Origin of the sequence: Corynebacterium sp. HMSC068G04, assembly GCF_001814885.1 — a bacterium.
Lineage (GTDB): Bacteria > Actinomycetota > Actinomycetes > Mycobacteriales > Mycobacteriaceae > Corynebacterium > Corynebacterium hiratae.
Genome location: NZ_KV818353.1, coordinates 42,446 through 85,153, shown reverse-complemented (window position 1 = coordinate 85,153; position 42,708 = coordinate 42,446). Strand labels below are relative to the sequence as shown.

The following is a 42,708-nucleotide window of genomic DNA, read 5'->3' as shown; positions in this document are numbered from 1 at the left end:
GTGCTCTATTCGCGCGCTGGGGCCAAGTTCAGCGTCTACCCGCGCGCGTTGGTGGCGATGTTGTTCGGGCGCCGCGGTTTCGATGTCGTGGTGGATACCCACAACGGCATCCCGTTCTTTGCGCGCCTGGCCACCCGGGCGCCCGTGGTGATCCTGACGCACCACTGCCACCGCGAGCAGTGGCCGGTGGCCGGGCCCGTCCTGGCGCGGCTGGGGTGGTTCCTGGAATCTCGCGTGGTGCCCGCGCTGTATCGCGAGAACACGTGGGTGACGGTCTCGGAGGCCTCGAAGCGTGACCTGGAGAAGCTGGGGATTCACGGCGCGCACATCATCGAGAACGGCGTGGACCCCCTGCCGTCACACGTGCCTACATTGGAGCGCGAGGCTGACATCCACCTGGTGACGCTGTCACGCCTGGTGCCGCACAAGCAGATTGAGCACGCGATGGACACCGTGGCGCGGATTCCGGGCGCGCTTCTCGACGTCATCGGTTCCGGCTGGTGGGAATCTCACCTGCGCGAGTATGCGCGCGCCCACGGGGTGGAGGACCGCGTGCGCTTCCGCGGCCAGGTCACCGAGGACTATAAACATGCACTGCTCGCCCGGGCCGACGTTCACCTCATGCCGTCTCGCAAGGAAGGCTGGGGGTTGGCAGTCATGGAGGCGGCCCAACATGGAGTTCCCACGGTGGGTTATGCATTTGGCCTGCAAGACAGCGTCATCGACGGCAAGACGGGCGTGCTGGTCCACCACGAGTCCGAGTTCGCTCCGGCGGTGCGCATGCTTGTCGACGACCCCCTCCTCCGCACCCGCCTCGGCCAGGCTGCCCGCGAATTGGCGGCTACTTTTTCGTGGGAGAAGACCGGCGCGCGCTTCGAAGAATTACTAGAAGCGGAAGTGCGCACCAAGCGGCGCTAAGCCCCCACGGGGCGGGTGCCGGTTGCGCGTTCGTGGTGGCGGCGATGCGGCCGTCCTCGACGACCGCGCCCACGCCGAGTTCTTCCAACCGGTCGAGGTTGCGGTTGTCCCAGGCCTCTGCGGCCGCTAGGTAGCGCGGCGATGGCTCATCCACTGTCACACCGTCGACGGTGAGCTCGCCGGAGTCGAGCTTGTTCGCGGCCTTGGAGTAGGGGTCGAGGGCGATGCCGCCGTCGAGCGTGATCATGGCGGGGCGGTCGGCGAAGAAGGTGAGGCGCCCGTCGAGGTCTTCGACGAGCTGGCGGTCGATGCCCGTTTCGCGTGGGCGTAACACGGCGAGCTCCTTAGGAGCATCGGGGGCCTGCAGCAGGCAGGCACACAGCGCGAGTGCGGCCGGAAGCTGGCGCAGGGACGCGATGCCCGCCACGGCCAGCGGCAGGGCGAGCAAGGTGAGTTTGGAGGAATCGCGCAGCAAACCCGCGCCGGGGATGTGCTCGATGGCGAAGGCGATGAGACCGGGGGCGAGTGCGCCGAGGATGGCCAAGCCCATGCCGAGAACCGCCAGGGCCGCGAGCGGACGCAGCTCGCGCCGGGGCAGGCGGGTGGCGCCAAGAATGGCGAGGGCGGCGACGGCCAGGCCTGCCAGGGCGAAGCCCTGCTCGCGGGAAGCCGGTACTGCTGCGGCATTCCAGATGCCGCCGAAGCCGAGCAGCGAGCCGACCGCACCCACGTAGGCCTCCGCGCGCGGGGCGAAGGCCGCGGCCTGGGCGGCGGGGTCGCCGGGAGCGGCAGGGGCGGTGAGAACACCGCCCACGAGGCTTGGAACTAGCCACGGCAACCACAACAAAACTGAGCCGCCCGCGAAGAGCCACCTTCTTCGCCCCTCGCGCTCACAGGCAACCGCGATGAGGCCCCCGAAGAGCCCGCCGGTGGGCGTCAAGGACGCGGCCCACAGCGCTAGCCACGCCACGCGCGGGCGCGCGTTGAGGCAACCCCACGCGATCACGGGCGCCAACCAGGCCGCGACCGCCAGCGACCACTGGCCCTGCAGGAGGCGCTCGATGACGAAAGGATTGGCCACCGCGCACGCCATCGCCGCGGCTGCTGCCCACGGGCTGGACTCGCGCGCCCACCGGCCCGCCACCCACGCCGAGGCACTCGCAGCAGCAAGGATAAAAACCCGGGCCAGCCACGCCCCGCCGAACAGGGCCAGCACCCCGTCTTGCGGAGCATTGCGTGCGGGCAGGTCGCCGGCGCCGAAGGCAGAGGCGCTCAGAGCTGGGTTATCAATCAGCACCATGTCGCGCCACAGGAACTCGCCGGGCAGCACAAAAGGCCAGCACACCGCGAGCACGAGCACCACGCCCCACGCGCCGAGGGCGGCGCGCGTCGCAAGGGAGGTAGTCACGGGCGCCTACGCGCTCTGGGCGGCATGACGGCGCATGAACATCGCGGCCGCCACCGCCAACAATGCCACGCCGATGGCCTTGCCCAGCCAGCCGACGAGGCTCAAGACCTTGACCGTATCGATGACCCTGCGAACCGAGTCGAGGCGTTCGGTGCGGGTGGAATCGGACCAGGAGAGGGGGACGTCGAGAAGCGCGCGTTCTTGTGTGTCATCGGCGTCGACCATGGCCTGGGCCTGGCTCGCATCCGTGGCCCAGAAGATGCGCGGGTGTTCCTCCTCGTTGACGATGGTGCCGGTCGTGGGTTCGACCCACACGGTGCGGCTCACCGCGTAGAAGGGCTCGAGGATGACGTGCGATTTCGGCTTGAGGTTGTAGCGTTCCAGGGATTCGGGCGAGTAGAAATCACCCGCCGGGCCGGAGCGACGAGCATCGAGGTCGAAGACCTCCGCGAGCGAAACCGGCGCGACATCCTGGCGGAAGACGTAGGTGGGGATGCCGTCGAGCTTCTCGTCGCGCAGAAAGTCGATGGGCTCCGCGTCCTGGGTGAGTGGGTCGAAGAAAGGGTAGGAGCGCTGTTCCGCCCCGGCGGGGAAGAAGTAGCTGATGCCGTCGCGCTCGACCTGGTCTTCCACCTGCAGGTCAAGGGCGGGAAGCTCGATATTCTGCGTCGTGTTCGGGCCCGCCACCGGGTAGGTGGACTCGCGGTTGAGCAGGGATTCCTCGGTGATGTGCACGACGGTGTCGCTGTCCAAGGTGAGCGTGGTGGTGGATTGTGCGCGGGCCACGGAATCCTTCTCCGCAGAGGCAGTCGTGGTGTGGCGGGTGAACTCGACCCCGTCCTGTTCCGCGCGGACTGTGATGTCGAGGTCCCTGGGCAGCGGGCGGGCCTGGTTGTTATACAGCGGCGGAAGGATGGACCCGAGTATGAGGAACACCGCGGCGGCAATCGTCACCTGCGCTAGGCGGGAGCGAAGGAACACGTCAGCTCCGATCGGTCGAGGGATTCACTGCAGAAATAGTATCGTAGTGGGCCATGCGCTTTCTCCCTGAGCTCGAAGGCGTGCGTGCGCTGGCAGCGTTGGCGGTCGTGATCACGCACGTGTCTTTCCAGACGGCAACCGGCTGGGCCTGGGCTGAGAGGCTGGATTATGGGGTGGCGGTCTTCTTCGTGCTCAGTGGTTTCTTGCTGTGGCGCCGGCGGCACGCGCACACGGCGGGGCAGTATCTTCTTTCCCGCGTGGCGCGCTTGGCACCGCTGTATGTGGTGTGCGTGGTGGCGGTACTCGCCTTGCTTCCCGACGCCTCCCCCTTAACCCTCCCGCAAGTCATCACCAACCTGACTGGTACGCAGCTCTATATTGCCGATGGCCTGGTTCCCGGGCTTACGCAATTGTGGTCGCTGTGCGTGGAGTTCGCCTTCTATGCGGTGTTGCCGCTGTTGGCGTGGGGATTGGATAGGTTTTCTGTGCGTTGGCGGGTTGTGCTCATTGCGGTTGCTAGCGTGCTGAGTCTGTTGTGGGGCTTCCTACCCTTTGTCGCCGGTTATGAATCCGGCGATATCAACACGCAGATTTGGCCGCCGGCGTACTTTTCGTGGTTCGCGGTGGGAATGTTGGCCGCGGAGGCGGAGGCCGCGCGGGTGAGCCTGCGCGCCGGGCGCATCGTGCGTCCGGTCTGCTGGGTGGTGGCCGCGGGCTGCGTGTGGCTGGCGAGCCGCGAGTGGTTTGGCCCGCAGGGGTTGGTGCATCCTGAGCCTGGCGAGTTTGCGCGCCGCATCGCGGTGGGTGCTGTGTGCGGGGCCTGCATCGTGGTGCCGGTAGCGCTGACGCCTCGCGAAAGCTGGCTGGCCTCCGAGTGGATGCGGGCGCTGGGCCGCTGGTCTTATGGTGTTTTTATGTGGCATGTGGCGGTGCTGGCCATCGCCTTCCCGCTCTTGGGAGTGTCTGCCTTCTCCGGCTCTGCCGGGGATCTCGCGGTGGTGCTGGTCTTCACGGTGGTGGTTAGCTGTGTGCTTTCTGCTGCGACCTACGTGCTTGTCGAGGTACCCGGCCGCGATCTCATCCGCTCCCTCGCCTTTACTCGCGGCCGCATCGCCGTCCCGCGTTCGTTACCGCGCCAGGCAGATAGCCCTGCCGGCTCCGCTTCTGCGAGCTCTGCCAGTTCCGGATCCCATTCCGCTACCGTGGGCTCCGGATCCCTCGCCAGCGCCGCTGGCTCGACTGATTCCGCCGGTTCGGTGGGGTCGTAGACGCCACTTCACACATGGCATTTTCCAGAAGGCATTAGTCAAACGGTTTCCTTGCCCCCAAACAAACCTTTTACATCGCCGCAGATGGTTTCCTTGACCCCAAAGACACCTTCTGACTAATGCCTTTTGAGGGGAACCATCTGGGGCGGGGCCGCGTATCTAGGACGTGCGGCGGGGCGGGAGGCAGGCACACGTGATAGCCGCGACGCACAGCAGTTGCACGAGCAGCGAATCGCCGGCGTAGCCCTCCGCAGGCCAGGGGGCGCGGGCGAGCATCGCGCCCGCGGCCAAGGTGAGCGCGCCCGCCAGGTAGTCGGGGCGCAACGTGGTCCAGCGAGTGATGGCCCACGCCGCGGCAGCGGCGGCAACACCGGGCAGGCCCGCGACGAGCGCCATCGTTGCCGCGATGAGCAGGGCCAGAAGGACACGCGCCGAGGTGGACGAGTGGGCAACACAAGCGGGGGAGAGCGTTCGGGAAGCAGCGGAGGTGGCGGGGGAAGCGGAGTGAGGGCGGGGGCCGCGGGCCATGACGAGCAGGCACAGCGCGGTGGTCAGCGCGGCGAGCGTGCCGCCGAGGCCTAGGCCGACGCGATAGGCGCGGTCGGCAGCAAAAGACATGTGGAAGGTGCCACTGGCACCGGCGGGGATGAGGAAGGCCTGCGTGTCGGCATCGATGGAGCGCGGTTCGAGGGCCTGCGGTTCCGAGCTGGAGGTCGGCGTCGAGGCCGGCGCTGAATCTTGTGCCGAACCTGGCGTCGAGACCGCGGCTGTGCTGGGGGAGCGGAGCTCGCCGCGCAGGCCCTCGTTGAAGGCGCGGCCGGTGATAAGGAGGCGGTCGTGGTCGGCGGGCTCGATGGGCTCGCCGGAAGCGAGCGGGGTATAGCCGGTGTCGGATGGGTCGGCAGCGGCGGCGGCCGGGTCCGCGGAGGAACCGGTTTCGTCCTCGGAAGCTGCACGCGAGGAGGCGGGGAGGGGATCGGGCAGGGAGGACGCGGTATCGGTCAGGGCCGCCCAGTCGCCGGTGGTGCGCAGGAGGTGCTGCCCGGCGGACAGATTGAGGGTGGAGTTGGGGGCGTGGGGGGAGCCGTCGATAAGCACTGTCTTCTCACCGGAGACCCGCACTGTCATGTCGCGCGGGGTAGTAAAGGAGCGGATGAGGATGTGCTCGTTGTCTTGCTGGAAGAGGAACTGCTCGGCATCGGGCGAGGTATCGGGCACGGTGATGAGGCGCCGCGGGGTGGGCTGGTCCACGATGGACGCCTCCGCAATCCCGGTGCGGCGCTGCGGCTCGATGCGGATGGTGGAGGCCTTCGCGCCGGGCACGCGAATATCGCGGGCGCGGTAGGCCTCCATGGTGACCGTCACCTTGGAATCGCCGTTGTGGATGGTCACCTCAGTCGTGCCGGTGGTCATTAGACGCAGCGTGGGCGAGGTCCACGTGGAGTCGGAGTGCAGCTCCAACCAGCCGGAATCGCCGGGCGCTGGCCACCACGCGGTGGAGTTCTCGCCGTCAACGGCCGCGGTGAGAGCGCGCGCCGGGTTCGCCCCGCCGAAGGAAGAGGCATCCGCGGAAGACGAGGACGCGGTGACGCGACCATCGTGCTCCACCACTTGGGTCAGAGGGCCGGCGGAGGGGTAATCGCGCAGGCGATTGCGCACGGTGGAGGGGTCATCAGGGGCTAGCGGCGCGGAGACCGGGCCGGTAAGCGTGCCGTAGTTGCGGTCGCGCAAGGTGGGTGTGTCGGTCACGATGTCGGCGTTGGCGGAGACGAGTTCATGGGGACCGGAGAGGAGCGCGAGCGATTCCCCACCGCCCGCCACGCGCGGCGGATCCGCAGGAGCCAGGTTCATGGAGAGGCCGCGGTCGAAGACAACGACGTCGACCTCCCCGAAGGTGTGGACCTCGCCCGGAATATGGGTTGCAGAACCAGAAATCAGGTCGTGGCGCACCGCGACGGCCCCGATACCGAGGCGCTGCAACACATAAGGCGCGGACGCGGGATCACGGGAAATCTGTGCCATCGCACCGTCCAGGCCACGGATAGCCTCGGGCGGGATGAGGGGAACGGCGTCGCGGACGGCCCAGGGGACGTCGAGAAGCGGCTGCGCCGGCTCGTCACGCGTCCAGCCCCAGTCCTGCCGCGCAAAGGAGGCCGGGGGGTAGATGAGCACGCGCGTATCCAGCGAGTTCATGAAAGAGGCGGCTTCGTGCCAATAGGCGGGAACCTCCTCGTAGGCGCCCTTCGGCAGCAGCCGGCCTGCCCAGGCGGGGGCGGTCGCGCCCACCACCACGAGGCACACCACAAGGCCCGCTGCTTCACGACGCCCCGGGGACAACGTCCGCGGCAACCTCACCCGGGCGGCAATCGCGGCCACGCCGAGCAGCAGCGGGAGGCGCACCAGCGGGTCGAACTTGTGCACGTTGCGCAGCGCGGCCAGCGGGCCGTCGAGCGCGTCGAGGTACCAGGCGGCATGCGTGCCCAGTACGGCCACGCCCACGAGCAACATCGCAGACCAGAGGCGCGGCAGGCGGGACAGGCCCACCAGGCCTAAGGTGGCAACGCTCACGGTGACGAGCACGAAGACCGGCTCGGTGGCCAGCTCATTGCCGGCGACGCGCTCGGTATCCACAAAGGGCGCCCAGCTGGTGGTGCCGCGCAGAATTTCCGCCAGGTTGAGCCAGCGTGTGGTCACGCCAGCGGACTCGATGAATTCCGTAAAGGGCGGGGCATAGCGGCCCAGGATAAGCAGCGGGGTAATCCACCACGCGGATACCGCCGCGCACCCAGCGAGCCAGGCCAGGCCGGCCTTGCCCGCGCGCCGCCACAGCAGAATCACACCCGCCGGCAGGCAGGCCGCTAGCGTGGCCGTGGCGTTGACCGCGCCCATGCAGGCCACCGCCACCACCGAGGGCGCGGCGTCCCGCCAGCCCAACCGGCCCTGTCGCAGGAAGGGAAGCAGCACCCAGGGGGCGAGCATGACCGGCCAGGTCTCCGAGGAAATCGCGCCCAGCGTAGTCAGCGTGCGCGGGGAGAGCGCATAGAGGAGGCTGCCCATCAGTGCGGCATAGCCCGGCGCGGCGGGAAGCACCGTGCGGGCCAAGCGGAAGAAGCCCAGAAAGCCCACCGCTAAGACCAGGAACCACCAGGCGCGCTGCGCTATCCAATCCGGCAGCGGGTCCGCCAGCAAGAAGAACAAGCCCTGCGGGAAGAGGTAGCCATAGGCCTGGTTCTGCAACTGGCCCAGCGTGAAAGTATCGGTATAAGCATGCAGCGCGCCGGCCAAAAACCCAGCCGGGTTGGCCACCAGATCGTGCTTGGTATCGGCGGCGGTCAGCCCCCACGGCTGCACCAGAACCACGAGGGCTAAAAAGAAAAGCCCCCCGATGCGTGCGCGCACGCTTACTCGCGGGAGCCGTACTCCGGCCCGCCCATCACGGCGTCGGAGGCCTTGACGGAGTTATCGTTCGGTACGGCATCTGCCTGCGAGAATTGGGCAATGCCCAGGATGGTTACGACTCCCAGCGCCACGCCGACGACCGCGCTGCCCAGGGCCGGGCCCAGGGTGCGCTTGTTGAGGGAATCGCTGTCGAATGCCATGGCGCCAGATTCTAGCAGCTAAAAGCTGCCTTTAGGAGTCGCTTTCTTCCGCGTCGTCCTCATCGTCGTTCTCCGGCGGCACGATGAAGACCGGCAGACCGGCGTTGCGCACGATGTACTCCGCCGTGGAATTCGTCCACAGCGAGCGGAAGCCGGTGAGGGCGCGAGTACCGGTGACGATGACGTCGATGTTGAGTTCTTGGGCGGCGTCGACAATCGCGCTCTGAATCGTCGTTACGGATTCCACCAGGTGGGCATGGCCCCGCAGCCCCAAGGTCTCCGCCTTGGCGATGCCCTGGCGGCAGATGGCGAGGGCCTCCTCGTAGGCCGGATCGTCCTCCACGCTGTCCGGCGAGACCGTGGATTGGTGCAGCCCGGTGCGGCTGACGGCGCGGGCAGCCTGGCGCGCGGACGGCTCCCAGGCGGTGAGGATTTCGACGTCGGTGGGGCGCAGGAGCCGCGCGGCGTACTCGAGGGCGCGGTCGGCGCGGTCGGAGCCGTCATAGGCAATGAGCATGGTCTCTCCGTTATTCATGTGGCCATCCTAACAACCAGGTGTTGCCCGTGCGGGTGCTTCAGGCACACTGGTGGGCATGAGAAAAGCAATGCCTGCCCTCCTGTTGAGTGCTAGCTGTGCGCTGAGCGCGTGTAGCGAGGAGCCTGCGCTTTCCGACGCCCCGCCCAGCGAAACCAGTGCCCCGCCCACTAGCGCCGCGTCGGGGGACTCGACACCGCAGGATGCTGCGCCCGAGGACGTCCGCGCCCGCGCCGCCGCCAAACTCATGCCGCCGGCGCTGAACTATGACGATGCCCGCGCGAAGCTGGAAGCCGGCGTGGGCGGGCTCTTTATCCCCAGCTGGGCCGACCCGGAGCTGCTGAGCGATGGCCCGCGGGGAGTGAACGCTTTGCGCGAGGAAATGGGCCGCGACTTCGAGGTCTCCATCGACTTCGAGGGCGGGCGCGTGCAGCGCTTTTCCGAAATCTTGGGCGACTACCCCTCCCCGCAGGCCATGGCGGAGGGCCATAGCCCAGAAGAGGTCGAGGCCCTAGCCACGGAAATCGGGCACAGCCTGCGCGCCCACGGCGTGACGGTGGACTTCGCCCCGGTGCTCGACGTGGATGGGGGAGACCTGGAGGTCGTCGGCGACCGCGCCTTCTCCACCGACCCGGAGGCCGCCGGCGAGTATGGCGCGGCCTTTGCCCGCGGGCTGCAGGCTGCCGGCGTGAAGGCCGTGTTCAAGCACTTCCCCGGCCACGGGCGCGCCTCCGGGGACACGCACCTGGGTGAGGCCGTTACCCCGCCCCTGGAAGAATTGCATGGCCACGAATTCGTGCCTTTCCACACGGCAATCCCGCAAGCTCCGGACGCGGCTCTCATGATGGGGCACCTCGTGGTTCCAGGCCTCGGCGATGAACCCGCTTCCCTCAACCCGCGGGCCTACCAGCTAGCCCGCGAGGAGCTGGGCTTCGAGGGCACGATTTACACCGATGACCTGGGAGGAATGGCTTCTATCTCGGAGAACTTCAGCGTGCCGGAGGCCGTGGCCGCAGCCCTCGAAGCCGGGGCCGATATGCCGCTGTGGTCCACGGACGATGACATCAACGCGGTCATCGACGCGGCCGCCGAAGTCGTGGTCCAGCAGGAGCGCGACTAGTAAAAACTAGCTGGCAGACGTTAATCTCGTACACGTGAAAAAGGCAATCGGACACAGGCAGCAGCGACGCAAGGGACTCCAGGTGACCCTTGGTGTCCTCGTCGGCCTCCTACTCATCGCCGGCATCGCCTATGCGTGGGATGTGATGGCCAACCAGCACAAGGTTCCGCGCGCGACGTCGGTTGGCGGCGTGGACATCTCCCGCATGGAGCGCACTGCTGCGGTGGAGAAGCTGGAGCAGGAACTCGGGGACGTTGCGGCTCAGCCCGTGGATATCCGTGCCGGGGAGAAAAGCTCGCAGCTTATCCCCCAAGATTCCGGCCTGAGCCTGAACTATCAGAAGGCCGTCGATGGCATTCCTGACGCCTCCCTGAACCCCTTCTCGCGCTTGTACAGCTTCATCAAGCCCACCCAGGAAATCCCTGTCGCCGTGGACGTCGATGAAACACAGCTCTCCGGAGAGCTCGAGCGCGTTGGCAACGATCTGAAGATCGAACCGGAGGATGGAAACCTGGAGCTTATCGACGGCTCCCTCAAAGAGACCGCACCCAAGCTCGGCCAGGCGGTGGAAAAGGGAGAGTTGCACGAGGGCGTCGTTAAGCACTGGCTCGACCCCGAGGGCGTAGACGTCGAGCCGATGGTGGTGGAGCCGCAGATTAATGATGAGGCGATTGAGGCCATGCGCACCGGGGATGCTGCCCGCGCGCTGGATAACCCGCTCACCCTGAAGGGCGAGAACAACACCGCCGGTACGCTGCGCAAGCCGGAGATTTCCCAGTTCGTGTCCATTGCCGCCGAGGATGGCGAGCTGCGCCTCAAGGTGGATAAAGACCGCGCGCGCGAGCTCTTCCAAGAGCGCATGCAGGGCTCCGAGGTGCCCGGCACCAACGCCAAGATTTCCTTCAGCGGCAATGACAAGCAGATCACGCCCTCGGTGGATGGATCCATCATCGACTGGGAGAAGACCCTCGAGGGCTTCGAGGACCGTGTGAGCAGCGAGGACGACCGCGAATGGGATGCCGATTACAAGCCGGACCCCGCAGACTTCACCACGGAAATGGCGGAGAAGGCCACCTTCGATGACACCGTGTCCGAGTTCTCCACTGGCGGCTTCTCCGGCGCCTCCGGCACCAACATCCGGCTGGTAGCCCAGCAAGTCAACGGTGCCGTGGTTAACCCGGGTGAGACTTTCTCCCTCAACGGCTACACCGGCCCGCGCGGTACCGCGCAGGGTTACGTGGAGTCCGGCATCATCATCGACGGCCATGCCGGTAAGGCCGTGGGCGGCGGCATTTCTCAGTTCGCCACCACCCTCTACAACGCCGCGTACTTCGCGGGCATGGAGGACGTGGCGCACACCCCGCACTCCTATTACATCTCGCGCTACCCGGCAGGCCGCGAGGCCACCGTCTATGAAGGTGCTATTGACCTGCAGTTCAAGAACACCTCGAACCACCCAGTGCGCATCGAGACTGACTTCGGCAACGACATCACCGTGCGCTTCAAGGGCGTGAAGACTGTCGACGTCGAATCCATCAACAACGGCCGCTGGGCCAAGACCGAGCCGCAGCGCAAGTCGGTGAGTGAGGACTGCTCGCCGTCGTCTGGCACGCCGGGCTTCACGACGTCCGATACCCGCGTGATCAAGGACCTCTCCGGCAAGGAGATCTCCCGGGAGACCACCACCACGGTCTACGACCCGCAGCCCATCGTTACCTGCGGTTAAGCCATGACCCGGCCGATGCACACCGCGGTGAAGGACCCGGCGGACGTCGATCAGCTGGCCCAGCACCCGGTGAAGTTTGCTCGCGTCGCCGGCCTTTTTGCCGCGCACCGCGGCACGCTGCTTGTGGTGGTGGCGCTCATCATCGCCACCTCCGGGCTGACGGTGGTGCAGCCTTTCTTGGTGCGCCGCACCGTGGACGAGGCCATTCCCAACCACGACACCGCACTGCTGTTGTGGCTGGTGGGCGGCATGCTGGCCATCACCGTGGTCTCTCAGGCCATCGGCGTTATCCAGTCCTTTTTATCCGCGCGGGTGGGGCACACCATCATGCACGAGCTGCGCACGCAGGTCTTTGCCAACCTGCAGCGCCAATCGCTGCAGTTCTTTACCAATAACCGGGGCGGCGAGATCCAATCCCGCCTGACCAATGACATCGCGGCGATGCGCGGCATGGTGACCACCACCGCGACCTCCGTGGCTAGCAACCTCACCATGACGGTGGCCACGTTGGTAGCGATGGTGGCGCTTTCGCCCACCCTCTCGCTGTTGTCCTTGCTGGTGCTGCCACCCGCCGTGTGGCTCACCCGCCGCGCCGCCGTGCTGCGCCGCAGCCTCATGGAGAAAAACAGCCGCGCGCAGGCGACGCTGCAGCAGACCATTTCGGAGAACCTGTCCGTGTCCGGCATGCGCCTGGCGGCCACGCTGGGTGCGCAGGAGCGCGTCTATGACGGCTTTGAGAAAACCTCCCGCTCCCTCATCCGTTTGGAGCTGGAATCGCAGTTGGCCGGGCGCTGGCGCATGGCGCTGACGCAAATCATCTTCGGCGTGATGCCGGCCCTGATTTACCTGGCGGCCGGCTTGCGCCCGGGCATTACGATTGGCACGCTCATCGCCTTTTCCACCCTGCAGACCCAGATCTTCCGTCCCATTACCGGCCTGCTCAACGTGGGCGCGCAGTGGGTGGCGTCGATGGCGCTGTTTAGCCGCATCTTCGAGTACCTGGACCTGGAGCCCGAACTCACCGAGGCCACCCAGCCCGCCCAGCTTGCCGACGCCTCCCTCACCCTCCAGCACGTCTCCTACCGCTACCCCGGCACCGACACCGACGCGCTTTCCGACGTCTCCCTTTCCATCCCCGCCCACACCACCACCGCGCTAGTGGGGCATACCGGGTCCGGCAAGTCCACGGTGGCCGCACTTTTTGCGCGCCTTGCCGATCCGACCGAAGGCACCGTGCACCTGGGCGGGGTCGACCTGCGCGATATTCCACCTGAGCAGCGCGCGGAGGTCATTGGCGTGGTTTCCCAGGAGACCTACCTCATCCACGGCACAGTGCGGGAGAACCTCCTCTTCGCGCAGCCCGATGCCAGCGAGGAGCAAATGCGGGCGGCCCTGCACGCCGCCCGCGTGGACGAGGTCATCGCCGCGCTTCCCGACGGGTTGGATACTCTCGTGGGCTCGCGCGGCTACCGCTTCTCCGGTGGTGAGCAGCAGCGCCTCTCGCTGGCGCGTACGCTGCTGCGTCGCCCACGGGTGCTCATCCTGGATGAGGCTACCTCGGCCCTCGACAACGAAACGGAGCGCGCCATCCAGGACGCAGTGCTTGGCGCGGACGCTACCCGCCTGGTCATCGCGCACCGCCTGTCCACCATCCGCGATGCCGACCAGATCGTCGTCCTCGACGCCGGCCGCGTGGCCGAGCGCGGCACCCACGCTGAGCTGCTGGCCCGCGACGGCGCTTATGCGGCGCTCCTTCGTGCCGCGAAAACTACTGGTGATCGTTCTTAGAGAGCCCCGCCAAGAAACCTAGGGATGTTAGCTTTCTATCTGGAGTTTGTTAAAGACCGAGAAAATATATGGCTTCGGGATTGTCCTGAGGTACCTTCTTGCCGCGCCCCAGTGGTTGCCCATGAAGATTCACGTCTACCTGGCGATATTGACAGTGTTAATGGTTGTGCTGGTGGTTGCATGGCGCTCTTGGTAAGCGTTTCGCAGTGAGATAGTTGCCACCAATGTGCCTGGGCAAGGCTGCTAGAGCCCCCGTAAGGGGGCGGTGAGGTCGATATCACTCAAAGTGGAATGGCAGCTACCAATACCGCAGTTTAACTGCGAATATAATTATTATCTGCGCGGGGGGGGGGGCGATTACTTGAGAGGGCTAGCTGGTTTTATGGGAAGCGGGCATTTGTTCGATATCGCATTTCTTCTTCTAGGTATAGGGTCTAGCTATGTAATCCACAGGCTACCGTTACTTAGGCTAGGGGCCCGGGTAGGTGCCTTACCTTCTTGGGAACGTCGCTCTATGTGGGTGAAAGACTCTTAGCGATGGGCCGGGCCATGGTGTGTAAACCGTGTGGAGTGGATTGCGTACAGCTGATGAGGCGCGGTGTCTCATTACACAACTCATGTAAAGGACCTGTTTCCGTGAATAAGATCTCTCGTACCGCTCGTTCGGTCACTTTCGCAGCAGTCGTAGGCCTCTCCCTGGGAATCTCCGCTCCGGGCGCCCTGGCTAAGGACGATGCCGCCGCCGATGCTACGGCGACTACCACTTCTGAGGCTTCCGTGGGCACCTCCGTTAACCCGGCCAACATCGACTTTAAAATGAAGGGCTCCATCACCCTCTACAAGAAGAAGGGTGCCGAGTCTGGTAATGCAGCTACCGGCCAGGAGATGGAAGGCGTACAGGGTGAGCCGCTCGCTGGTGTGACCTACAAGATCACCAAGCTGAACTACGACCTGCAGAATGGCGACTGGTCTAAGTTCCCGAAGACCGCTGCCGACGTCAAGGATGAAAACAAGACCACCACGACGGCCGAAGGGACCACCGGTGCCGACGGCAAGGTGGCTTTCAAGGACTTGGACCTGGGCATCTACTTGGTAGAGGAAACTAACGCTCCGGCCGGCATCGTTGCTGGTGCTCCGTTCATCGTTTCCGTTCCGATGGTCAATGAGGCTACTGACGAGTGGAACTACAACGTCGTTGCTTACCCGAAGAACACGGAGACCAAGACCGAGAAGACCGTCGAGGATGCGGATAAGCACATCCAGGATGGTTACACCTACACCATTAAGGCTGACGCTCCGACCTGGGGTGAGGGCAAGAGCCTGACTGCTTTCCGTTTTGAGGATCAGCTGGATCAGCGCCTGGACTTCCAGGCGGTTACCGAGGTCAAGGCGGGTGACACCGTTCTGCAGGCGGGTGACTACGCGGTCAACACTCCGGCCGACGAGGGCAACAAGCTCGTCGTTAAGCTGACCGATTCGGGCCTGGCCAAGGTCCAGTCGGGCGCCAAGATGTCTCTGACCTTCGGCGTCAAGCGCAAGGAGGTCGGCGACACCACCGAACTGAAGAACCAGGCTGATGTCATCTTCAACAACCCGAACACCGGCAACGAGGTCAAGAACAAGACCAACGAGGTTGTCACTTACCACGGCAAATTGAAGGTTGTGAAGAAGGACGGCAAGGAAGAAGGCAAGGTCCTGCAGGGCGCTGAGTTTGAGTTGTACCAGTGCACCGACAAGACCTCCTTGGGTTCCAAGGTGACTGTCAAGGGCGCTGACAAGTGGACCACTGGAGACGATGGCTCCATTACCATCGACGGTCTGCACGTTACGGACTTTGCTGACAATGCACAGGTTACTGACGTGAAGAAGTTCTGTCTGAAGGAGACCAAGGCCCCAGCCGGTTATGCACTGCCTGAGGATAACGTCACTGAGATTGAGTTCACTCGCGACAACATCTCGGTAGAGGGCAATCTCGAGGGTGACGATAAGGTCACGTTGGTGTCTGAGATTGAGAACATCAAGCAGGACACCCCGAACCTGCCGATGACCGGTGGTGCCGGTGTCGGCATCCTGGCCGCTATTGGTGCAGCAATTGTTGCCGCTGGTGCATGGTTCGCTCGTCGTACCGCGCGTAATTAATGGCCGGGCGTAGTTCCGGTAGCGCAGACTACCCAGTAATGGTCTGCGTTGCGGGTCGGGTAGCCAAGGTAGGCCGCCCGACCCAATGAAGGGACTGGACTAGGCGTAGATTCCGGTCCCTATCTTTATCTTTCGTTGTAATCCCGGTCGCGCTGCGCTAGCGCGTGGGGCATTGTTTTGGGTGGTGCGGGTCGTTGACTTCGGTGGTAGGCCAGGAAATGGGCCGGCGGCACAGGCGCCGTGGAGGCTTAGCTCTTCCGGCGGTAATCGTTGTCGTCGGGTTGTTGGTGATGCTGTACCCAGTGGTCTCGACCGCCTGGAACAACTGGAATGCCTCACGGGTGGCGCAAGAGTATGCGCGACTGGACAAAGAGACACCGGCGCAGGTGCAGGACTCCGTATGGGATGCTGCGCATGCGTACAACGAGGAGCAGACTTCGGGTCCGATCTTGGATCCGTGGCTGAACCGTATCGGTGTGGATAATCCCGATTATGAGGCTTACCTGGAACAGTTGGGTGAGACCGAAGCGATGGCTCGCCTTGTCTTCCCAGCCGTAGACGTTGATCTGCCGGTGTTTCATGGCACCGCAGATAAGACACTGCAACGTGGTCTGGGGCATTTGTATGGCTCTGATTTGCCGGTCGGCGGACCAGGAACTCATTCCGTCATCACGGGGCATACGGGCCTGGCGAATTCAACGATGTTTGATCACCTTGATTCGGCTTCCAAGGGAGATGTTTTCTACATTCAGGTTGCTGGCCACAAATTGAAATACGTCGTAGACGACATTCAAGTTGTGCTGCCGAGCGAGGTAGATGGTCTGCGACCAGTCGCTGATCAGGATTACGTCACACTGATTACGTGCACCCCGTACGGGATTAATACGCACCGCTTGTTGGTGCGTGGCCATCAGGTTCCTTTGGAGCCGGGAGAGGAGTCGGTGTTCGACGCCTCCCACGGACCGGGCTGGCAGTGGTGGATGTACACGCTGTTGGCTGCGGTGATTGTCATTGGGTGTTGGCTGGTGTGGTGGCTGCGTCGCCAGAAGGCGGTTGCTGGAGCACAAGAAGTTATTTATGAGGAAGGTAGCGTGCGGGAGTAAGGCGATGAAGAGGTTGACAAATGCATGGTCGGCCCGAGTGGCTGCCGTTGGAGTAGCGTGTGCGATTGCGTTCGCAGGGCCGGGCGTGGTTGCTGCAGAAGCGGTGCAGGTTGCCGGGCAGCAGTCCACTGGTGCGGAACGCACTTCGGCTACGGATACGGTGACAGTGCGGCTTACACAAGGTAATCCGAATGACGATGGTCATGCGCCTGCGGGAAAGATTCAGGGAGTTACGATTCGTCTGGCCCGGCTTGCCGGCTTGGACCCGACCAACGCTGACGACGCAGCCCGCGTACGGAACGCGAATCTCGACGAGGTTCGTGATTGGCGCACTGATATGCACGCGGAGAAAGTCACCGATGCCAATGGAGAGGTGACGTTTGGTGGTCTTGCCAATGGTTTCTATGTGGTGACGTCGACGGCCCCGGATGACTCCTACCGGGAGATTAGTCCGTTTGTGGTGGTGGTTCCGTTCCACACAGTGGTGGACAATCCGAACCCAGTGCCAGGAGTGATTGTGGCCAAGACCCACAAGCCGGGTGAAACGCCGACGCCGCCGACGACCCCCACGGCCCCGACAACCCCGAATACTCCATCGACAACCTCGAGTACTCCGCGGACAACGCCAAAGTTTCCGCCGGTGTTCCCTCCGTTGATTCCCCCGGTACCACCGACAAAGCCAGGAGAGACTCCGCACGAGCCTGGGACAACGCCACCTAACAACCCGGAATCTGGTACAAACACAACTTCAGATTCCCCGAACCGTTCGCAAGGGAATGGAGGCTCATTGGCAATGACCGGTGCAGAAGTACTCGGTGTGGTGGCCGGAGCGTTGGCATTGATTGCTACCGGTTTCGTGATGATTGCTTTTAGCCGCAGGAAGAATTCAGAAAGCGAGGGACGCTAATGTCCTGGACAGATACTCACCCGGCCGAGCCGGTAGTGTACCGCTGGCGCGTCTTAGCGGCGTTCATCGCGGCGCTGGCTCTCATTGTTGGTGTTGCTGCACCGGCTGCTCTGCCCGGAATCGTTGGTGCCGTAGCCGAAGCGCAAACCACAACCCTGCGCACCAAGCTCGATTCCGCAGACCAACTGAGCCTGACTGCTGGCGACTCCGCAACATTTGAAGGCCACTTTGTTGACGCCGGAACCGTGGAGGAGTTGGAGTTCACTGTTGAGACTACAGGACTGGAGTTCGAAGGCACGGCCTACACACTGACTATCGACGGCGAGGCGATCCCCGTCCGCGAAGGAGACAACCTCGTTGTAAAATCGACCAGCTCTTCAGCGACTTTCCGAATCACTGGCCTTTCTACTGACGTGCCAGCGGGAGCAGCTTTCTCATTGAAGATCCCAGCGGTCGTAGAGGATTCCGAACTTAGTGGGATGTCCGTCGATGTGCGGGGAGTAGCCGAGGAGACGCCCAGCACGTCTTCAACGGAATCCAGCGAAACCCCAGAAGCTCCTTCGGAAGTGACTGAGCCGCTGGAAATTGCTGACGTTGACGAGGCTCCAGCTCGCCTGATGGCAGCACCGAACATTACCCCGTACGCTGCAGGCGACCGAACCATCACGATGCAAAACGATGGTTACGTGCTCAAGGGAAGCCGCTATATCCCGAACTTTAAGATTCCGGCCGGTGAGCTTTTTGGCGGCCAGCTGTCCATTCCGCAAGGCACGGTGGTTACCCTCAAATCCAGCGTTAACAGTTATTTATCGACTAACCCTGATGACCTGACGATCTATTACACCGGTGCCAACGGAGGTTGGTATGAGGCGAAGGTGACCTACAAAAGGATTAGCGCCAAGGAATACCAAGTCATCCTGCCGCAGATTACTATTGGTGGCACCGCACAGATTCAGTTTAAGGGTGTTCACCGCGGGCCAGACAATACAGTGTTTACAGCTTCCTTCACTGTTCCTGCGAAAGAAGAGTGCCAAGATCCGGTTACAAGCAGGCAGCCAAAGCGCGAGCTCACCCCAGCTGAATTTGCCGACGGCAGCCCCATCTACGTGGTGACCAGTGAGCCCCTCGGGCTGAACCGAGATACCTCTGTCCTGCGCCGCCAGATCGATCAGGGGCGTGACTATCAGCAAGTCGGCGAGAAAACACCATGGGTCTATAACTCTCTGGCCTTCAACTCGAGCGATAACTGGCTCTATGCGGTGAGCCAGATTCGCGGCCTAAATGGTGATCCTTGCTACCCGGCAGGAAATCTCCTGCAGATTAATCCGGCGACCGGTGTGGTACATAACCTTGGGCCTATCCTTGCGGCCGGAAGTACCGGTACCCCGTTCGAAACGAGCAGCGACCGGGATGTGCTTAACGCGGGCGTGTATACCAGCGAGGGTTTCTTCGTGGCTAACACGTCTACCTCTGGTACTCGGCGCCTTTATAGAATCGATGTCGGTAACGTCAACGATGTCGGTAAGGCCACTGCTAAACGTGTGTTCGGAAACCAGCAGTCTTTTTCGGAGGACTGGGCGGTGCTCCCGCAAGCCCAGAAGTATATGTGGGGTTTCCAGAGTAAGTCTAAGGCAGGCGACAAGCTTATCCTTGAACGCATTGACACACAGACCGGCGAAATCACGACTTGGGATCTCACCGGTATCAAGACGTTGGATGGGCGTACGATCTCTAACCCTTCTGCTTCCTGGGGTAAGGCGTGGACCTATTCCAATGGAAACCTGGGTTTTGGCTCGGGTAGTGCGAATGCGAATCAGCTGGGCTTTGAGTTGAAAATCACTAACCCGGATCTCGATAGTCCGACGTTCGAGTTGGTCAACATAATGAACAACCTGCCTGCTTCATTTAACACGGACGCGGCCTCCGACCTAGTTCCGCCGCCGCCAGCGCTGCAATCAAACATTGCGGTGAAGAAGCAACGCTCTGAAACCAAAGTAGTAGACGGAGAGGTGCGTACTTTCTGGACCATCTCCGTGGAAAATACAACAAACAACCCAAGCTCAGGTGGTACGTTTTGGGAGTACCTGCCGACGGATACGCACTATGGAGTGAACGCTTCGGGCCCCACTGCTAAGTTCGAAGACTTCGGGTCTGGCTCCACACTCGTCAACGAGCGTAAGCCAGGACCCAACGAGATTGGCCCGGGGACCGGTATTTATGCCGGAATGACCCTGCCGTCAGCTACAGCTGGTGAGTCGCGGTACATGATGGGCTATGTTGGTACTCTTCCAGGCAAAGCGAAAGTAGAGTTCGTCGTCTCGGCGCCTGTGCGCAAGGATGAGAACGGCAACCTTAAGACGGTGTGTAGCCCGAACAGGGTGTCTTTCCAAGCCACGGACGGTGAGTCGAGCCCGGCTGAAAACGATAACGTTGCCACCGATGCCTGTGTCGATAAGGTTGCCGTCGACAGTGCGCCGCAGCCGGTTCAAGGAAGCACGAATGAATACACCGCGAAGTACAACGTTGTTGTAGCTGCACCGGACTCCCCCGGCTTCGATACCAATGAGGTGATCTACGGGAAGCTGACGGACACCCCGAAGTTCGTCGGTGCCGCCACGGTTACCGGGGCCACTGTGGTCTTCAAGGACGAGTTCAACAAGACCAGCGAGCCGCAGTCCTATCAGGGTGCCGGTCCGTATGAACTCAACAAGAACGACACTCCAAAGATCATTAAGCCCAAGGGCGTCAATGGAAGCTCCGGGCAGCACGTCTACGAGGTGACGGTGCGCTTCAAGCTGGATCGAACCAAATTGAATAGCACATCCGTCCCTGCCGGGTACCCGAGTCAGCCTGCCGGTAACTCCCGCTGCTACACCAAGGATGGCCTACATGAACCCAACTTTGGCCTCATGAACGAGGCAGAGATGGGCGGTTGGAAAGACACCTCTTGTATCCCGCTGGAGACCAAGCAGATGGATGTCCTGCTTGAAAAGGTTAGCTATGATCCAGCCGCGCCGGACAAGATTCAAACCGACGAGTTGCTCGACGGCGCGCAGTTCACCGTCCACCGTGGTGACGCTGACGGCAACTTGAAGCTCAACACGGATGGCAGCGTCAACACTGATGCTAACCCCGTGGTGAAGCAGTCCACGACCACCACCACAGGCCGCGTCAAGCTCGAAGGCTTGGACGCCCCTGGCGTGTACTACCTCATCGAGACCAAGGCGCCGAAAGGCTACAACCTGCTGCCCGCGCCGATCAAGTTCTCGACGAAGTGGGATCAGAATGGCAATGCAGTCATCGAGGTGCTCTCAGGAGGGACCGCGATCACCAGTAATAGGTGCGCTGAGTCCGACACCGCTGCTAATTGCGTGAAGAAGGTCGGCATCCTTCAGGTCGCCGACATCACCAAGGGTGCACTGCCCAAGACCGGTGGTGAGGGCGTAGGCCTGTGGGCTCTCGCTGGGGCCGCGATTATCGCGGCAGGGTGCCTTGCTTTGCGACGTCGCCCGGCATAGAACCAGCGCCTGCAGCTACTTTTAGAAAAGGCCCGCTCTTCCAACAAGCAGGGAAGGGCGGGCCTTATTGCATATTCATTGTTGGTTAGGAGTCCTGCGGGTCGTCGTCAAGCGCGGTGTCCTTGGCGTTGCTGACATATTTGCGCCACCAGTAGATGAGCAAAAGCGCGATAATGGCCGCGGCAGCCAGAATGGCCCACATCCACCACTGCCAGTGCACACCCGAGCTGTTGAATGCAGCCTCGTCTTCCGGATCCATCGGCACGCGGTGGCCGGTGACGAGCAAGCGATGGGTGTTAACCCCGTAGGGGGTACAAGTAATGAGCGTAACGATGTCTTGGCCCGGTACGCGGTGGAGCGAGCTGGTGTCTGCTGGCTCGACGACCCGAATATCGTGCACCTCGTACTTGAGCTTCTCGCCGCCGGCGGCGATGTAGAAAGCATCACCCTTCTTGACCTTGGTGAGATTGTCCCACAGCGTGGCGTTCTGTAGACCTGTGTGGGCAGAGAGTGCTGCGTGCCGGCCCTCGCCGTCGCCTATTCCGCCGACGGGTAGGTCCGTGCCGTAGAGGTGGCCCGCACCGCGGGAGAGTGCCTTCTCCGACGTGCCGTGATAAATAGGCAGATCAGAATCGATGGAAGGGATGACGATGCGGCCCATGGCATCGGTCTCAGACAATACCGACAGGTACTGGCGGTATCGCTGGTACTCGGGGGAGTCTTCGTCATCGGTGGTGGTCCAAGCGTCGTCGATGCTGATCTGGCCCAACCCGGCGTTGTAGGCTTGTGCTTCCTCCCACGCGGTGTGCAGAACCTCAGGCGGGGCTTGTTTTTCGAGCTTCGCGTACTCTTCCGCGGCGCGGGACTGGTTGTAGTTGTTCCATTGCGTGGCTACGACGGGGTAGAGCAGGACGCCAAGGCCGACGAGAATCAGGATCAACGCGATGATGGCGTTGTGGTTGGTGCCTTTTTTCTTGGGTGCGTCGGTGATTCCCGCTGGTTCGTTCTTGCCCATTGTGTCCTGCCTGTGTGGAGTCTGTTGCCGCGCACCCTTGAGTTGACGTGGGGCGCTTGAAGAGATTTTTAGAAGCTCAGACTAGGGAAGGTGCAGTCCTGAGAGAAACCATATCTGTTCCTAGTCGCCGATAACGAAACACAGAGCTTCATACTGATTCAGAATGGCCTCATCGATAGTTAGGATTTGATCTATCGCACGAAGTTCGCGGAGTTCATCGATTGTGCGGGGCGCAAGATCTTGAAGTATATGCTCACGCTCAGAGCGAAGCTCCGCTGTGGTTTTCGGCGTGAAGATAGGGGCTGTCATGGTCCATCCTGCAGGTATGAAATTAGTCCATGAGCTGGAAAGATAAGTGGAGCCGACGACGGGAATCGAACCCGCGCCAGCAGCTTGGGAAGCTGCAGTTCTACCATTAAACTACGTCGGCGCAATGCAGATTGTGCATCGTCGTAAAGCTTAGCACCGCCGCCGCCCGAGGCCATAAAAGGCCCAGTGGGGAGGTAGACTATGAGCCGTGCTTCTTTCTGATCGTGATATCCGTGCCGCCATCGCCGCTGATGCTCCCGAGCATTTGAGCATCGAGCCTTTCGACGCCGAGATGGTCCAGCCTTCCTCCATCGATGTGCGCTTGGACAAGTTCTTCCGCGTGTTCAATAACTCGCGCTACACGCATATCGACCCCAAGCAGGAGATGCCGGACCTCACCAGCGAGGTGGAGGTGGCTGAGGGTGATGCCTTTGTGCTGCACCCAGGTGAGTTTGTGCTGGGTGCCACGCTGGAGAAGTTCACTTTGCCGGCCAACCTCGCAGGCCGCTTGGAGGGCAAGTCTTCCCTGGGGCGCCTGGGTCTGCTGACGCACTCCACGGCGGGCTTCATCGATCCGGGCTTCTCCGGGCACATCACGCTCGAGCTGTCTAACACCGCGAACCTGCCCATTTCACTGTGGCCGGGGATGAAGGTGGGCCAGTTGGCAATCTTTAAGATGTCCTCGCCGGCGGAGGCGCCGTACGGCTCCGGCGCTCTGGGCTCGAAGTACCAAGGCCAGCGCGGGCCAACACCGTCGAAGTCCTATCTGAACTTCCGCTAAACATTCTGCACCTCGTCGGGCAAGCAGGCACAGGAGCGCCTAAAATAGCCGGTTATGCGTATGACTGTTATTGGTACCGGCTACCTAGGTGCGACACACGCCGCCTGTATGGCGGAGCTCGGCCACGAGGTACTCGGTGTAGATGTTGATGAAAACAAGATTGAAGCTCTGAAGGGCGGCCGCGTGCCGTTCTACGAGCCTGGCCTGCCGGAGGTACTCGAGCGCAACATCGAGGCCGGCCGCCTAGATTTTTCCACCAGCTATGATGACGCCGCGGAGTTCGCCAACGTGCACTTCCTCGGCGTCGGCACCCCGCAGGCCCACGGCTCCTATGCCGCGGATCTCACCTACGTGGAGTCCGTCATCACGGAGCTCGTACCGCGCCTTAAGGGCGAGCACATCATCTTCGGCAAATCCACCGTCCCGGTAGGCACCGCGGCGCGGCTGCAGGAGATGGCCGATGAACTGGCCCCAGAGGGCACCAGCGTGGAGATTGCCTGGAACCCGGAGTTCCTGCGCGAGGGATACGCGGTCAAGGACACCATCACCCCGGACCGCATCGTCCTCGGCGTCGGCGAGGCAGGGCTCGCCGACGGTGTAAGTAACGCCGAAGAGGTTGCCCGCGAGGTCTATGCCCAGCCACTGGCACAGAACACCCCGTTCATCGTGACCGACTTGCAGACCGCCGAGCTGGTCAAGGTCTCCGCTAACGCCTTTTTGGCCACCAAGATTTCCTTCATCAACGCCGTGTCTGAAATCTGCGAGATTGCAGGGGCGGACGTCGTCAAGCTTGCCGACGCCATCGGCTACGACGAGCGCATCGGCCGCAAGTTCCTCGGCGCGGGCCTCGGTTTCGGCGGCGGCTGCCTGCCCAAGGACATCCGTGCGTTCATGGCGCGAGCCGGTGAACTCGGCGCCGACCAAGCCCTGACCTTCCTGCGCGAGGTCGACGCCATCAACATGCGCCGCCGCGACCGCGTCGTGGACCTGGCCAAGCAGGCTTTCGACGGCTCCCTTTTGGGCCACCGCGTTACCGTGTTGGGCTGCGCTTTCAAGCCCAACTCCGATGACGTCCGCGATTCGCCAGCGCTCTCCGTGGCCGGTTCGCTCTCCCTGGCGGGAGCCGCCGTGACGGTCTATGACCCGCAAGGTATGGAGAACGCCAAGAAGGTGTTCCCGACGCTGAACTACGCGGCGTCGGCAAGCGCGGCACTCAAGGACACCGAGCTGGTCATCCTCGCCACCGAGTGGCAGGAATTCCGCGACCTCGACCCGGCTGGGGCCGGCGAGCTCGTGGCCCGCCGCCACATCATCGATGGGCGCAACGTGCTCAGCGTCGATGCTTGGCGCGAGGCCGGCTGGACCGTCGAGGCGCTTGGTCGCGTCCTTCCGGTACAGTAAACGCCGCAATCGCGGTGGTCAGCGGCACCGCCAGGGTCAGCGCCATCGCGCCCAGCAAGGAACGCAGAACCTCTGTGGCGACGAGGTCACTGGAGAGGATCTGCAGGGCTGGGCGCTGCGCCGCCGTGATGAGCATGAGCAGCGGCAGAGCCGCGCCGGTATAGGTCAGCACGATGGTGTACACCATGGAGGCGATATGGTCGCGGCCCACCTTCATGGCTGACATGAAAAGCGCGCCGGGCCCGGCTGTGGGGTCGGCGGCGTTGAGCTCGCGCACGGTGGAGGCCTGCGCCACCGCGATATCGTTGAGGCTGCCTAATGCGCCCACAATGAACCCACACAGCAGCACTCCCACGACGGAAACCCCCGGCATGTAGAGCAGCAGCTTGAGGTTATCCTCCGAGCTGGAACCCGTCAGTGCCGTGCTGCTTATCGACGCCCACCCCAACGCCCCCGACAACGCCAGCGCCACCAATGCTCCTCCCAGGGCGGAGGCGGATTTCCAGTTCACGCCGTGCACGAGAGGAACGGCGAGGAAAAGGATGGCCGCGCAGGTAACGAGCGCCAGCGGCAGCGCGGAATGGCCCTCGATGAGGGAGGGGATGAGGTAGAAGAACACGATGGCCAAACTGATGCCGAGGCCCAGCAGCGCGCGCAGCCCATGCCAGGCGGCGAAGGCGATGATGATGACGGCGGCGATAATCGCCCACAAGCCAAGGTTGCCGGCGCGCTGGAAATCGGCGAAGGCATAGGTGCCGTCGCTGGAAACTGTCAGAATTACCTCGTCACCGGGGTGGAGGGTCGGGTCACTGGCCACGCCATAGAATACGAGCTGCGTCTTGCGGCCTGCGTCAGCGCCGGAGCTTAGGTCAATGAGGGCGCGGGTGCAGGAGGTGTCGTCGCCCTCGGCGGGGATGAGCGGGGCCTCATCGAAGGCGCGGCCCGTGTGGGGATCGGAGCACAGGTGGTTATCCACGGTCTCCACGGTGCCTTCGACTTGTGGATGATTGAGGGCGTAGGTGGTGGAAAAGTCCGGGCTGGTGTGCTCAGTAAGCGCGCTGGTGGGGCGGAGGATGAATAGTCCCGCGAGGGTTGCGAGGGCCGTGATGGCAAGAAATCCTAGGAGCCCCGTGCGCCACGGGCTGAGATTAGTCATGCCTACTATTGTGAATGAGTTTCATAATAAAGAAAAGTATTGCTGACGCGATCAACAAGTTATCCACAGGCTGGCAGCGGTGCCATTGTGTAGTGTGGGTGGGGCGTTTAGCGTGGCTGGTATGAACCTAGTGGAAGCGCATCTTCGCAGCCAGGCGGCGGGCATTGAGCTCGTCGCCGGCATTGCGGGGCTGAGCTTCGAGCAGCTGCGGGCGTGGGGTCCGGAGTCTGTGGCGCGTTCCTTGCTGGCGCTTTTCGACGTCTACTTTGCCCCCACCTCCTTCACCCGCAAACAGGCGCGTGCCGTTTCGGCCGCCCGCGCCAATGGGCACGACCTGCCCACGCTGCTGCTCATTGAACGCTTCGCAGGAAGGTTGAAGAAGCAGCGTGAGGCGTGGGATCTGCGCATTGAGTTGTGCGGCATCGCGGGGGATGAAAAGGCCGTGGCCCGCTATGCGCGCAAGCGCATTCGTGAGCTCAACCCGCCGCCCGCGCCGAAGCCGGGCGTGACAATTCGCCGTGGCAAGGAGCTGTCGAAGCTCACGCTCACAGCCCCGGCCGCGCTCATCGAGGACCTGCGCCCCAATATCGATGAAAACGATCCGGTGGGTTCCTTTACCGCCGCGTTTCGTGAGGGCCGCCTCGCCCGCCCCGTGGCCCAGACCCTCGCCGTCATGGAGCTTCCCGAGTACGCCACAATCTTGGGCCGTTTAGGTGATCCCTCCACCCCGCGCCCCGACTCCGCCGCGCCCGCTGCTGACGGCACGCCTCCTACCCAGCCCGCCACCACATCTACCCTGCGCCCCGACTCCACGGGTGCCATGCCTCCCACCGAGTCCGCCGCCGCATCACCGTCTAATGTTTCTGACGAGCCTGCCATCGATGAGACATCCGGCCGTGACAGCACAGCGGCCGGCGACCCAGCGGCGCCGGACCTCGGGGATATCGTGATTCAGCTTTCCAACGGCGCGAAAATCACCGGCCAAGAGCTCATCGAGCGGGAGCTCGCCGAAGAAGGCCTCGTCATGCTTGTCGACCGCGTCAAAGGCCCCGTCGAACTCCACCGCACCCAGCGCGTTGCCTCGGAAAAGCAGCGCATCATGGCCAGCGGTGAGCAACCTACCTGTGCCTGGGACCGGTGCCTGTGCGGCGCCGATTACTCTCAGATACACCACATCACAGAATGGCGAAAAGGCGGCGAAACGAACCCCGAAAACCTCACCCCGCTGTGCAAGTACCACAACGCCATCAATGGCTTGCCGGGTCGGGGCCGCATCGTGCGCGAAGACGGCAAAATTAAATGGGTGCCGGCTGGGCCCCGCGATCCGCGGGAACCGGCGCATCCGCACCGCGCGCCGCGCGCCCAGCGCATCCGCGAAAACCGTCAAGAAACAGTAAGCACCGTTGCGAGCCCTAGCACAAGCCGTCGCGCCCAGACCGCAAAGCCGGCCGAATCACGGACATCCACACGTTCCGAGCCGGGAAGCCCCGCCCCGCCGGACTGATAACACCGGCCGGTGAGGGATTCTGCATGCACGTTTGTGTTGTGCTTTCTTTGCGCCGTGGGCCCTATCGCGCGAAGTTCAGGTATCGGCGGTGCTACTGGCGGTAGCTCACCAGGAAGTTGCCGAGTCGCTCGATCGCGTTTTCCAGCTGCGAGGCCCACGGCAGCGTGACCACGCGGAAATGATCCGGCGTGGGCCAGTTAAAGCCGGTGCCTTGCACCATGAGGATTTTCTCGGCGCGCAGGATGTCGAGCATGAGCTTCGAGTCATCGTGAATCTCATAGACCTCTGGGTCCAAGCGTGGGAAGCAGTACAGCGCGCCCATCGGTTTCACCACGGACACGCCGGGAATCTCATTGAGCTTCTCGTAGGCAATGTTGCGCTGCTTGAGCAAGCGCCCGCCCTCACCGGTGAGCTCATAAATTGACTGCCGCCCGCCCAGCGCGACCTGAATCGCGTGCTGCGCCGGCACATTCGGGCACAGGCGCGTGCCCGCCAACAAATCCAAGCCCTCGATGAAACCACGCGCATGGGACTTCGGGCCTGTCAGCACCATCCAACCGGCACGGTAGCCGGCCACGCGGTAGGCCTTCGACAAGCCGTTAAACGTAATCGTCAGCAAATCCGGCGCCAGCGAGGCAATCGAAATGTGCTTCGCACCGTCATACAGAATGCGGTCATAAATCTCATCCGCCAGAATCAGCAGGTTATACTCGCGCGCCACATCCACGATTTTCTGCAGGGTCTCACGCGAGTACACGGCACCCGTCGGGTTATTCGGATTAATGACCACAATGGCCTTGGTCTTCTCCGTTACTTTCGCGCGAATATCTTCAATGGACGGATTCCAATCATCCTCCTCATCGCACAAATAGTGCACCGGCGTGCCACCCGCCAGCGACGTCGCCGCCGTCCACAGGGGGTAGTCAGGGGCGGGGATGAGAACCTCGTCGCCGTCGTCAAGCAGCGCCTGTGTCACCATCGAAATCAGCTCGGAGACGCCGTTGCCCAAGTACACGTCATTGACGTCGAAGCTGGGGAAATCCTCCAGCTCATAGCGGGTCACAATCGCGCGCCGCGCCGGGATAATACCCTTCGACGTGGAGTAGCCCTGCGAGGTCGGCAGCGCCGCAATCATGTCGCGCATGATGACATCCGGCGCATCGAAACCAAACACCGCCGGGTTGCCGGTGTTGAGCTTCAGAATGCTGTGCCCGTCGAGCTCCATGCGCTCGGCTTCCGTGGAAACCTCGCCGCGAATATCGTAGGCAACGCCCTGTAGTTTGGTGGATTGATCAAAAATCCGGTTGTGAGTCATGCCGGATATGTTACTTCTGGTTCCACTCTTTCAGCTTGCGTTTGGCAAGATTCATCGCATCCCCGGTAATTTCACTTGCTTGGCGACGCCTCTCCGCCCACTGCGCCTGCTCCAACGCCCGCATCTGCGCGCGTTCTTCGGCGCCGGCGGCCTTGAGCTCGCGCATGCGCTGGCGCTCAATCTGCCGCGCTGAGGGCTGGTGCCAAGACTCCGGGCCCACCTTGGCCACGTACAGCATGATCCACAACGCGGGGATGAGGAAAAGTAGGCCGGTGCCGGTGAGTGCGGCGGTGGCGCCGGACAGGGTGCCGAAGGATGCGATCGCTCCGAAAAGGAGCCCGAGGGAGCCAACCAGTGCGGTGGCCAAGCGGGGTTTCCGGGTTGACTGGTAGGCGCGCGCGACGTCGCCCTGGGAGTAAATCTTCAGCTCGCTGCTGGCCTTGGTGGGGATATCCATGAAGACTTCTGCCAACTCGCGGCGGGTGGTGGCGAGCATGACGGCGTCGGTGCGCTCCTCAAACTCATCCATGGTCAGACGGCCTTCACCCAGCGCCTGGGCGAGGTCGTTGACGGCGTCGGTCCGTTCGGCGTCGGAAAGCCGCATGCTGAAGGGATTAGTCACGCCCTATATTCTATCAGCCCTTTTCTTCCGCCTTTTCGCGCACGAGGCCGGAGAGGAACGGGAAGATTGCGACGGTGAGGGCACCGCCGGCGATGAAGATGGAGGCCATTTCACTATCGACGATGCCGGAATCCACCGCTAGCGTCATGACGGCCACGATGATGGGCAGGCCGGTCGCCGCATAGAGGGCAACCTGAATGCGCTCGCGTGTGGTTTCGACGTTGGAGCCGGTTTGGTGAAGGTTTTCGCGCAGGAACACCGGCAGGCCGCGGGTCACGAGGATGAGCAGCGGGATGCCGAGGACCTTGATGGGTTCGTCCAGGATGACGTTCCAGTCGATTGCCATGCCGGAGACCACGAAGAAGACGGGGATGAGCATGGAATAAAACACCACGTCGAGGCGGTTTTCCAAGCCCTTATGGAACTCATCGGGAATGATGCGGTTGAGGATGATGCCCGTCGCGAAGGCGCCTAGGACAATGTCGAGTTCGAATACCGCCGTCACCGCCATGAGGATGGCCAGCATCAGGATGATGAGGCGCATGATGGTCTGATTGGTGGAGCCCGCCCCGGAGATGAAGGCATCCTTGAACCACGGCATGAGGGTAGTAATGGCGAAGGGCATGACGGCGACGGCCACGGCAATGCCGATGAAGGCGAGAAGAATCAGCATCGTTGTCCACGTGGAGCGCGTTCCCAGCAGGAGCGCCATCGCGGTAATCGGCGCGACCTCACCGATCGCGCCGTGGATGACTACGGAATCGCCCACGCGCGTGCCAAGGAGCTTCTCCTGTTTGAGCATCGGCGTGATGGTACCCAGGGCGGTGGAGGTCAAAGCGATGGCCATGACGATGGCGCCGGGGATGTCGTCCATGAGGAAATAGGCGCCGACGCCACACGCCACCACGCAGATGAGCCACGTGGATAACCCTGTGGCGGCTTCTTTCGACTTCAGGGTGGCGAGGTCAATTTCAAAGCCCGCAAGCAGGAACAGCGCGCCAACGCCGAGTTCCTTGAGCATCCCGATGCCGGGGTCCTCATTTGCTAGGTCCAACATCGATGGGCCGATGAGCATGCCGAAGAAAATCAGCAGCGCCACGGCCGGCATCTTCTTGCCCAGGGCATGAGACACCAACGGCGCCAGCAGCGCCACCGCCATAATCCATGCGAAGGACACCAGCGAGTTGGTGTAGTTGGTCTCGCCCGAGGCGAGGACGTAGGTCACGTCAGATTGCATGGAGTAGAGCGTACCTGTGCGATATAAAGCTCGCCTACCCTGCGCGGCGGTGGTGTGGCGGACGTCGCACTAGTCCTCGCTTTCCGACGCCCCCGGAGCCTTCGGCGGGGTAGTTGGCGCGGACGGGGCCTGCGGTACGGACCCCGTGTTTGGCGCACTCGGCGCCGCTGGAGCGCTGGGCGTAGGCGGTGCTGAAGGGGCGGCTGGTGCCTGAGGCGTCGTTGGCGTGCTCGGGGCGGCGGGAACGCTTGGTGCTGCGGGCGCTTGCGGTGCGTTTGGTGCAGCGGGAGCACCGGGAACGTTTGACGCTGGGGCCGCCGGTGCACCGGGAGTGCTTGGCGTTGTTGCAGCCTTGGGTGCCGCCGGTGCAGTCGGTACAGCTGCAGCGTTTGGCGTGCCTGGTGCCGCAGGAGCGCTGGGCGTAGGCGGTGCTGAAGGGGCGGCTGGTGCCTGCGGTACAGAGGCTGCGTTCGGTGCCGGAGTGTGTGCAGATGGAGCTGCGGGTGCGTCTGGCACGGACGGTGCGGTAGGTGCTTTGGGAGCACTCGGCGCTGTAGGAGCGGTTGGAGCTCCTGCGACATGTGGCGCAGCTGGGGCCTGCGGTGCACTGGGATCCGTTGGAGCAGATGGACTCTGTGGTGCACTGGGAGCAGAGGGCGCTTGTGGCGCAGATGGAGTCGAGGGTGCTGCAGGCGTGTTCGGCGCGCTGGGGGCAGTCGGCGTTGATGGTGCCTGCGGTGCAGCGGATGGAGCCGTTGGCGCGCTCGGCGCGGCAGGTGCTTGCGGTGCGCTCGGCGCGGCAGGAGGCGTTGACGCTGCCTGTGGTGCGCTGGGCGCGGCGGGTGCTTGCGGTGCGCTCGGCGCAGACGGAGCTGCGGGCGCGCTGGGGGCAGTCGGAGGTGTCGGCGCCGCAGACGTACTTGGTGCAGCGGTGGGGGCCTGCGGAGAGCTTGTTGGGGCAGATTCCGCAGCGAGTGTTTCCGGGGAAGGTGCGGTGGAATCTTCCACGGGCAGGCGGCGGGGAGTGTCGAGGAAGGCCTTCTCGCGCGGGGCGGGAAGGTCGCCGGAGGGGGCAATGGCGTCGCGAAGCATGAGCGCCACATCGCTGACCTGTGTCTGCGGCGCGATGGACTTCACACCACCCGTCAGCATGACATTGCAGAACGGGCAGCCCGTCGCAATCTGCTCGGCACCGGTCGCCACGGCCTGCTCCGAGCGGAACTCGTTAACTCGCTTGCCCTGGTTTTCTTCCATGAACATGCGCGCGCCACCGGCACCGCAGCAGAAGGCCTCGTCGCGGTTGTGGTCCATCTCCGCCAGCGTTGCGCCGGTCGCCTCGACGAGTTCACGCGGCGGGTCGAAGACCTTGTTGTGGCGGCCCAGGAAGCACGGGTCGTGATACGTGACGCGTCGGCGGTTCTCCGGGGAACGCGGCACCGGCACGAGCAGCTTCTCCCGCACCAAACGGTTGAGCAGCTGCGTGTGGTGCAGCACATCAAAGTGGCCGTCGAAATCGGGATACTCGTTGCGGATCGTGTTGAAGCAGTGCGGGCACGTCGTGATGATTTTGCGCTGGCCTTTGGGGACGCCGGCGAAGGCGTCGTTAAGCGTGGCAACATTCTGCTCCGCCATCACCTGGAACAGGAACTCATTGCCAGCACGGCGCGCCGGGTCACCGGTACAGGTCTCGCCCGTGGCCAGCACACCGAACTTCACGCCCGCAGTGTGCAGCATGTCCACCACCGCGCGCGTCGTGGCGCGGCCCTTGTCGTCGTACGCACCCGCGCAACCGACCCAGAACAGGTACTCCAGGTCCGAGAAATCAGTGGCGTCCTCGCCGATGATCGGCACCTCAATGCCGTCGGCACGCGCCTCATCGATCCACGCGCGGCGCTCCGAAGCGTTGCGCCCCCACGGGTTGCCCTTCGTCTCCATGTTCTTAAACAGCCCGGTCAGCTCCGACGGGAAGTCGGACTCCGCCAGCACCTTGAACCGGCGCAGGTCCGCCACGTGGTCGATGTGTTCGATATCCACCGGGCACTGGTCAACGCAAGCACCGCAGTTGGTGCAGGACCACAGGACGTCATCATCAATCGTGCCCGCCATCGCCAGCACGTTGAGCCCCTCATGCGGGTTGTAATTATCCAGCGCGCTCTGGCGCAGGTCCATCATGAGCTTCTTCGGGCTCAGCGGCTTCTCGGTGTTCCATGCGGGGCACAGGTCCTGGCAGCGGCCGCATTCGGTGCAGGAGGAGGCGTCGAGAAGCATCTTCCAGCTTCCCGGTTCGAGGTCCTCCAAGTCCGGCGTGGGGAGAGCGCCCAGCGCCTTCTCGCCGTCGGCGTTGCGCTGGAAGAAGATGTTGAAGAACGCCAGGAAGCGGTGCCACATCACGCCCCACTGGAAATAGTGGGCGATGCACGCGATGAACACCAGGCCCGTGAGCAGCTTCACCAGGGCAAAGAATTGCACCATGCTTGGCGACGCCGGCAGCACCCCCGCCACACGCATCGTCAAGAAATCAGCCCACGGGGAGCCACCGCCGTACGTGGCGATGGCGGCGGCCTTGACGGCGAGCATGCCGAGGCCTTCGAGGAAGACGATGGCCTCCACCAGGCGTGCGGGGAAGACCTGCGAATTGTAGAAGCGGCTGCCGCGATCGGTGTGGCCGAGTTTCAGGCGCACGCCGATGAGGAAGCAAATGCCGAGCACGGTGCCGATGGCGAGGACCTCTTCGATGAAGTGGTACACCGGCCAGTCGCTGAGCCACGGCCAGCCCTTATCGGGCGCGAAGGTTTGAATATAGGCCTCGAACCACACGATGGCGCCAAAGAGGAAGCCCACCATGACGAGCCAGTGCGCGGCGTTGACCAGCGGGCGGCCTTTGAAGTGGGTATGGCCGAAGACTTCGATGAGCACGCGACCAAGGCGCGCCAGGGGCCGGTCGGTACGGTTCAGCTGCGTGGGCCCGCCGGAGCGGATAAACCGAAACAGCGCCGTGAGGCGGTAGAAAAAGTACAGCCACACCGGGATCGATGCGGCGATGGCAACCCAGCCGAACATGCGCGCTCCTTTAATTGCTGCTGTGCGTGCCTCCTACCTTAAATCCCCCGGCCCCAAATCAGTGAGTCAGCATTCAGCTATCATCTTGAGGGCTAAGAATTCAGGAGGCGTTGTGGGCAGAATCAATGTTCCGAAGGCCGCGGTGGGCCTCGTTGCGGGCTTCGCAGCATTCGGAGTGGCCGGAGTTGCGGTTGCGCAGGGCGGTCTGACGGCGAATCTGGCGCTCTCGGGTACGTTCTTCAACGTCAACATTCGTCACTTGGAAGGCGATGGCTTTTCCTTGTTTGTGGATAGCGACAAGAAGGGCGAGGAGGATGTTCCCACCGCGCGGCTGAAGATGGAACACGCCGTGGCCTCGGATTTGTGTCTTTATGTCACCACTGACCTGCCTGCGGTGGGGGAGTCCACGCTCGCGCTCAAGGCGAAGGGCGATAACAGTGTGGAGGCCACTGGTCTCCTCGTTGGTGCGTCGAATATCGAGGGCTCGCTGGTCATGCAGGACGCGAACGTGGGCATCGACGCCAGCCAGCTGTCCCAGTCCGCCGACCCGGGAACGTGGGGCCTCTATGCCAAGCAGGTTTCGCTGACTGCCGACGACGTGCGCGCCACCTCCATAGGCGCGAAGACGCTATCCGCAAAGAATGTGGGCGTATCTGTGGAGCGGGGCCGCGGCAATGTCTGCTGATTCCGCGGCTTCAGAAGCTGGCACCGTGGAACCTGATTCAATCGATGAGCGCGGTACCGCGGTGCCCGAACGGTCGGTGTGGGGGCGGTTTAAGACGTGGCGCGCTGGGCGGCCGTTTATTCCGGGGCTGCTGCTCATTCTTTCGGGCATCGTCATCGCTATGCCGGCCTACTTCACGGTGCAGATCTCGGACCTGCTCGTCATGATTTCTACCGTGTCGGGTGTGTCCACCCTGCTTATCGGGGCGTTGCTGGTCATGTTTGGCCTTGGCGCGTGGTTCCGTCCCACCACTGCGACGTACCTGGGGGTACTGGGCATCATCGTGGCGGTCATTGCGCTTCCCACCTCCAACTTGGGAGGCTTTCTCATCGGTTCGCTACTCGGCATCATCGGCGGCGCGCTGACCTTGGCCTGGGAGCCCAGCGATGGTTAACGCTTCGAGGCGCGAAGCTGCCCGACCGGCGCGCGTGAAGGTCGGGGTAGCCGTGCTCAGCGCGCAGATCCTGGTGAGCAGCGCGGGACCAGTCGGGGCGCAGGTTGCCCCAGCGCAGCCTTATTTTTCCACCGTGCGAGCGGACGAGGTGACTCTGACGGGGAACGTGAAAGCCACATTGGGTACGATGCCCACCCGAGACGGCGAGGTGCGCGTTATCGAGCTCACCGGAGAGCGCCTTGCCGTGCGCAACCTTGCCATCACGCTGCCGGGCAACGCCGGCGATGGCCTGCTCACCACCGGCGGGGCCATAACGACGGTGGAGCCCGCGCGCATCGTGGCGACCTCGCTGACCGCCACGCCCACCGTCGAAGGCGCGCGCACCGTGCCCGTCACGGCAGACCTCACCGGCGGTGACATTAATGCCGTCCTCGACCAGCTCGGTATACCCCAGCCGAATCCTGTCCCAGACGCCGAGCTTCCCGACGCCCTCATGGAACACCTCTCCCTCACCGACGTCACCCTCGAGCTAGCAAACCTCACGGGTGACACGTTCTCGGCCCCGACGATGTCTGTGACCGTCGACGAGCTCTAGTCTTCGCGGAACTGGGACTGGTGGAGACGCCAGTAGGCGCCGTGGGCGTCGAGAAGCTCGGCGTGGGTGTCTTGTTCGACGATGCGGCCCTCTTCCATAACGATGATGAGGTCGGCGTCGCGAATCGTGGACAGGCGGTGCGCGATGATGAAGGAGGTGCGGTCCGCGCGCAGCGCATTCATGGCCTGCTGAACGAGCACCTCGGTGCGGGTATCCACGGAAGAGGTGGCCTCATCGAGGATGAGCAGCGCTGGCTGCGCCAGGAAAGCGCGCGCGATGGTGATGAGCTGGCGCTCGCCGGCGGAAATCGCGCCGCCATCCTGGTCAATCTTGGTGTCATAGCCATCGGGGAGGGAGTGGACGAAGCGGTCCACGTAGGTGGCCTTCGCGGCGGCGATGACCTCCTCGTCGGTGGCATCGAGGCGGCCGTACCGAATGTTGTCCATGATGGTGCCCTCAAAGACGACGGCGTCCTGTAGCACCATACCTACCTGGGAGCGCAGCTCGTGGCGCGAGATCTGCGCGGTGTCGACGCCATCGAGGCGGATGCTGCCCGAATCGATGTCGTAAAAGCGCATGATGAGGTTGACCAGCGTGGTCTTGCCAGCGCCCGTGGGGCCGACGATGGCCGCGGTCTGGCCGGGCTCCACGCGCAGGTTGAGGTCCTGGATGAGCGGCTTGTCGGGGTTGTAGGAGAAGTCGACGTCTTCGAACTCCACGAGCCCCTTCGCGCGCCCACCCAAGCGGGAGGTGGACTCTTCGGCGGGCTCTTCCTCGGCGTCGAGGAACTCGAAGACGCGCTCGGCCGAGGCCACTCCCGACTGCACCTGCTGCATCATGCCGCCGAGCTGGCCCAGCGGCTGGTTGAACTCGCGCGAGTACTGGATGAAGGCCTGCGCGCCGCCCAACGTCAGCGTGCCGGAGGCCACCTTCAACGCACCGAGCACTGCGATGACCACGTAGGACAGGTAGGAGATGAACTGCATGATCGGCATCATCATTCCAGCCAGGAACTGCGCCAGCGAGGCGGAACGGAACAGCTCCTCGTTGCGCTTATCAAAGTCCTCCGTCATGGAATCGATGCGCCCGAAGACGGTCGCCAGGTCGTGGCCCGAGAAGGCTTCCTCCACCTGCCCGTTGAGGTCACCGGTGGCCTTCCACTGCGCCTTGAATTGCTTCTGCGCGCGCGAGCCAATCACCGCGATGACCACCGCGGTCAGCGGCAGCGCCAAAAGCGCCACGAAGGCCAGCTGCCAGGACACGGTGAACATCATGACCGTGATCCCGATGACCATGAGCAGGTTGTAGAACAGCTGCGAAATGGCCTGCTGCAGGGCGGACTGGATGTTGTCGGCGTCGTTGGTGGTGCGCGAGAGGAGGTCGCCGCGCGACTGCGTATCGAAGTAGTTCAGCGGCAGTGCGTTGAGTTTGGCCTCGATGCTCTCGCGGAGGTCGAAGACGATCTTCATGACCATGGAGTTGAGCAAGTAGCCCTGCCACCACTGGAAGAGCGAAGACACCACGTACATCGCAATCACGATGCCAATAATCGTGCCCAATGTGGAGAAGTCGATGCCGAAGCCCGGGTTCAAGTCCATGGCTGAGGCCATGTCGGCGAACTTATCCTGCCCGCCCGCGCGCAACGCCTCGATGGCCTGCTCCTTGCTCATCCCAGCGGGCAGCTGGCGGGAAATGACGCCGGAGAAAATGACGTCGGTGGCCTTGCCCATCACCTTCGGCGCGGCCACGGCGAGGAACACACAGATGATGTTCATCGCCGCAATCGCAAACAGCTGCACCTTAAACGGCGCAAGCAGACCAAAGAGGCGCTTGGCGGAGGGCCAGAAGTTCTTGGCCTTGCGCGGGGCGTTCTCGCCGGTCTTCTCCTCGATTGTGGTGTCTTCACTCAACGTAGCGTTATCCTGCTCAGCCATTTATGCCACCTCCGAGGTCTTCTGGGATTCCACAATCTCGCGGTACGTCTCGGAGGACTCGAGCAACTCCCCGTGCGTGCCGCGGGCTACGACGCGCCCGGCGTCCATGACCACAATCTGGTCGGCATCCACAATCGAGCTCACGCGCTGCGCCACGATGATGGTCGTTGCCTTGGCGGTGTACTCGCGCATTCCGGAGCGCACCGCGGCATCCGTCAGTACGTCGAGCGCGGAGAAGGAATCATCAAAGAGATACACCAACGGGCGGGCGACGAGCATGCGCGCGATGGACAGGCGTTGGCGCTGGCCGCCGGAGACGTTGGTGCCGCCCTGCGCGATGTGCATGTCGAGGTCCTCAACAAAGTCAGCTTGCGCCACGCGCAGCGCGTTCCACAGCTCCTCGTCGGTGGCCTCCGGCGCACCCAGGCGCAGGTTGGAGGCCACGGTGCCGCTAAACAGGTAGGGCTTCTGCGGCACGAGGCCCACACGCTTGACGACGTCCTTCCGCGCCATGTCGGCGATATCGGTGCCGTCGAGAAGCACTCGGCCCTCGGTGGGGAGGTAGAGGCGCGGGATGAGGGAGAGCGCGGTGGTCTTGCCGGAACCGGTCGCGCCGATAAGCGCGGTGGTGGTGCCGGGGGTGGCGGTGAAGGAGACGTCGTGAAGCACGGGCGCTTCGGCGCCGGCGTACTGGAAGGTGACGTTATCGAACTCGACGATGCCCTTGGAGCGCTCCGGAGTGCGGGGCTGGTCGGGTTCGGTGATGGAGGGCTCGTGTTCGAGGACGTCGGTGATGCGGCGCGCACAGATAATGGCGCGGGGGAGCATCATCGCCATGAAAGTGCCCATCATGACCGCAGCGAGGATTTGCAGCAGGTACTGCAGGAAGGCGGTCAGTGAGCCGACCTCCACGAGGCCTTCGTCCACGCGGTGGCCGCCGAACCAGAGGACCGCGCCGGTGGCCACGTTGAGAATGACGGTGATGATGGGGAACATGAGGATGAACAGCTGGCCGACCTTGAGGGAGAGATTGGTCAGGTCGCGGTTGGCGGTGCGGAAGCGCTCGGATTCGTGCTCCTCGCGGGTGAAGGCGCGGACGACGCGGATGCCGGCGATTTGTTCGCGCAGGGTGCCGTTCATGACGTCGAGCTTGCCTTGCCAGGCACGGAAGAGCGGCATGAGTCGGACGATGATGAGGGAGATGGCGGCCAGCAGCACGATGACGGACACCGCGACGAGCCAGGACATGCCGGCGTCTTCGCGGATGGCCATGATGATGCCGCCGATGGACATGATGGGGGCAGTGACCATGAAGTTGAGGATCATCATGTAGACCATCTGGATCTGCTGGACGTCGTTGGTGCCGCGGGTGATGAGGGTGGCGGTGCCGAAGTTACTCATGTCTTCGGCGGAGTAGCGGGTGACGCGGCGGAAGATATCGGAGCGCAGGTCGCGGCCCAGACCCATGGCGGTGCGGGAGCCGAACCAGATGGCGGCGATGGCGGCGCTAACTTGGACGAAGGCCACGATGAGCATGATGCCGCCGGTGCGCCAGATGTAGTCGATGTCTACTTGGGCCACGCCTCTGTCGATGATCTTCGCGTTGAGCGAGGGCAGGTAGAGCGTAGCCGCGGTGGAGAGCGCTTGGAGGAGCAGCACCGCGATGACGTAGCCGGTGTACGGCTTGGAGCGGGATAGAAGGATGCGAACGAGTTCCATGTGCCAGCGTTTCGTGCGTGTTGGCGGCCGCGCCGGGCCGCTGGAGAGCATTGACCGCGCAAGTCTATCCCGCTAGACGCGAGCGCGTCTAGCGTGGGTATCGGCAGCAGGCTTCCCTTATGGCTGCGCGAGCGACTAGCTCGCGCGCTCGCGCGCCCGCGCGCTAGAAGCAGACCGGCGCGCGCTGCGCCTGTGCCGTGACGGCGGCCCAATCCTCGACGTCGTCGGTGGGGCGGCAGAGGCCTTCCCATGTCGTGATGGCCACGCCGCGGGCCATGAGCTCCAGCAAAACTAGGTGGCGGTCGCCGGAGGCGGAGAGCTGGTTGAGGTCCGTGTGGTTGATGTCCGCGTCCGGGCCAGAGCCCACGCTCACGTTGCCGATGAGCCGCAGGCGCGGCGTTGTCCCCTTCGGGCACGGCGAGGCGGCGGATTCCGCGCCGGACAGTCCCGCGAAACGGCGCAGCAAACCAAACGGCGCGGGGCGCTCGCAGTAGAGGTCCACGCACAGCCCGGCCCTGATGAGCCGTTCGGCGGTGGAGAGCGCTGCGGGGCCGTCCCCGACGATGGCAACACGCTGCATGAGAACCCCTTCAGTTCGTTAGAAGTAGACTGTCTAGTCTGTAAATCTAGTCCGCTCGGTTCATTCTGGCTAATTTTTATTCTTCCTAGTACCCAAGCTCACAGCCCTCGCACCCCTCTGTGGGGCTGCACGCAAGCCCAGCTCCCTTTAATGTGAGGAGTCATGACCGAACCGATCAACCTGCTGGACCGCGGCGACTACCGCGACCCCAGCATTAGCCCCGAAGGCACCCGCGACACCGCGCCGCTGGAACCTGCCGTGGCCCAGCGCAACCAGGAACTCGTCGACGAGTGGGCCGATAAGCTCCACGATGCCTCCGCCGACACGATTACCGCCTGGGCCGCCGAGCACGCACCCGGCCGCCTCGCCGTCACGATGTCCATGGAAAACACCGTGCTGGCCGAGCTTGCGCACCAAGCGCACCTCGACGCCGACCTGCTCTTTATCGATACCGGCTGGCACTTTCCGGAGACGTTGGAGGTAGCGGGGGACGTCGCCAAGCGCTATGCGGATCTACCGCTGGTGACCGTGCGCCCGCTGCTGAGCCCCGAGGAGCAGGACAAGATTTACGGCCCGCGCCTGTATGCGCGCGACGTTGCCGCGTATAACCGTATGCGCAAGGTGGAGCCGCTCAACATGGCCATGGACCCGTACGTCGGGTGGGTTACCGGCCTGCGCCGTGCCGATTCCGAGCACCGCGCGAGTGCCCCGGCGCTGAGCCTGGACCGCACGGGCCGGCTGAAGATTTCCCCGATTATTACCTGGGACCTCGACGACACCGACGCTTACATCAAGGAACACGATCTCATCATCCACCCCCTCACCCTGCAGGGCTACCGCTCTATCGGCTGCGCGCCGTTGACCTTCCCGGTAGGCGAGGGCGAGGATGCGCGCTCCGGGCGCGTTTTCGCAGACGGCAAGACAGAATGCGGGTTGCACGACTAATGACTCTTTCACCACACCTTAAAGATTTAGAGAACGAATCCCTCCACATCCTGCGCGAAGTCGCCGGGCAATTCGACAAGGTAGGCCTGCTCTTTTCCGGCGGCAAGGACTCCGTCGTCGTCTTCGAGCTCGCCCGCCGCGCCTTTGCGCCGGCCACCGTGCCTTTCGAACTCATCCACGTGGATACCGGCCACAACTTCCCGGAGGTCATCGACTTCCGCGATCAGCTCGTCGCCGAGACTGGCGCGCGCCTGCACGTCGCCCACGTCCAGGATTGGATCGACCGCGGCGACCTGCAGGAGCGCCCCGATGGCACCCGCAACCCGCTGCAGTCCGTGCCGCTGGTGGAGACCATCGCCGAGCGCGGTTACGACGCCGTCCTGGGTGGCGCGCGCCGCGATGAGGAACGCGCCCGCGCCAAGGAACGCATCTTCTCCATCCGCGATTCCTTCGGCGGCTGGGACCCGCGCCGCCAGCGCCCGGAGCTGTGGGACCTCTACAACGGCGGCAAGATGGCCGGCGAAAACGTCCGCGTATTCCCCATCTCCAACTGGACGGAGTCCGATATTTGGGAGTACATCGGCGCGCGCAACCTGCAGCTTCCCTCCATCTATTATTCGCACCAGCGCGAGGTATTTAACCGCAACGGCATGTGGCTGACCCCGGGCGAATGGGGCGGCCCGCGCGAGGATGAGCCGCTGGAGACTCGCACCGTGCGCTACCGCACCGTGGGCGATATGTCCTGCACCGGTGCCGTGGAATCCACCGCCGCCTCGCCTGATGAGGTGCTCGCGGAAATCTCCATTTCCACCCTGTCCGAGCGCGGTGCCACCCGCGCCGATGACAAATTGTCCGAGTCCGCCATGGAGGACCGCAAGAAGGAAGGCTACTTCTGATGACGACCACCACCCTTGCGCCGAATGTCGGCGCGCTCAAGCAGCGCGATACTCTGCGCCTGTGCACCGCCGGTTCCGTCGACGACGGCAAGTCCACCTTCGTGGGCCGCCTGCTCTATGACACCAAGTCCGTGCTCGCGGACCAGGTGGAATCCATGGAGCGTTCTTCTGCCGACCGCGGCTTCGACGGCATGGACCTGTCGCTGCTTGTCGACGGCCTCCGTGCCGAGCGCGAGCAGGGCATCACCATCGACGTGGCCTACCGTTACTTCGCCACTGATAAGCGCACCTTCATTCTCGCCGATACCCCAGGACATGTGCAGTACACGCGCAACACGGTCACGGGTATGTCCACGTCCCAGGTGGTGGTGCTGCTTGTCGACGCCCGCAATGGCGTCGTCGAACAAACCCGCCGCCACCTCAACGTGGCAGCACTCTTGGGCGTGCGCCACGTGATTCTGGGCGTGAACAAGATCGACCTGGTGGACTTCGACGAGGCCACGTTCCGCGCGATTGAGGCGGAGTTCAACGAGGTCGCCGCGCGCCTGGGCATTACGGATTCGGTGGTCATCCCGATCTCCGCGCTCAAGGGCGATAACGTGGTGGAACGCTCCACCACCATGGACTGGTATGAGGGTCCGACGGTCCTGGACACGCTGGAGACCGTCCCCGTGGCGACCGGCCGCGCCGATGACCTGGACTTGCGTTTCCCCATTCAGTACGTCATCCGCGAGCACGCCTCCGACTACCGCGGCTATGCCGGGCGCGTGAAGGCCGGGCACGTGGCGGTGGGGGATGAGGTGACCCTGCCGGGCGGGCGGACGTCGACGGTTACCGCGATTGATACCACCGATGGCCCGCTTGGCTCCGATGAGGCGGCGCGCGCCGGCGACTCCGTGGTCCTGCGGCTGGCCGACGAAATCGACTTGGCCCGCGGCGACCTCATCGCCGGGACGCAACGCCCGGAGGAGGTGCGCGAGTTCGCCGCCACCGCGGTGGTCCTCACGGACAAGGAGCTGCGCGCGGGCCAGATGGTGAAGCTGCGCTATGGCACAGCATTGGTCAAGGCGCGCGTGGCATCGGTGGACCGCATCCTCGACCTAGACGGCGTGGCGGATGTTGAGGCTCCGGAGTCCGCGGCGCTCAATGACATCGCCTACATCACCGTCCAAACACAAGCGGAGCTTCCCGTGGAGGACTACGCCGCCCGCGGCGCGGTGGGCAATTTCCTGCTTATCGATCAGTCGAGCGGCAACACGCTGGCCGCGGGGTTTGTGGGCCAGCGCCTGCGCTAACGGTTGCGAACCGCCGCGCTAGCTTGTCGGCGGGACGTCGCCAGACATGATGACCTTCTGCTGGCCGTCGTCCCAACGGAAGCCCGCATTCGTTTCGCCGGTGTGCCCCGCATTAGATTCGCCCTCGCGCGGCCAGTGGTAGGTCACGGCGATTTCGTTCCCGCTGACCTGCTCTACGGTAGGGAAGAAGCCATAGGGCTCGGCGGTGGCGGT

33 protein-coding genes and 1 tRNA gene are annotated in these 42,708 nt (G+C 63.5%); 18 read left to right on the top strand and 16 right to left on the bottom strand.

Translation table 11 applies throughout. The annotated features are described in order from the left end of the window. Positions 1-918, top strand: a 918-nt coding sequence (locus tag HMPREF2993_RS12745; RefSeq protein ID WP_246822448.1) for a glycosyltransferase family 4 protein, incomplete at its 5' end; no start/stop codon positions are given. Here the strand turns inward: HMPREF2993_RS12745 and HMPREF2993_RS12740 are convergent. Further along, positions 842-2,326: an MmpA family trehalose lipid delivery protein gene (locus HMPREF2993_RS12740; protein ID WP_070702709.1), complete on the bottom strand. Its 1,485-nt coding sequence runs from the start codon at positions 2,324-2,326 to the stop codon at positions 842-844. The two genes, HMPREF2993_RS12745 and HMPREF2993_RS12740, sit on opposite strands and share 77 nt — an antisense overlap. Positions 2,327-2,332: 6 nt before the next feature. Next, positions 2,333-3,307 (bottom strand): PorA family protein, encoded by a 975-nt coding sequence (locus HMPREF2993_RS12735; RefSeq protein WP_049156963.1) that lies wholly within the window; start codon positions 3,305-3,307, stop codon positions 2,333-2,335. Between the two features lie 53 nt (positions 3,308-3,360). Between HMPREF2993_RS12735 and HMPREF2993_RS12730 the strand changes: the two genes are divergently transcribed. Then, entirely contained in the window at positions 3,361-4,575 is a 1,215-nt protein-coding gene (locus HMPREF2993_RS12730) for an acyltransferase family protein (RefSeq protein ID WP_070702707.1), read from the top strand. 159 nt (positions 4,576-4,734) lie between these two features. On the opposite strand, the gene HMPREF2993_RS12725 is transcribed toward HMPREF2993_RS12730, so the two are convergent. From HMPREF2993_RS12725 to HMPREF2993_RS12715, 3 genes are read right to left on the bottom strand one after another with little or no spacing between them, the layout of a single operon-like run. After that, complete coding sequence (locus tag HMPREF2993_RS12725; RefSeq protein WP_070702705.1) at positions 4,735-7,974, bottom strand: alpha-(1->3)-arabinofuranosyltransferase domain-containing protein; 3,240 nt, start codon at positions 7,972-7,974, stop codon at positions 4,735-4,737. A 2-nt stretch (positions 7,975-7,976) separates the two neighbouring features. Continuing rightward, positions 7,977-8,174 carry a DUF2613 domain-containing protein gene (locus HMPREF2993_RS12720; protein ID WP_010188604.1) on the bottom strand — a complete coding sequence of 66 codons (198 nt, stop codon included), beginning with the start codon at positions 8,172-8,174 and terminating at the stop codon, positions 7,977-7,979. A 31-nt stretch (positions 8,175-8,205) separates the two neighbouring features. Next, positions 8,206-8,709, bottom strand: a complete 504-nt coding sequence (locus HMPREF2993_RS12715) for a universal stress protein (RefSeq protein WP_070510956.1) — start codon at positions 8,707-8,709, stop codon at positions 8,206-8,208. 58 nt (positions 8,710-8,767) lie between these two features. Here HMPREF2993_RS12715 and HMPREF2993_RS12710 point away from each other — a divergent pair, with 58 nt between their 5' ends. From HMPREF2993_RS12710 to HMPREF2993_RS12685, 7 genes are all read left to right on the top strand, one after another. Further along, the gene (locus HMPREF2993_RS12710; protein ID WP_070510958.1) at positions 8,768-9,829 is read left to right on the top strand and encodes a glycoside hydrolase family 3 N-terminal domain-containing protein; all 1,062 of its coding nucleotides are present in this window, start codon (positions 8,768-8,770) and stop codon (positions 9,827-9,829) included. Positions 9,830-9,863: 34 nt separating this feature from the next. Next, on the top strand, positions 9,864-11,555 hold the full coding sequence (locus HMPREF2993_RS12705; protein ID WP_210401571.1) for a VanW family protein: 1,692 nt from the start codon (positions 9,864-9,866) through the stop codon (positions 11,553-11,555). Between the two features lie 3 nt (positions 11,556-11,558). Continuing rightward, on the top strand, positions 11,559-13,343 hold the full coding sequence (locus tag HMPREF2993_RS12700; protein WP_070702702.1) for an ABC transporter ATP-binding protein: 1,785 nt from the start codon (positions 11,559-11,561) through the stop codon (positions 13,341-13,343). 636 nt (positions 13,344-13,979) lie between these two features. Continuing rightward, positions 13,980-15,482 (top strand): SpaH/EbpB family LPXTG-anchored major pilin, encoded by a 1,503-nt coding sequence (locus tag HMPREF2993_RS12695; protein ID WP_070702700.1) that lies wholly within the window; start codon positions 13,980-13,982, stop codon positions 15,480-15,482. Between the two features lie 218 nt (positions 15,483-15,700). After that, entirely contained in the window at positions 15,701-16,585 is an 885-nt protein-coding gene (locus tag HMPREF2993_RS12690; protein ID WP_070702698.1) for a class C sortase, read from the top strand. 4 nt (positions 16,586-16,589) lie between these two features. Continuing rightward, a complete protein-coding gene (locus HMPREF2993_RS13290; protein WP_083318738.1) occupies positions 16,590-17,492 on the top strand; it encodes an isopeptide-forming domain-containing protein in 903 nt (300 codons plus the stop codon). Further along, positions 17,492-21,010, top strand: a complete 3,519-nt coding sequence (locus HMPREF2993_RS12685; protein WP_070702696.1) for a prealbumin-like fold domain-containing protein — start codon at positions 17,492-17,494, stop codon at positions 21,008-21,010. The genes HMPREF2993_RS13290 and HMPREF2993_RS12685 overlap by 1 nt, the downstream gene beginning before the upstream one ends. An 85-nt stretch (positions 21,011-21,095) precedes the next feature. Here HMPREF2993_RS12685 and HMPREF2993_RS12680 read toward each other — a convergent pair whose 3' ends face one another. Both HMPREF2993_RS12680 and HMPREF2993_RS12670 read right to left on the bottom strand, forming a co-directional pair. Beyond that, the gene (locus HMPREF2993_RS12680; RefSeq protein WP_049154776.1) at positions 21,096-22,025 is read right to left on the bottom strand and encodes a class C sortase; all 930 of its coding nucleotides are present in this window, start codon (positions 22,023-22,025) and stop codon (positions 21,096-21,098) included. 356 nt (positions 22,026-22,381) lie between these two features. Continuing rightward, positions 22,382-22,455: transfer RNA gene (locus HMPREF2993_RS12670), tRNA-Gly, on the bottom strand. 87 nt (positions 22,456-22,542) lie between these two features. On the opposite strand from HMPREF2993_RS12670, the gene dcd reads away from it, so the two are divergent. Both dcd and HMPREF2993_RS12660 read left to right on the top strand, forming a co-directional pair. After that, positions 22,543-23,115 carry a dCTP deaminase gene (gene dcd / locus HMPREF2993_RS12665; RefSeq protein ID WP_070702694.1) on the top strand — a complete coding sequence of 191 codons (573 nt, stop codon included), beginning with the start codon at positions 22,543-22,545 and terminating at the stop codon, positions 23,113-23,115. A gap of 54 nt (positions 23,116-23,169) precedes the next feature. Next, positions 23,170-24,516 carry a UDP-glucose dehydrogenase family protein gene (locus HMPREF2993_RS12660; RefSeq protein WP_070702692.1) on the top strand — a complete coding sequence of 449 codons (1,347 nt, stop codon included), beginning with the start codon at positions 23,170-23,172 and terminating at the stop codon, positions 24,514-24,516. Here HMPREF2993_RS12660 and HMPREF2993_RS12655 read toward each other — a convergent pair. Then, entirely contained in the window at positions 24,446-25,672 is a 1,227-nt protein-coding gene (locus HMPREF2993_RS12655) for a YibE/F family protein (RefSeq protein ID WP_070702690.1), read from the bottom strand. The genes HMPREF2993_RS12660 and HMPREF2993_RS12655 overlap by 71 nt on opposite strands. 121 nt (positions 25,673-25,793) lie before the next feature. On the opposite strand from HMPREF2993_RS12655, the gene HMPREF2993_RS12650 reads away from it, so the two are divergent. Further along, positions 25,794-27,176: an HNH endonuclease signature motif containing protein gene (locus tag HMPREF2993_RS12650; protein ID WP_070702688.1), complete on the top strand. Its 1,383-nt coding sequence runs from the start codon at positions 25,794-25,796 to the stop codon at positions 27,174-27,176. Positions 27,177-27,270: 94 nt separating this feature from the next. Here the strand turns inward: HMPREF2993_RS12650 and HMPREF2993_RS12645 are convergent, their stop codons facing one another. The 4 genes from HMPREF2993_RS12645 to HMPREF2993_RS12630 form a co-directional block, all read right to left on the bottom strand. Further along, complete coding sequence (locus HMPREF2993_RS12645) at positions 27,271-28,494, bottom strand: pyridoxal phosphate-dependent aminotransferase (protein ID WP_010188626.1); 1,224 nt, start codon at positions 28,492-28,494, stop codon at positions 27,271-27,273. A 10-nt stretch (positions 28,495-28,504) separates the two neighbouring features. Next, the gene (locus HMPREF2993_RS12640; protein WP_246822447.1) at positions 28,505-29,116 is read right to left on the bottom strand and encodes a DUF1707 SHOCT-like domain-containing protein; all 612 of its coding nucleotides are present in this window, start codon (positions 29,114-29,116) and stop codon (positions 28,505-28,507) included. A gap of 13 nt (positions 29,117-29,129) precedes the next feature. Next, the gene (locus HMPREF2993_RS12635; protein WP_070702684.1) at positions 29,130-30,353 is read right to left on the bottom strand and encodes a cation:proton antiporter; all 1,224 of its coding nucleotides are present in this window, start codon (positions 30,351-30,353) and stop codon (positions 29,130-29,132) included. 69 nt (positions 30,354-30,422) lie between these two features. After that, positions 30,423-33,413 carry a (Fe-S)-binding protein gene (locus HMPREF2993_RS12630; protein ID WP_070702682.1) on the bottom strand — a complete coding sequence of 997 codons (2,991 nt, stop codon included), beginning with the start codon at positions 33,411-33,413 and terminating at the stop codon, positions 30,423-30,425. Positions 33,414-33,525: 112 nt separating this feature from the next. Between HMPREF2993_RS12630 and HMPREF2993_RS12625 the strand changes: the two genes are divergently transcribed. The 3 genes from HMPREF2993_RS12625 to HMPREF2993_RS12615 are packed head-to-tail and all read left to right on the top strand — an operon-like array spanning position 33,526 to position 35,126. Next, the gene (locus HMPREF2993_RS12625) at positions 33,526-34,098 is read left to right on the top strand and encodes a DUF6230 family protein (protein ID WP_049154769.1); all 573 of its coding nucleotides are present in this window, start codon (positions 33,526-33,528) and stop codon (positions 34,096-34,098) included. A gap of 25 nt (positions 34,099-34,123) precedes the next feature. After that, positions 34,124-34,531 carry a DUF6114 domain-containing protein gene (locus HMPREF2993_RS12620; RefSeq protein ID WP_246822446.1) on the top strand — a complete coding sequence of 136 codons (408 nt, stop codon included), beginning with the start codon at positions 34,124-34,126 and terminating at the stop codon, positions 34,529-34,531. Next, the gene (locus tag HMPREF2993_RS12615; RefSeq protein WP_070702679.1) at positions 34,524-35,126 is read left to right on the top strand and encodes a hypothetical protein; all 603 of its coding nucleotides are present in this window, start codon (positions 34,524-34,526) and stop codon (positions 35,124-35,126) included. Before HMPREF2993_RS12620 ends, HMPREF2993_RS12615 begins: the two co-directional genes overlap by 8 nt. Here HMPREF2993_RS12615 and HMPREF2993_RS12610 read toward each other — a convergent pair. The 3 genes from HMPREF2993_RS12610 to HMPREF2993_RS12600 all read right to left on the bottom strand — a co-directional run bounded on the left by HMPREF2993_RS12610 (position 35,123) and on the right by HMPREF2993_RS12600 (position 39,359). Then, positions 35,123-37,060, bottom strand: coding sequence for an ABC transporter ATP-binding protein (locus HMPREF2993_RS12610; protein ID WP_070702677.1), 1,938 nt, complete (start codon positions 37,058-37,060; stop codon positions 35,123-35,125). The genes HMPREF2993_RS12615 and HMPREF2993_RS12610 overlap by 4 nt on opposite strands. After that, the gene (locus tag HMPREF2993_RS12605; protein WP_070702675.1) at positions 37,061-38,779 is read right to left on the bottom strand and encodes an ABC transporter ATP-binding protein; all 1,719 of its coding nucleotides are present in this window, start codon (positions 38,777-38,779) and stop codon (positions 37,061-37,063) included. It abuts the gene before it with no gap. Between the two features lie 163 nt (positions 38,780-38,942). Further along, positions 38,943-39,359: a methylenetetrahydrofolate--tRNA-(uracil-5-)-methyltransferase gene (locus HMPREF2993_RS12600; protein ID WP_070702673.1), complete on the bottom strand. Its 417-nt coding sequence runs from the start codon at positions 39,357-39,359 to the stop codon at positions 38,943-38,945. A 162-nt stretch (positions 39,360-39,521) separates the two neighbouring features. Between HMPREF2993_RS12600 and HMPREF2993_RS12595 the strand changes: the two genes are divergently transcribed. From HMPREF2993_RS12595 to HMPREF2993_RS12585, 3 genes are read left to right on the top strand one after another with little or no spacing between them, the layout of a single operon-like run. Further along, the gene (locus tag HMPREF2993_RS12595) at positions 39,522-40,304 is read left to right on the top strand and encodes a phosphoadenylyl-sulfate reductase (RefSeq protein WP_070702671.1); all 783 of its coding nucleotides are present in this window, start codon (positions 39,522-39,524) and stop codon (positions 40,302-40,304) included. Then, positions 40,304-41,200, top strand: a complete 897-nt coding sequence (gene cysD, locus HMPREF2993_RS12590) for a sulfate adenylyltransferase subunit CysD (RefSeq protein WP_010188641.1) — start codon at positions 40,304-40,306, stop codon at positions 41,198-41,200. Before HMPREF2993_RS12595 ends, cysD begins: the two co-directional genes overlap by 1 nt. Next, positions 41,200-42,495, top strand: coding sequence for a sulfate adenylyltransferase subunit 1 (locus HMPREF2993_RS12585; RefSeq protein WP_070702669.1), 1,296 nt, complete (start codon positions 41,200-41,202; stop codon positions 42,493-42,495). Before cysD ends, HMPREF2993_RS12585 begins: the two co-directional genes overlap by 1 nt. A gap of 18 nt (positions 42,496-42,513) precedes the next feature. On the opposite strand, the gene HMPREF2993_RS12580 is transcribed toward HMPREF2993_RS12585, so the two are convergent. Beyond that, positions 42,514-42,708 (bottom strand): LppP/LprE family lipoprotein (locus HMPREF2993_RS12580; protein WP_141758317.1); only part of this gene is annotated, 195 nt, incomplete at its 5' end.

What these genes read in the sequence shown, in the direction of transcription:
- HMPREF2993_RS12585 (WP_070702669.1), top strand. Translation starts at nt 41,200, where the DNA reads ATGACGACCACCACCCTTGCGCCGAATGTCGGCGCGCTCAAGCAGCGC.
- HMPREF2993_RS12610 (WP_070702677.1), bottom strand. Translation starts at nt 37,060, where the DNA reads ATGGCTGAGCAGGATAACGCTACGTTGAGTGAAGACACCACAATCGAG.
- HMPREF2993_RS12710 (WP_070510958.1), top strand. Translation starts at nt 8,768, where the DNA reads ATGAGAAAAGCAATGCCTGCCCTCCTGTTGAGTGCTAGCTGTGCGCTG.
- HMPREF2993_RS12615 (WP_070702679.1), top strand. Translation starts at nt 34,524, where the DNA reads ATGGTTAACGCTTCGAGGCGCGAAGCTGCCCGACCGGCGCGCGTGAAG.
- HMPREF2993_RS12685 (WP_070702696.1), top strand. Translation starts at nt 17,492, where the DNA reads ATGTCCTGGACAGATACTCACCCGGCCGAGCCGGTAGTGTACCGCTGG.
- HMPREF2993_RS13290 (WP_083318738.1), top strand. Translation starts at nt 16,590, where the DNA reads ATGAAGAGGTTGACAAATGCATGGTCGGCCCGAGTGGCTGCCGTTGGA.
- HMPREF2993_RS12630 (WP_070702682.1), bottom strand. Translation starts at nt 33,413, where the DNA reads ATGTTCGGCTGGGTTGCCATCGCCGCATCGATCCCGGTGTGGCTGTAC.
- HMPREF2993_RS12690 (WP_070702698.1), top strand. Translation starts at nt 15,701, where the DNA reads ATGGGCCGGCGGCACAGGCGCCGTGGAGGCTTAGCTCTTCCGGCGGTA.
- HMPREF2993_RS12595 (WP_070702671.1), top strand. Translation starts at nt 39,522, where the DNA reads ATGACCGAACCGATCAACCTGCTGGACCGCGGCGACTACCGCGACCCC.
- HMPREF2993_RS12700 (WP_070702702.1), top strand. Translation starts at nt 11,559, where the DNA reads ATGACCCGGCCGATGCACACCGCGGTGAAGGACCCGGCGGACGTCGAT.
- HMPREF2993_RS12715 (WP_070510956.1), bottom strand. Translation starts at nt 8,709, where the DNA reads ATGAATAACGGAGAGACCATGCTCATTGCCTATGACGGCTCCGACCGC.
- HMPREF2993_RS12680 (WP_049154776.1), bottom strand. Translation starts at nt 22,025, where the DNA reads ATGGGCAAGAACGAACCAGCGGGAATCACCGACGCACCCAAGAAAAAA.
- HMPREF2993_RS12660 (WP_070702692.1), top strand. Translation starts at nt 23,170, where the DNA reads ATGCGTATGACTGTTATTGGTACCGGCTACCTAGGTGCGACACACGCC.
- HMPREF2993_RS12600 (WP_070702673.1), bottom strand. Translation starts at nt 39,359, where the DNA reads ATGCAGCGTGTTGCCATCGTCGGGGACGGCCCCGCAGCGCTCTCCACC.
- HMPREF2993_RS12635 (WP_070702684.1), bottom strand. Translation starts at nt 30,353, where the DNA reads ATGCAATCTGACGTGACCTACGTCCTCGCCTCGGGCGAGACCAACTAC.
- HMPREF2993_RS12655 (WP_070702690.1), bottom strand. Translation starts at nt 25,672, where the DNA reads ATGACTAATCTCAGCCCGTGGCGCACGGGGCTCCTAGGATTTCTTGCC.
- HMPREF2993_RS12730 (WP_070702707.1), top strand. Translation starts at nt 3,361, where the DNA reads ATGCGCTTTCTCCCTGAGCTCGAAGGCGTGCGTGCGCTGGCAGCGTTG.
- HMPREF2993_RS12650 (WP_070702688.1), top strand. Translation starts at nt 25,794, where the DNA reads ATGAACCTAGTGGAAGCGCATCTTCGCAGCCAGGCGGCGGGCATTGAG.
- HMPREF2993_RS12605 (WP_070702675.1), bottom strand. Translation starts at nt 38,779, where the DNA reads ATGGAACTCGTTCGCATCCTTCTATCCCGCTCCAAGCCGTACACCGGC.
- HMPREF2993_RS12645 (WP_010188626.1), bottom strand. Translation starts at nt 28,494, where the DNA reads ATGACTCACAACCGGATTTTTGATCAATCCACCAAACTACAGGGCGTT.
- cysD (WP_010188641.1), top strand. Translation starts at nt 40,304, where the DNA reads ATGACTCTTTCACCACACCTTAAAGATTTAGAGAACGAATCCCTCCAC.
- HMPREF2993_RS12720 (WP_010188604.1), bottom strand. Translation starts at nt 8,174, where the DNA reads ATGGCATTCGACAGCGATTCCCTCAACAAGCGCACCCTGGGCCCGGCC.